This window comes from Pseudomonas sp. SED1 (genome assembly GCF_034044025.1).
Taxonomy (GTDB): domain Bacteria; phylum Pseudomonadota; class Gammaproteobacteria; order Pseudomonadales; family Pseudomonadaceae; genus Aquipseudomonas.
The window spans coordinates 55,126-105,938 of sequence record NZ_JAXCIS010000060.1 but is presented as its reverse complement, the minus strand read 5'-3'; the positions used below and the strand labels follow the sequence as shown (position 1 = coordinate 105,938).

Annotated in this window: 55 protein-coding genes and 1 tRNA gene (1 of these 56 running past the window's edge); 16 read left to right on the top strand and 40 right to left on the bottom strand. The window is 58.0% G+C overall.

All coding sequences use genetic code 11. The features are described from left to right. Positions 1–23: 23 nt before the first annotated feature. Entirely contained in the window at positions 24–827 is an 804-nt protein-coding gene (locus SNL23_RS09330) for an AraC family transcriptional regulator (protein ID WP_076014932.1), read from the bottom strand. Positions 828–1,030: 203 nt separating this feature from the next. Here SNL23_RS09330 and SNL23_RS09325 point away from each other — a divergent pair, with 203 nt between their 5' ends. Genes SNL23_RS09325 through ddlA form a run of 4 tightly spaced genes read left to right on the top strand, consistent with a single transcriptional unit; the run spans position 1,031 to position 3,625 of the window. After that, on the top strand, positions 1,031–1,585 hold the full coding sequence (locus tag SNL23_RS09325; protein ID WP_318302107.1) for a DUF2975 domain-containing protein: 555 nt from the start codon (positions 1,031–1,033) through the stop codon (positions 1,583–1,585). Between the two features lie 7 nt (positions 1,586–1,592). Continuing rightward, entirely contained in the window at positions 1,593–1,808 is a 216-nt protein-coding gene (locus tag SNL23_RS09320) for a helix-turn-helix domain-containing protein (RefSeq protein WP_010177071.1), read from the top strand. Positions 1,809–1,848: 40 nt separating this feature from the next. Continuing rightward, complete coding sequence (locus SNL23_RS09315) at positions 1,849–2,487, top strand: LysE family transporter (RefSeq protein ID WP_076014934.1); 639 nt, start codon at positions 1,849–1,851, stop codon at positions 2,485–2,487. A 43-nt stretch (positions 2,488–2,530) separates the two neighbouring features. Continuing rightward, on the top strand, positions 2,531–3,625 hold the full coding sequence (gene ddlA, locus SNL23_RS09310) for a D-alanine--D-alanine ligase (protein ID WP_318302106.1): 1,095 nt from the start codon (positions 2,531–2,533) through the stop codon (positions 3,623–3,625). Here the strand turns inward: ddlA and SNL23_RS09305 are convergent. From SNL23_RS09305 to ggt, 3 genes are all read right to left on the bottom strand, one after another. After that, positions 3,615–3,770, bottom strand: coding sequence for a hypothetical protein (locus SNL23_RS09305; protein ID WP_256670912.1), 156 nt, complete (start codon positions 3,768–3,770; stop codon positions 3,615–3,617). The two genes, ddlA and SNL23_RS09305, sit on opposite strands and share 11 nt — an antisense overlap. Before the next feature lie 295 nt (positions 3,771–4,065). Then, on the bottom strand, positions 4,066–4,794 hold the full coding sequence (locus tag SNL23_RS09300; protein ID WP_318302105.1) for a polyphenol oxidase family protein: 729 nt from the start codon (positions 4,792–4,794) through the stop codon (positions 4,066–4,068). 23 nt (positions 4,795–4,817) lie between these two features. Further along, entirely contained in the window at positions 4,818–6,644 is a 1,827-nt protein-coding gene (ggt, locus tag SNL23_RS09295) for a gamma-glutamyltransferase (protein ID WP_318302104.1), read from the bottom strand. A 139-nt stretch (positions 6,645–6,783) separates the two neighbouring features. On the opposite strand from ggt, the gene SNL23_RS09290 reads away from it, so the two are divergent. Next, positions 6,784–7,728, top strand: a complete 945-nt coding sequence (locus tag SNL23_RS09290) for a bifunctional helix-turn-helix transcriptional regulator/GNAT family N-acetyltransferase (RefSeq protein WP_318302103.1) — start codon at positions 6,784–6,786, stop codon at positions 7,726–7,728. A 42-nt stretch (positions 7,729–7,770) separates the two neighbouring features. Here SNL23_RS09290 and SNL23_RS09285 read toward each other — a convergent pair whose 3' ends face one another. The 4 genes from SNL23_RS09285 to fabI all read right to left on the bottom strand — a co-directional run bounded on the left by SNL23_RS09285 (position 7,771) and on the right by fabI (position 12,607). Beyond that, positions 7,771–10,179 carry a TonB-dependent siderophore receptor gene (locus tag SNL23_RS09285; protein WP_318302102.1) on the bottom strand — a complete coding sequence of 803 codons (2,409 nt, stop codon included), beginning with the start codon at positions 10,177–10,179 and terminating at the stop codon, positions 7,771–7,773. 75 nt (positions 10,180–10,254) lie between these two features. Beyond that, positions 10,255–11,199, bottom strand: a complete 945-nt coding sequence (locus SNL23_RS09280) for a FecR family protein (RefSeq protein WP_318302101.1) — start codon at positions 11,197–11,199, stop codon at positions 10,255–10,257. Continuing rightward, the gene (locus tag SNL23_RS09275; protein ID WP_318302100.1) at positions 11,196–11,711 is read right to left on the bottom strand and encodes a sigma-70 family RNA polymerase sigma factor; all 516 of its coding nucleotides are present in this window, start codon (positions 11,709–11,711) and stop codon (positions 11,196–11,198) included. The genes SNL23_RS09280 and SNL23_RS09275 overlap by 4 nt, the downstream gene beginning before the upstream one ends. Positions 11,712–11,812: 101 nt before the next feature. After that, a complete protein-coding gene (gene fabI, locus SNL23_RS09270; RefSeq protein WP_003217836.1) occupies positions 11,813–12,607 on the bottom strand; it encodes an enoyl-ACP reductase FabI in 795 nt (264 codons plus the stop codon). Positions 12,608–12,792: 185 nt separating this feature from the next. Here fabI and SNL23_RS09265 point away from each other — a divergent pair, with 185 nt between their 5' ends. Next, the gene (locus SNL23_RS09265) at positions 12,793–13,413 is read left to right on the top strand and encodes a hypothetical protein (RefSeq protein ID WP_318302099.1); all 621 of its coding nucleotides are present in this window, start codon (positions 12,793–12,795) and stop codon (positions 13,411–13,413) included. Here SNL23_RS09265 and rimJ read toward each other — a convergent pair. Further along, a complete protein-coding gene (gene rimJ, locus SNL23_RS09260) occupies positions 13,410–13,964 on the bottom strand; it encodes a ribosomal protein S5-alanine N-acetyltransferase (RefSeq protein ID WP_318302098.1) in 555 nt (184 codons plus the stop codon). The genes SNL23_RS09265 and rimJ overlap by 4 nt on opposite strands. 145 nt (positions 13,965–14,109) lie before the next feature. Between rimJ and SNL23_RS09255 the strand changes: the two genes are divergently transcribed. The 4 genes from SNL23_RS09255 to SNL23_RS09240 all read left to right on the top strand — a co-directional run bounded on the left by SNL23_RS09255 (position 14,110) and on the right by SNL23_RS09240 (position 20,559). Then, positions 14,110–15,150 (top strand): DMT family transporter, encoded by a 1,041-nt coding sequence (locus tag SNL23_RS09255; RefSeq protein ID WP_318302097.1) that lies wholly within the window; start codon positions 14,110–14,112, stop codon positions 15,148–15,150. 276 nt (positions 15,151–15,426) lie between these two features. Further along, complete coding sequence (locus SNL23_RS09250; RefSeq protein ID WP_318302096.1) at positions 15,427–16,650, top strand: hypothetical protein; 1,224 nt, start codon at positions 15,427–15,429, stop codon at positions 16,648–16,650. 815 nt (positions 16,651–17,465) lie between these two features. Further along, the gene (locus tag SNL23_RS09245) at positions 17,466–18,773 is read left to right on the top strand and encodes an AAA family ATPase (RefSeq protein ID WP_318302095.1); all 1,308 of its coding nucleotides are present in this window, start codon (positions 17,466–17,468) and stop codon (positions 18,771–18,773) included. A gap of 907 nt (positions 18,774–19,680) precedes the next feature. After that, on the top strand, positions 19,681–20,559 hold the full coding sequence (locus SNL23_RS09240) for a nucleotide-binding protein (protein ID WP_318302094.1): 879 nt from the start codon (positions 19,681–19,683) through the stop codon (positions 20,557–20,559). 112 nt (positions 20,560–20,671) lie between these two features. Here the strand turns inward: SNL23_RS09240 and SNL23_RS09235 are convergent, their stop codons facing one another. Beyond that, on the bottom strand, positions 20,672–20,998 hold the full coding sequence (locus SNL23_RS09235; protein ID WP_318302093.1) for a hypothetical protein: 327 nt from the start codon (positions 20,996–20,998) through the stop codon (positions 20,672–20,674). Between the two features lie 451 nt (positions 20,999–21,449). Next, a complete protein-coding gene (locus tag SNL23_RS09230) occupies positions 21,450–21,632 on the bottom strand; it encodes a hypothetical protein (protein ID WP_318302092.1) in 183 nt (60 codons plus the stop codon). A 385-nt stretch (positions 21,633–22,017) separates the two neighbouring features. Between SNL23_RS09230 and SNL23_RS09225 the strand changes: the two genes are divergently transcribed. Beyond that, positions 22,018–22,563: a sce7726 family protein gene (locus SNL23_RS09225; protein WP_318302091.1), complete on the top strand. Its 546-nt coding sequence runs from the start codon at positions 22,018–22,020 to the stop codon at positions 22,561–22,563. Here SNL23_RS09225 and SNL23_RS09220 read toward each other — a convergent pair. Next, on the bottom strand, positions 22,560–23,630 hold the full coding sequence (locus SNL23_RS09220) for a beta family protein (RefSeq protein ID WP_318302090.1): 1,071 nt from the start codon (positions 23,628–23,630) through the stop codon (positions 22,560–22,562). The two genes, SNL23_RS09225 and SNL23_RS09220, sit on opposite strands and share 4 nt — an antisense overlap. Positions 23,631–24,436: 806 nt before the next feature. After that, on the bottom strand, positions 24,437–24,658 hold the full coding sequence (locus SNL23_RS09215) for a hypothetical protein (RefSeq protein WP_318302089.1): 222 nt from the start codon (positions 24,656–24,658) through the stop codon (positions 24,437–24,439). 438 nt (positions 24,659–25,096) lie between these two features. Between SNL23_RS09215 and SNL23_RS31480 the strand changes: the two genes are divergently transcribed. Then, positions 25,097–25,297, top strand: coding sequence for an ECs_2282 family putative zinc-binding protein (locus SNL23_RS31480; protein WP_412104187.1), 201 nt, complete (start codon positions 25,097–25,099; stop codon positions 25,295–25,297). A 698-nt stretch (positions 25,298–25,995) separates the two neighbouring features. Here SNL23_RS31480 and SNL23_RS09210 read toward each other — a convergent pair. The 9 genes from SNL23_RS09210 to SNL23_RS09170 form a co-directional block, all read right to left on the bottom strand. Then, complete coding sequence (locus SNL23_RS09210; protein ID WP_318302088.1) at positions 25,996–26,487, bottom strand: GNAT family N-acetyltransferase; 492 nt, start codon at positions 26,485–26,487, stop codon at positions 25,996–25,998. Between the two features lie 698 nt (positions 26,488–27,185). Further along, positions 27,186–27,371 (bottom strand): DUF3606 domain-containing protein, encoded by a 186-nt coding sequence (locus SNL23_RS09205; protein ID WP_318302087.1) that lies wholly within the window; start codon positions 27,369–27,371, stop codon positions 27,186–27,188. A 786-nt stretch (positions 27,372–28,157) separates the two neighbouring features. Then, positions 28,158–29,507, bottom strand: coding sequence for an ATP-binding protein (locus tag SNL23_RS09200; protein ID WP_318302086.1), 1,350 nt, complete (start codon positions 29,505–29,507; stop codon positions 28,158–28,160). Beyond that, positions 29,483–30,148: a response regulator transcription factor gene (locus tag SNL23_RS09195; protein ID WP_318302109.1), complete on the bottom strand. Its 666-nt coding sequence runs from the start codon at positions 30,146–30,148 to the stop codon at positions 29,483–29,485. The genes SNL23_RS09200 and SNL23_RS09195 overlap by 25 nt, the downstream gene beginning before the upstream one ends. A gap of 64 nt (positions 30,149–30,212) precedes the next feature. After that, a complete protein-coding gene (locus SNL23_RS09190; RefSeq protein WP_318302084.1) occupies positions 30,213–30,641 on the bottom strand; it encodes a hypothetical protein in 429 nt (142 codons plus the stop codon). A gap of 16 nt (positions 30,642–30,657) precedes the next feature. Further along, on the bottom strand, positions 30,658–31,422 hold the full coding sequence (locus SNL23_RS09185; RefSeq protein ID WP_318302083.1) for a COG4705 family protein: 765 nt from the start codon (positions 31,420–31,422) through the stop codon (positions 30,658–30,660). Positions 31,423–31,509: 87 nt separating this feature from the next. Beyond that, on the bottom strand, positions 31,510–32,538 hold the full coding sequence (locus SNL23_RS09180; RefSeq protein ID WP_318302082.1) for an ABC transporter ATP-binding protein: 1,029 nt from the start codon (positions 32,536–32,538) through the stop codon (positions 31,510–31,512). Beyond that, positions 32,535–34,097, bottom strand: a complete 1,563-nt coding sequence (locus tag SNL23_RS09175; protein ID WP_318302108.1) for an ABC transporter permease — start codon at positions 34,095–34,097, stop codon at positions 32,535–32,537. The genes SNL23_RS09180 and SNL23_RS09175 overlap by 4 nt, the downstream gene beginning before the upstream one ends. Before the next feature lie 27 nt (positions 34,098–34,124). Next, complete coding sequence (locus tag SNL23_RS09170; RefSeq protein WP_318302081.1) at positions 34,125–35,138, bottom strand: iron ABC transporter substrate-binding protein; 1,014 nt, start codon at positions 35,136–35,138, stop codon at positions 34,125–34,127. Positions 35,139–35,444: 306 nt separating this feature from the next. Between SNL23_RS09170 and SNL23_RS09165 the strand changes: the two genes are divergently transcribed. Further along, positions 35,445–35,648 carry a hypothetical protein gene (locus tag SNL23_RS09165; protein WP_318302080.1) on the top strand — a complete coding sequence of 68 codons (204 nt, stop codon included), beginning with the start codon at positions 35,445–35,447 and terminating at the stop codon, positions 35,646–35,648. Positions 35,649–35,657: 9 nt separating this feature from the next. Then, on the top strand, positions 35,658–35,921 hold the full coding sequence (locus SNL23_RS09160) for a hypothetical protein (RefSeq protein ID WP_318302079.1): 264 nt from the start codon (positions 35,658–35,660) through the stop codon (positions 35,919–35,921). Between the two features lie 228 nt (positions 35,922–36,149). Here the strand turns inward: SNL23_RS09160 and SNL23_RS09155 are convergent, their stop codons facing one another. From SNL23_RS09155 to SNL23_RS09075, 17 genes are all read right to left on the bottom strand, one after another. Continuing rightward, positions 36,150–36,572, bottom strand: coding sequence for a hypothetical protein (locus tag SNL23_RS09155; protein WP_318302078.1), 423 nt, complete (start codon positions 36,570–36,572; stop codon positions 36,150–36,152). Between the two features lie 48 nt (positions 36,573–36,620). Continuing rightward, a complete protein-coding gene (locus SNL23_RS09150) occupies positions 36,621–37,223 on the bottom strand; it encodes a tail assembly protein (protein WP_219266395.1) in 603 nt (200 codons plus the stop codon). Positions 37,224–37,235: 12 nt separating this feature from the next. Beyond that, positions 37,236–37,616 carry a hypothetical protein gene (locus tag SNL23_RS09145; RefSeq protein ID WP_318302077.1) on the bottom strand — a complete coding sequence of 127 codons (381 nt, stop codon included), beginning with the start codon at positions 37,614–37,616 and terminating at the stop codon, positions 37,236–37,238. 106 nt (positions 37,617–37,722) lie between these two features. Further along, positions 37,723–38,331: a hypothetical protein gene (locus SNL23_RS09140; RefSeq protein ID WP_318302076.1), complete on the bottom strand. Its 609-nt coding sequence runs from the start codon at positions 38,329–38,331 to the stop codon at positions 37,723–37,725. Between the two features lie 641 nt (positions 38,332–38,972). Then, the gene (locus tag SNL23_RS09135) at positions 38,973–40,775 is read right to left on the bottom strand and encodes a DUF927 domain-containing protein (RefSeq protein ID WP_318302075.1); all 1,803 of its coding nucleotides are present in this window, start codon (positions 40,773–40,775) and stop codon (positions 38,973–38,975) included. Then, a complete protein-coding gene (locus SNL23_RS09130; protein ID WP_318302074.1) occupies positions 40,762–41,643 on the bottom strand; it encodes a toprim domain-containing protein in 882 nt (293 codons plus the stop codon). Before SNL23_RS09130 ends, SNL23_RS09135 begins: the two co-directional genes overlap by 14 nt. Continuing rightward, positions 41,640–41,867 (bottom strand): hypothetical protein, encoded by a 228-nt coding sequence (locus tag SNL23_RS09125; RefSeq protein ID WP_318302073.1) that lies wholly within the window; start codon positions 41,865–41,867, stop codon positions 41,640–41,642. Before SNL23_RS09125 ends, SNL23_RS09130 begins: the two co-directional genes overlap by 4 nt. Next, complete coding sequence (locus SNL23_RS09120) at positions 41,860–42,147, bottom strand: hypothetical protein (protein ID WP_318302072.1); 288 nt, start codon at positions 42,145–42,147, stop codon at positions 41,860–41,862. The genes SNL23_RS09125 and SNL23_RS09120 overlap by 8 nt, the downstream gene beginning before the upstream one ends. Before the next feature lie 106 nt (positions 42,148–42,253). After that, entirely contained in the window at positions 42,254–42,763 is a 510-nt protein-coding gene (locus SNL23_RS09115) for a hypothetical protein (RefSeq protein ID WP_318302071.1), read from the bottom strand. Then, positions 42,760–43,023 carry a hypothetical protein gene (locus SNL23_RS09110; protein ID WP_318302070.1) on the bottom strand — a complete coding sequence of 88 codons (264 nt, stop codon included), beginning with the start codon at positions 43,021–43,023 and terminating at the stop codon, positions 42,760–42,762. Before SNL23_RS09110 ends, SNL23_RS09115 begins: the two co-directional genes overlap by 4 nt. Before the next feature lie 472 nt (positions 43,024–43,495). Then, on the bottom strand, positions 43,496–43,969 hold the full coding sequence (locus SNL23_RS09105) for a Rha family transcriptional regulator (RefSeq protein WP_318302069.1): 474 nt from the start codon (positions 43,967–43,969) through the stop codon (positions 43,496–43,498). Further along, positions 43,966–44,271, bottom strand: a complete 306-nt coding sequence (locus tag SNL23_RS09100) for a helix-turn-helix domain-containing protein (protein WP_318302068.1) — start codon at positions 44,269–44,271, stop codon at positions 43,966–43,968. Before SNL23_RS09100 ends, SNL23_RS09105 begins: the two co-directional genes overlap by 4 nt. Continuing rightward, a complete protein-coding gene (locus tag SNL23_RS09095) occupies positions 44,272–44,538 on the bottom strand; it encodes a helix-turn-helix transcriptional regulator (protein WP_223018029.1) in 267 nt (88 codons plus the stop codon). It abuts the gene before it with no gap. A gap of 117 nt (positions 44,539–44,655) precedes the next feature. Next, positions 44,656–45,654, bottom strand: a complete 999-nt coding sequence (locus SNL23_RS09090; RefSeq protein WP_318302067.1) for a hypothetical protein — start codon at positions 45,652–45,654, stop codon at positions 44,656–44,658. Between the two features lie 128 nt (positions 45,655–45,782). Beyond that, positions 45,783–47,024, bottom strand: a complete 1,242-nt coding sequence (locus SNL23_RS09085) for a tyrosine-type recombinase/integrase (protein ID WP_318302066.1) — start codon at positions 47,022–47,024, stop codon at positions 45,783–45,785. Positions 47,025–47,194: 170 nt separating this feature from the next. Continuing rightward, positions 47,195–47,271: transfer RNA gene (locus tag SNL23_RS09080), tRNA-Met, on the bottom strand. 268 nt (positions 47,272–47,539) lie between these two features. Continuing rightward, positions 47,540–47,860, bottom strand: coding sequence for a DUF6124 family protein (locus SNL23_RS09075; protein WP_063033154.1), 321 nt, complete (start codon positions 47,858–47,860; stop codon positions 47,540–47,542). A 426-nt stretch (positions 47,861–48,286) separates the two neighbouring features. Between SNL23_RS09075 and SNL23_RS09070 the strand changes: the two genes are divergently transcribed. Further along, a complete protein-coding gene (locus SNL23_RS09070; RefSeq protein WP_008430708.1) occupies positions 48,287–49,504 on the top strand; it encodes an MFS transporter in 1,218 nt (405 codons plus the stop codon). A gap of 108 nt (positions 49,505–49,612) precedes the next feature. Here SNL23_RS09070 and SNL23_RS09065 read toward each other — a convergent pair whose 3' ends face one another. Beyond that, a complete protein-coding gene (locus SNL23_RS09065; protein ID WP_076014944.1) occupies positions 49,613–50,164 on the bottom strand; it encodes an RNA polymerase sigma factor in 552 nt (183 codons plus the stop codon). 264 nt (positions 50,165–50,428) lie between these two features. Here SNL23_RS09065 and sctW point away from each other — a divergent pair, with 264 nt between their 5' ends. Further along, positions 50,429–50,813: the 5' portion of a type III secretion system gatekeeper subunit SctW gene (gene sctW, locus SNL23_RS09060; RefSeq protein ID WP_318302065.1), read on the top strand. The gene runs 710 nt beyond the window's last position; the window shows 385 of its 1,095 coding nt (coding positions 1–385); the start codon lies at positions 50,429–50,431; its stop codon lies off the right edge, out of view.

Genomic DNA, 50,813 nt, shown 5'->3' with positions numbered 1-50,813 from the left:
TGATCGCATTTCAAGGCGGGATTTCAGCGCCCGAGCATCTTCACCCAGCGCGACGGCGGCATGCCGAAGGTGCTGCGGAATTGCCGGGTCATGTGGCTCTGGTCGGTAAAGCCGGCGGTCAGTGCCGCATCCACCAGTGACTGGCCCTGGCCCAGCAAGCTGCGCACCAGGTCCAGGCGGCGCATGGTCAGGTAGCGATAGGGGCTGGTGCCAAACAACAACCGAAAATCCCGCGACAACGCCCAGCGGTCGCGGTTGGCGTATTCCGCCATTTCATCGAGGGTGATCGGCCGGCCCAGGGCGCTGTGGATAAACTCCCGCGCGCGCTCGGCGGCGCGGTAGTCGAAGGTCTTGCGATTCACCGTGATGCCCGACGCGTTATTCAGCGCCTGGGCCAGGTCGAACATCGCGTCCTGTTCCTGCAACGGATCAATCGGGCAATCCAGGCTTTGCAGCAACACTTCACTGGCGCGGTACAGCCACGGGTCGCTGGACAATCCGCCGGGGATGAACGGCAGCGGCTTGCCACCGAGCACTTGCTGGATCAGCGCCGGCTCCACGTAAATCATCCGGTATTTGAAACCTTCCTCGCTGCCGGCCCACCCGTCATGCACTTCATCGGGATGAATCACCATGGTCCGCCCCGGCAGGCTGTGGGTCATGCCGCCGCGATAGTGAAAACTCTGCACACCGAACAGGGTACGGCCGATGGCGTAGGTGTCGTGGCGATGAGGGTCGAAGCCAAACCCGGCAAAATACGCCTCGATACGCTCCAGGCCACTGGCGTGGGGCGCGCGGTGCAGCCAGTCGAGAGAGGGTTTGATCATGGTGTCAGTCGCAGGTCGGGACGCAAATACGTTACCCCAGTGTGACCGGGCTGTCTGCTGCGGTCTTGAACGATTGTGCCATTGCTGAAATTTCGGGGGCCAGTATCGGTTTTGCGTTCAGGTATCGCTAATCATTAAAAAATGATTGTTTTACGATAATTAATCGTCTATTTTTCCGCCTCAAATTTCTGAGAGGCTTACCCATGAATTCCCAACGTCTTGCCCAGCTCAGCCAGCGCATGGCACTGCTTACCCTGTTGTTGATTGTCGCCATACTACTGCTCAATACCGCCGCGTGGCTTTACCCGCAACAAAGCGCTTCGTTCGGATTTGGTTTCGCCTTGAGTGGCAAACAAATCGAGGGGCGGGCGGAGATGGTGGCGGCTTTCCCTTGGTGGCAGACACTGGGCGGCGTCCTGCTCTCCAGCATTCCCTTGATGGCGCTGGTGTCCGGTTTGAATCATTTGCGCCAGCTGTTCCAGAACTATGCTCGTGGGGAGTATTTTTCCTGCGCCGCCGCGCAGCACTTGGGTAAAGTAGGCCGGGCCGTGGCACTGTGGGTGTTGCTGGATTTTCTGTGTGAGCCCTTGCTCAGTGTCTGGGTCACGATGAACGAGCCGGTTGGCCAGCGGCTGCTCACCTTGAGTTTTACTCCGCCCAGCATCGTGGCGCTGTTTCTCGCCGGCTGCATTTCGGTGATCGCGCGTATCCTGTGGCAGGCCAGTGAAGTGGATTCTGAAAACCGCACGTTTGTTTGAGAACAGCATGTCTATTGTGATTGAGTTGGACGTTATGCTCGCCCGGCGCAAGGTCAAGTCCAAGGACCTGGCCGCCGCCATTGGTATCACCGAACAAAACCTGTCATTGCTCAAGCAAGGCAAGGTCAAGGGCATACGGCTGGCGACCCTGGATGCAATCTGCAAATATCTGGAGTGTCAGCCGGGCGACCTGCTGGTGCATGAACCCGAACCTGAGCTGTAAACGGCAAGGATCTTTAATTCCCTGAAGGATGGATCAACCGATGCTTTTCCCAAGCCTGCCGTACGCCGCGCCTCTTCTGTCGCTAGCCTTGCTCTGGACCGTCGCGGTCGTCACCCCCGGCCCGAACTTCTTCAACACGGCGCAATTGGCCGCCAGCTGCTCGCGCCGCCATGGCGTGGTGGCGTCCGCTGGCGTGGCCACCGGCACCGTGATGTGGGGCCTGGCCGGCGGCTTGGGGATCAAGTCATTGTTTACCGCAGCGCCGATGCTGTACCTGGCGTTCAAGATCATTGGCGGCTGCTACCTGATTTACCTGGGGTTGAAACTGTTCCGGCGCTCGGCACCGGCCATGGCCCAGAACCTGTTGCCCGACGAACCTCGGCGCTCGCTGTTTTCCGCCTGGCGCCTGGGTTTATTGGGCAACCTGTCCAACCCCAAGGCGGCGCTGTTCGTCGCGACGATCTTTGCGTCCACCATGCCCCCATCACCGTCGCCGATGCTGCTGACCCTGGCCGTGATCACCATGGCGACGCTGTCATTCAGCTGGTATTCCTGCGTGGCGCTGGTGTTTTCCAGTGAGCGGATGGCCAACGTCTACAGCCGCTCGCGCAAGTGGCTGGACCGGTTTGCCGGTGGTTGTTATGTGCTGTTCGGGGCCACGCTGGTAGCGAATCGCTGACGGCTCATGGTAAGAAGCCTTAATTTCAAACGTGAGGCCGATCATGAGCAAGCTGCGGGTAGGGATTATTTTTGGTGGCCGTTCGGCCGAGCACGAAGTGTCGCTGCAGTCGGCGCGCAACATCGTCGATGCGCTGGACCGTTCGCGCTTCGAGCCGATCCTGATCGGCATCGACAAGGCCGGCCACTGGCACCTCAACGACACCTCGGGCTTCCTGCTCAACGAAGAAAACCCGGCGCTGATCGCCCTCAATCAATCCAATCGTGAACTGGCGGTCGTGCCGGGCAAGGCCAGCCAGCAACTGGTGGAAACCGCCAGCCAGGCCTCACTGGAACACGTCGATGTGATCTTTCCAATCGTCCACGGCACCCTCGGCGAAGACGGCTGCCTGCAAGGCCTGCTGCGCATGGCAGACCTGCCGTTTGTCGGCTCCGACGTGCTGGGTTCGGCCGTGTGCATGGATAAGGACATCAGCAAACGCCTGCTGCGCGATGCCGGGATTGCCGTGACGCCGTTCATTACCCTCAACCGCAGGAATGCGGCGCGTACCACCTTCGACCAAGCCCAACAGAAACTCGGATTGCCGATGTTCGTGAAACCGGCGAACCAGGGTTCGTCCGTGGGTGTGAGCAAGGTGGCCAGTGAGGCTGAATATCACGCTGCTGTAGAGCTGGCGCTCGGGTTTGATGAAAAGGTGCTGGTGGAGTCGGCGGTAAAAGGCCGGGAAATCGAATGCGCCGTGTTGGGCAACGAGAATCCCATCGCCAGCGGTTGTGGCGAGATCGTGGTGCGGGACGGGTTCTATTCCTACGACAGCAAATACATCGATGACCAGGCGGCCCAAGTGGTAGTGCCGGCGGATATCAGTGTTGAAGCCAGCGAGCGCATTCGTGCGTTGGCCATCGAAGCGTTTGAAACCCTGGGCTGCGCCGGGCTGGCGCGGGTGGATGTGTTTCTGACGGATGAGGGCGAGGTGCTGATCAACGAAATCAACTCGTTGCCTGGGTTCACCCGCATCAGCATGTACCCGAAGTTGTGGCAGGCGGCTGGCATGAGCTACAGCGAGCTGGTGAGCCGGTTGATCGAGCTGGCGCTGGAGCGGCATGCGGGGCGTAAGGGGTTGAAGATTAGCCGGTGATTTTTACGGATTTAGATCTGGGCGGGCTGGAATGCTGTACCTGCCCATACCGGCCAGCTTTGATGTCGACAATTGCAGCGAGTAATTCCTCGCCGATGTTGCGTTTGGTGTCGCGTTTTTTAAGTCGGTGCTTGGTGAGCGGCATGAGGGCCTGCCTTCGATTTTTTGCGAAGGATCTTCGCAATTTGCATGATCAGCAAGACCAACTTTGTTACCGGCCGAAGATTGGTTTGGGAATCTGATAAATACCTTTTCATGAGTAAGATCTCATTGTGGCGAGGGAGCTTGCTCCCGTTGGGCTGCGCAGCAGCCCTGAAACTGAGTTTGGTGCTCTTGCTGAAAAAACGCATCATCTCATTCTGGGGGCGCTTCGCACCCCAACGGGAGCAAGCTCCCTCGCCACAAATATGGTGTTGCCGGAGAGGTTGTATTCGGCCGCTTTATCGTTGCGTTTTTCGCGAGATCCACGAATACAACAACGTCTTCCTTTCCGTACTGTCATGGGTCCTTCTGCGGTAACTCGCGAATGCCGGCGAGGTGCAATACGTACACACTTCACTGACCTCCACCTGCTCACGCTTTATCCCCGCAGCCTCCAGCAAAATCAGTGCGTACTGGCTCAAATCGAACCATGCACTAGACGCCTGCCTCGGCTCAGGCGGCGCAATCTGTGGCGTCAACAGCGGCCCCGGCTGCTCAAACGTCCAAGGCGCATTCCCATCCCGCCACAAATGCCCCTGACTCGCCTGCAACTGCGCTACAAACTCGCCACTCACCTCATAACAACAAGGCTTGATCGAAGGCCCAATCGCAATCTGCAACTGATCCAGCGCCATACCCTCGGCGGTAAACCGTTGCATGGCATTGGCGATGATCCCGCCTTGCAGTCCCTTCCAGCCGCCATGAATCGCCGCGACAAAGTCCCCGTTCTCCGAGGCCATCAGCAGCGGCAGGCAGTCGGCGGTGATCACCGCAATTGGCTGCGTATCCCGGCTGAAAACCCCATCGGCTTCAACCGTATTGGCTGCCAGCTCCGGGCGCCATTCAAGGGTCGTGGCGCTGTGCACCTGTTTGCAGATAAACACCTCGTCAGGCCGCAATGGATCGTCAATCGAACAAAACCCATGATCGACGCCAGCAAGGGCGCCGAGGTTATTTGCCTTGTGCACGCGCAGCTCTCCAATGAGTCAACTCAATCCCCCAGCGCTTCGCCTTCACGGCGTGGATCAGCCCCGCCGATCAACGACGCTTTGCCCTGCGCATCGCGCACCCGGACGATCGCCTGGGCGCCGCTGGTCATGTCGATTTCGCTCAGGGCGTGGCCTTTGTCCTTCAGCGCCTGTTTCAACGGTGCACTGAACAACCCGGCTTCCAGCTCGGTCGCGCCGTTGCGGCTGCCGAAGTTGGGCAGGCCGACGGCGGCTTGCGGGTCGAGGTTCCAGTCGAGCATGGCCACCAGGGACTTGCTCACATATTCGATGATCTGCGATCCGCCCGGGGAACCAACCGTGGCCACCAACTCGCCGCTCTGACGATCAAACACCAACGTCGGCGCCATGGACGAACGCGGACGTTTGCCCGGCTCGATCCGGTTGGCTACCGGCTGGCCGTTCTCTTCAGGAATGAAGGAGAAGTCGGTCATCTGGTTATTCAGCAAAAAGCCCTGGACCATCACATGGGAACCGAACGCCGCTTCCACCGTAGTGGTCATCGATACCGCGCCACCTACGTCATCCACTGCCACCACTTGCGAGGTGGAAATGCGCAGCGGCGAGCGATCCGGCGCATAGGCCACTTCAATCCCGGCCGGCTTGCCAGGCTTGGCGACGCCCATGCTGCGTTCACCAATCAACGCGGCGCGGCTGGCCAGATAGTTCGGAGCGATCAGCCCGGCAACCGGCACCGGCACGTAGTCCGAATCGGCCACGTATTGGGCGCGGTCGGCGTAGGCCAGGCGATCGGCCTCGGCGATCAGGTGCACCGCTTCGGGCACCGGCTCCAGGCCTGCTGGTGAGTCGCTCTTCACCGGCTTCAACGGCGCGAGGGCCATGCGCGGGTCGCGGGCTTCCAGGGCCTGCAACGTACCGAGGATCTGCGCAATGGCAATCCCGCCCGACGACGGCGGTGGCATGCCGCAGACTTTCCAGCGCTTGTAGTCAGTGCACAACGGCGCCCGCTCAACCGCGTTGTAGCCTTTGAGGTCGGTCAGCGTCAGGCTGCCGGCGTTGCTGTTGCCCTGCACCTTGCGGGTAATTTCTTCAGCAATCGGGCCGTAGTACAGCGCGTCCGGCCCTTCCTTGGCGATGCGTTCGAAGACGTTGGCCAGCGCCGGGTTTTTCAGCAGTGTGCCGGTGGCCTTGGGGCTGCCGTCGGCGTTCAGAAAGTACGCGGTCATTTCCGGCGAGCGGGTGATATAGCGGTCGGCGGCAATCAGGCTGTGCAGGCGCGTGGAGATCGGGAAGCCCTGTTCAGCCAGGCGAATGGCCGGCTCGAACAGCGTCGCCCATTGCAGGTGGCCGGTCTTCTTGTGGGCCATCTCCAGGGCGCGCAACACGCCCGGAGTTGCCACGGAACGCCCGCCAATCTGTGCATCGGGGAAGGCCATCGGCGTACCGTCCGCCTTCAGGAACAACCGCTCGGTAGCGCCCGCCGGTGCGGTTTCACGACCGTCGTAGGCGTGCACCTGCTTGCCGTCCCACAGCATGATGAACGCGCCGCCGCCGATCCCGGAGGACTGCGGCTCCACCAGGGTCAGCACGGCCTGCATGGCAATCGCGGCGTCGATGGCCGAGCCGCCCTTGCGCAGGATTTCCCGCCCGGCTTCGGCGGCCAGCGGGTTGGCAGCGGCGGCCATATGGCGCTCGGCGTGGCGGGTGCTCATGTCGGTGCGATAGCCCGAACCGAGTTCCGGGGCGGGCGGCAGTTCAGGCGCGGTGGCGCTGTGGCAGGCGGCGAGGGTGAGGGCGGCGGTGATCAGCGAGAGGGTGGTAAGGCGTTGGCGGTGGAAAATCGAAAACACGCGATGACTCCGTTCATTTGAGAATGATCTGTTGTCCGTGTAGGGAATGTACCTCAGTGCTTTGGGAGAGGGGAGATTGATCTGTATTTGGTTGTGCGGTACAACTATATCTCTCTTCATTCGGGCAAGAGGTTTCCCCGTGAACCGTTCCAGGCCAGACCTTATCGATCAGATCCGCTGTGCGTCGCGCCTTATAGTGCGGGAGCTGGGCTTCATGCAGCCGAAGTTGGCAGCCAGCCGTTATCCACCGTCATCAGTGCACACGATTGTTGAAATCGGCGAGCGTGGCGCACTGACGGCGGCTGAACTGGTCACCTTGCTGGGCCTGGAAAAATCCTCGGTGAGCCGTATGGTGCGCAAGCTGATCGAGGCGGGCGAGCTGGAAGAGTTTGCCAACGAGGACGATGCTCGCTCGAAAAAACTGCGGCTCACCACACGAGGCCAGAAGACGTTACGCGACATCGAAACGTTTGCCCGGCGCCAGGTGGGCGAGTCGATTGGTGACTTGTCCAGCGAACAGCAGCAGGCCGTCAGCCGCGGGCTTGATCAGTACGCCGCAGCCCTGCAAACCCAACGCACCGGCGTCCGGCAGCCAAAGCGCTACAGCATTGCCCGTGGCTACCGGCCTGGAGTGATTGGGCGCATCGCGCAGATGCACGCGGAGTACTACGCCAAGCATGCGAATTTTGGCCAACCGTTCGAAAGCCTGGTGGCGGCGGACATGGCCGAGTTGATGGGACGCCTGGCCAACCCGCGCAACGAAGTGTGGGCGGTACTGGATGGGGCGCAGATTGTGGGTTCGATTGCCATTGATGGCGAGGGCGAAAACGGCGAGGCGATCTTGCGCTGCTTCATCCTGGACCCGTCGGCCCACGGCCAGGGCTTGGGCAAACGGCTGTTGCAAGAGGCGCTGGATTTCTGTGACGGGCACCGGTTCCCGGCGGTGCGGCTGTGGACGTTCAAGGGTCTGGATGTGGCGCGCAAGCTCTATGAAAACGCGGGCTTTGTGCTGGAGTCCGAGCAGGACGGGCAGCAGTGGGGCAAGTCGGTGGTGGAGCAGTGTTTTGTGCGGCACGCTGTTTGACGCAACAGCGCCCCATGCCACGGGGCGCTGGCGCCTGGCGGGTTAAAAGTCCCAGCGCGTGGTGAGCATCACATTGCGCGGGGTGCCGTAATAGGCCGTGTTATAGAACCCGATGTTGGTGTAGTACTGCTTGTCGAACAGGTTGTTGACGTTCAGCGTCGCGGAAAGATGTTCGCTGACCTGGTACTTGGCCATCGCGTCCACCACCCAATACGCTTCCTGCGAGAACTCTTCGTTTTGCGCCTTGGGCCGGTTGTACACCACTTGCCAGCTTCTGCTCTGCCAGCGTGCGCCGCCGCCGAGGGTCAGGCGGTCCAAAGGGCCTTTGAGCTTGTACGAGGTGAAGAAACTGAGCTGGTCCTCCGGCTCCCAGGTCGAAGCCTTGTCGCCATGTTCATCCCGCAGGATCTTGTGGGTGTAGCCGGCCTGGGCCTGCCAGCCCGGCGCCAGCTCGCCGGACATCTCGGCCTCGAAGCCCTTTGTCTTGGCCTTGATGCCTTTTTCGGCATACCCCAGGGACGGATTGGTAGGCGCGGCGTTGTATTCGGCGTCCGGCTCCGCGCGGTTGGTTTCATGCACTTCGAAGTAGGCCATGCTGGTGTTGAGCCGGCCCTCGAAGAACTCGCCCTTGAGGCCGGTCTCGTAGTTCTTGCCTTCATCCGGTTCCAGCAATTTGTTATTGCGGGAGCGGCTGTAGCTCGACGGCATGAAGATGTCGGTGTAGCTGGCATACGCGGTGAAGTTATCGTTCAGGTCGTAGGTGACTCCGGCGTAGGGCACCAGCTTGCCGGTCTCGGTGGAGTCGTCGTCGCCGCGCAATTTGTAGTTGGCCACGCGGCTGCCGAGGAACAGGTTCAAGTCGTCCGTGAGGTTGAAACGTGCGGCCATGTAGCCGGCGGATTGCCGGGTGGTGGCGTCGATGGTGCGGGTCGGCGCGCCCCAGTCTGGCTCCGGCACATTGCCGTCGAAATTCCAGAAATCGATCTGGTTATTGCCCACATAAGTGGGGGCCCCGTAGTCCTTTCCGGTCCAGTGGGAGTTCGAAGCTGACGCGCCAATCACCAGTTCATGGGTACGGCCCAGCAGGCTGAATGGGCCGCTGGCGTAGATATCGCCCGAGTCGGCGCGGGTATTGCCGGTGAACTTGTTCGCGTACAGGGAAGACAAGCCGGTGGCGGGGAACGGCCCACTCATGACCGAGCCCAGGGGCGCGTCGTAGCCCATGAGTTGGTGCGTGTACTGGCCCTTGATCACCCAGCCATTGTCGAAGTTGTGTTCCAGGGTGGAAAACGCGCTGCGGGAATACTGCTCCCAACGGCTCCACTTGGCGCCGTTGTTATAGGAGCGTTTCACGTCGATGCGGTTGCCGCTGCGGTCGAACAACGCCCGGCTACCGGACCAGCCCGAGCCCTGCGGGTCACTGTTCTGGTAATCGAAGCCGACGGTGAGCAGGGTGTCTTCGGTCAGGTCAGCTTCCAGTGTGCCGAAGTACACATTGGTGTTGCGCTGGTAGTGGTCCATGAACGAGTGCTTGTCCTGGTACGCCGCCACTGCACGGCCACGCACGTTGCCGCTGTCGGTCAGCGGGCCACTCACGTCGATCTGGGAGCGATAGTTGTCCCAACTGCCGGCGCCGAGTTCCACGCTGGCCTTGAAGTCGCGGGTGGGCTTTTTGCGGATCAGGTTGATCGTCGCACCGGGGGCGCCAGCGCCGGTCAGCAGGCCGGTGGCGCCCTTGAGGATTTCCACGCGGTCATAGATCGCCATGTCGGTCAGGGTCTGGCCGGACGAGTAGGCAGAGTTGCGCAGGGTAGGAATGCCGTCGTACTGGAAGTTCTCCACCGAGAAGCCGCGTGCGTAGTAGTTATTGCGCTCGCTGTCGAAGGTCGACACGGTGATGCCCGGCGTATGGCGCATCACGTCATCGATTGAGGTAAGCGCGAAGTCATCCATATGCTGGCGCGTGATCACGGTGATCGACTGCGGGGTTTCCCGTGGGGTCAGCACCATGCGCGTGGCGGTGGCGATGGTGCCCGGAGTATAGGAACCGCTGCCCTCCGTGATGGTGCCCAACTGGTTGGCAGTGATCTCTGTGGCGCCCAGCGACAGCGCGCCGCTGGCTACCGGCAGGCTTTCCAACTGATAGCCATCGGCATTGCCGGCTGCGGCAAAACCGGTGCCGGCCAGCACCTGCGCGAACCCGTCCGCCACGCTGTAGCTGCCGCGCACACCGGGGCTGTTCAACCCGGCCACCTGTTGCGACAGGAACGAAATCGGCACACCGGCGGCCTGGGCGAAGCGGGTCAGTACATCACCGAGTTTGCCGGGCGCGACGTCGAACGCCTGCACCTGCTGTTGCGCGTAAGTCAGGCCCGGCACCGCCAGCGGCAGGCAGCCAAGCAACAGTCGACTGGCCAGTAACAGGCCGCCGCGAGTGGGGGTTGAAGACATGTTATCGGTGCTCCTTTGGATGTTGGCCAAGGGAAGGACGCGGTAAAACCGAAAACACGCAGCGAGGCGCAAAAATTATTCGGCCGGTACTTTCAAGCGCACACGGGTAAGCCACGGGGTGTAGGTGCTGACTTCAATCGGCAGGGTGCGCGTGAGCAGGCGCAACGCGCGGTCGCTGTCGTCCGTCGGCAGCATCACGCTCACCCGAATGCCTTGCAGCGCCTTGCGATCGAACATCAGCACTCCCGGGCGATGCCGCGCCAGGCGCTCAAGCACATCCGCCAGCGGCTCGTCATTGGCCAGCAACTGGTGGGCCGTCCAGGCTTGCTGCTGCGCCTGCACGTCGACGCTTTTCGGCGTGCCCGGCCCGTTTGCATCCAGGCGCACTTGCTGGCCGGGGGCGAGGGTGATCGTGTGCCCGGCACTGTCGATGCGGGTTGAAGATTCGAGCATCTTGACCACGGTGGCTGTGTCGCTGAGTTCGACGATAAAGCGCGTGCCCAGGGCGCGAATGCTGCCTTGCGGAGTGTCGACATAAAACGGCCGCTGGGCGTCCTTGGCCACCGTCACCAGTAGTTCGCCGTGCAGCAGTTGCACGCGGCGTTCGGTAGCGTCCAGGTGCAGGTTCACGGCGGAGTTGCCTTCCAGTTCCAGGTCACTGCCGTCGGCCAGCAGCGTCTGATGCCATTCGCCACGGTCGGTACTCAGGTCGGCGAACAGATAGCCACGTTGCTCGTACTGGTACGCCGGCACGCCCGCTAGCAGCAGGGCCAGGGCGAGACACTTGACCAGCGTTGCCGCGTGGCGAGGCTGCCGGGCGCGGCGCAATGCGGCACGGGCCGGGGCTTGTTTAAGAGGCTGCAAGTGGCCCTGAAGGCGGGCAATGGCTTGCGGGTGCTGCGGGTCGGCGGCCAGCCAGGCGCGAAATGCTTGTTCGCTGGCGTCGTTGCCTTCGTGATCCAGCCGCACCAGCCATTCGGCAGCCTGGCGAAGCACAGCGTGGGGCAGAGGCTGGTTCATGGCTGGGCGCACGCATCGCACGCCAGCAAGGCTTCCACCAGGTCGTTCTGTACCGTGCGCACCGAGACCCCAAGGCGCAGGGCAATTTGCGCCTGGTCCAGGCCTTCGAGGTAGCGCAGGATGAAGGTGTCGCGTATCCGCTTGTTCATGCGCGCCAAGGCCCGATCGATCGCTTCAAGCATTTGCGCGGCTTGCAGGATCTGCTCCGGCGATGGGGCTTGCTCAAGGTAGGCGGCGCAGCGTTCGAGCTCTTCGCGGTAGGCCTGCTCCACGCGTCGGCGGCGGCCACTGTCCATCAGCAACCGGCGGGCGATGGTGGCCAGATAAGCCCGTGGCTCACCCGGTGCGACGTAAGTGCCCGATGCCAGCAAGCGTACGAAAGTGTCTTGCGCCACGTCGGCCGCCTGATGGGAGCAATGCACGCGACGCCGCAACCAGGTCAACAACCAGCCGTGGTAGCCGCGGTACAGCGCATCGAGCGTAGGAGCGTCGGTGGGCGAAGACAGCTTCATGAGAGAGAGTCGTAAGTGAGAATTAATCCCATTCTAGTTGTTTCAAACTTCGGGCTGCAATAGAAAGCCCGCATTGCGCGGGCTTTCGTGTCAGTGGCGGGTCACTCGTCGAGATTACCCATGGCCGTGGTATTGAAACCGCCGTCCACGTACATGATCTCCCCACTGATACCCGACGCCAGGTCCGAGCACAGGAAGGCGCCGGCGTTACCGACCTCTTCAATGGTGACGTTACGCCGCAGCGGCGTTTGCGCCTCGTTGGCGGCCAGCATCTTGCGGAAATTCTTGATGCCGGAAGCGGCGAGGGTGCGAATCGGCCCGGCGGACACCGCGTTAACCCGCGTGCCTTCCGGGCCGAGGGAGCCGGCCAGATACCGCACGCCAGCCTCCAGCGAAGCCTTGGCCATGCCCATCACGTTGTAGTTGGGCATGGTGCGTTCGGCGCCCAGGTAAGACAAGGTCAACAGGCTGCCATTGCGGCCCTTCATCAACTCCCGACCGGCCTTGGCCAGGGCCACGAAGCTGTAGGCGCTGATGTCGTGGGCGATGCGAAAACCCTCGCGGGTGGTGGCGTCGGTGAAGTCACCTTCCAACTGATCACCCGGGGCGAAACCCACGGAATGCACGATGCAGTCCAGGCCATCCCACTGCTTGCCCAGCTCGGCAAACACCTGGGCGATCTGCTCGTCACTGGCCACATCACACGGGAAACACAGCGCCGGGCTGGAACCCCAACCGGTGGCGAACTCTTCCACGCGGCCTTTCAATTTCTCGTTCTGATAGGTGAAGGCCAACTCGGCGCCCTCACGGTGCATGGCGGCGGCAATGCCCGAGGCAATGGACAATTTGCTGGCGACTCCCACGATCAAAACGCGCTTTCCGGCGAGAAAACCCATGTGTAGCTCCTTTTTTCAGGTTGTTCGGCAGTGGTGGGATTTCGACGGCGGGGGAATATTACGAGGCACATAGGTACGCGGGGAGATACTTTTCAGGGGGGCGGCATTAAGCTATCAATATTGGGTTTCCCCGGTTGCGCTTTACTACGGCAGCCACATTCTCACCGCCAAGGACTGGAGCTTCCATGCGTGCTTTACCGCTGGTTACCGTAGTGACCGCCCTCCTGCTGAGTGGCTGCAGCATCCCGTATCAAACCCCTCAAGCTCGCGCTCAGATAGAGCAGGACCTGGGGGTTTCCGGCAGTGACATCATCGATATCTCCTACACCAATTTTTGCAAACTGAAGTACGGCGACGAGGCGATCTGCCATGCCGAGCAAGGGTTAGCGGTGCTGACCCGCAAAGGCTTGATTCTGAGCAAGTATGAGGGCGGCCGGCATGTGCTTGCGTATGGCCTGAAAACCGCCGAAGTGCTGTGCGGCCATACCGCCACCTCACGGGAAGCGGCGGAAGCGCTGAACATGTTTACGGCGGACTCCAACTTTGTGTTGCTGCCGCTGGATGCAGACAAACACTGGAATGGAACGATGCACCGGGAGATGGTGGATTATTTGTTGGCCAATGGTCAGCCATTGTTGATCGGTGCTGGCGCAAAAGCAGTCAGGCCGGGCGGGAAGAAGAAGTACGGCGGAGGGATGATTCCGGGGACGAGGATTCCGTACTTTACGGAGTTTGAGTATTCGGAGTTGGTGAATCCTTGTCCGGGTGTCGCAAGTGATGCTGCCCACGGCGACTCAGCTGTTTAAATATCTTTGGGGTTGATCAGGGCGGTCAGTACATGGTCTGCCCAAACCCCGTTGATCTTGAGATACACCCGCGCCTCACCCTCCCGCTCAAACCCCAACCGAGCCAGCAGGCGCGCACTGCGCTCATTCTCCGGGCGGTAGTTGGCCATGATTCGGTGCAGTTGCATGGCGTCGAACACATGGGCAATCGCCACCGTCAGCGCTTCGTGCATCAGGCCCTGGCCTTGTGCGGATTCAGCCAGCGCATAACCCAAGTGACAGGCCTGAAACGCACCGCGCACGATGTTGCTGAAGTTGCAGGCACCGATGATTTGGTCCTGGCTGAATATCAGCAGGTGCAACGCTTCGCCGCTGGCGGTTTTGTCGGCCATGGCTTGGAGGCGTTCGGTGATGGCGTCCAGTTCAAAAAAGGCGTCGTCACGCGAAGGCTCCCACGGCTGCAGAAAGGTGCGATTTTGCAGCAGGTACGTTTGCAGGGCGCGAGCGTGGGAAGGGTGGGCGCCCAGCATTAAGAGGCGGTCAGTGCTGATGCCGGTAGCGGGGAATGTCATGCGTCACCTTCTTGTGGTTTGCCAGCCGGGCTATCCTGCCGCTTCAGTCGTACAGAATCCAGCCAGGCTGGCGTTCACATAATTCTTACCCGGGCACAGCTATGATGCTCGTCCTTATCCAATAAGCCTGACAGGGCGACCCATTATGAATGTGAGCGTTCTCTACGCGTTGGCTGCTGCGGCGTTGTTCGGCGCCAGCACCCCGCTCGCCAAGCTCTTGGGGGTGGATACGCCGCCCATCCTGTTGGCAGGGCTGCTCTATCTGGGCAGCGGCCTGGGTTTGGCCATCGTTCGGTTTGCTCGCGACCACGGCTGGAAACGGCCCGGGCTTGCAGCCGGAGAGTGGCCATGGTTGATGGGCGCCATCGTCTTTGGGGGCGTGCTTGCGCCTGTGGCGCTCATGTATGGCCTCACCCGTACCGCGGGCGCCACCGCATCGCTGATGCTCAATCTTGAGTCAGTGCTCACGGCCGTGCTGGCGTGGGTCGTGTTTAAAGAGAACGCGGATCGCCGGATTCTGATCGGCATGATCGCCATTGTTCTGGGCGGGCTCGTTTTGTCGTGGCCGCAAGGCACGGCGACGGCTCATGATTGGACGGGGCCGCTGGCCGTGGCGTTCGCCTGTTTTTGTTGGGCCATCGACAATAGCCTGACCCGTAAGGTCTCTGCCTCAGACGCGCTTTTTATCGCCGGGAGCAAAGGCTTGGCGGCGGGGGTGGTCAATTGCTGTTTGGCGTTGGCCATCGGATCGCAACTGCCAGCCGTGGCCGCGCTGGGGTCCATCATGCTGGTTGGGCTGCTTGGGTATGGCGTGAGTTTGGTGTTGTTTGTGCTCGCTCTGCGCGGGCTTGGCAGCGCGCGCACCGGGGCCTATTTTTCCACGGCTCCCTTCCTTGGCGCGGTCATCTCGATCCTGATCCTGGGCGAGTCGGTCTCGCTGATGTTCTTGCTCGCTGCCGCCTTGATGGCCATTGGAGTGTGGATTCATTTGATGGAACATCATGCGCACGAGCATCAGCACGATCCCCTCACACACGGCCATCGCCATACACACGACGAGCACCACCAGCATGTGCACGGCTTTGAGTGGGACGGTACCGAACCACATAGTCATGCGCATGAGCACGCACCGATCCTGCACAGTCATGCGCATTTTCCCGATGTGCACCATCGGCATAGACACTGACGTCTCTAGGGCAGTAGGGCCGTGGACTTTTCTTCAGGCATAAAAAAACGGCCTACCTTTCGGTAAGCCGTTTTTAGTACTAGGTGGACACAGTCACTTGAACTGGATCTATAACATCCAGTATTTAATGAGTAATTTATATTTTGTTTTGGTAAGGCATACACGTGGGCATACACGGCCAGCAGTTCTGTGGTAATCGACGCGCTCCTCAACCGTTGCTTGTTGAACCCAACGCGATTAGCGTTGACGTCAAATTGACTGCAGAGGCTGGGCGTTATGAGCTACAGGGATGTTGGGGATTATTTGTTCAGTGGAAATAGTGCCTCAAATGCGATGACTGGCCAAATCAACGGCGCTTGCGTTGAGATCAGTAAGCTTCCTGAAAAGCGAATTTTAGAAACAGACCCTGATGCGCTAGCGAGTTTCTTCATCGATAAATACGACGTTGAGATTCCAGTTCTCATCCATGAGGGGATCGTCGCGACTCATCACGAGCGAGAGGTGCAGGTTTACTTTAATTGGGATCGAGAGATGAGGAGTGTTCCCGGAGAGGCTTACGATTTTGAAGTGCCCTTTGAGGGAGAGGCTGATGTATTCAAGCTTCGTCCGAACCCATATGACATGTCTCCGCCTCAAGCTGTGGTGCGTTCGCAGCTACTGACCTTTACCGTTGCTGACCGCACTCTCTCCCCCGAGGCTGTAAAGTTTGAGCTGGATTCTCGCCTCGCAGCAATAGAGAAGTATTTAGAGGCTCACCGACGGCAATGGGCCGGATTTAAACAGCAATTATCTAGTGCTGTCTTGGCTGAGATCGAATCGCGACGAACCAAGCTACTTGAGCAGAAGGACACTGCCTCAAAGCTGTCAGGTATGGGAATTCGCCTGAAGGAAAAGCCAGGTGATGCTCGCAGTTATATTCCTCCGGCGGTCAAGCAGAAGGTCATACCCAAATTACCTCCAATGACGCCCGCTCGGGCCTTAGACCCGACTCTCGATCTTAAACAGTACGAGATGATTCTTGGTCTTGTTAGAGGGGCAGGTCACAGCATCGAACAGAGCTCATCGCGTACCAGAAAGCTCGACGAAGAAGCTTTGCGGGATCTATTTTTGGTTCCTCTCAATGCTCACTTTGGAACCGCCTCTGGAGAAGCGTTCAACTATCAGGGCAAAACAGACGTGCTGATACGTCATGAAGGCGGAAACTTGTTCGTTGCGGAATTCAAGATTTGGGGGGGAGACAAACGATTTTTAGCAACTATTGATCAGTTGCTGAGCTATCTGACGTGGCGAGATACCAAGGCTGCCATTGTGATGTTCAATCGTAACGTGGGTTTTACTGCGGTCGTCGAAAAAATGCGAATTTTAGTAAAGGACCATCCGCGATATGAGAGTGGTCCTGTGAATCTTGACGAGACTAGCGACCGTTACATTTTTTCGTTGCCGCAGGATAGCGAGAGGAAGGTCATCATCTCGCTCTTGGCATTCGATTTAGGATCCTAGCAGTGCTTTTGCCTGGCATGAGCCTGAAATGTCGGCGGGGCACCCTAAGGGATTCTTGAGTACACGGGGCATGAACCCGCGGGATCGTGGCAGCCGCAATCACACCAGCTTACTGAAATTTCAATGTTGAAATTGAAAGGATCTTGAAGAAAAAAGGGCATCGTTACCGTATTGGTAACGGTACTCGCAGATGGCTAAAGGGCAGGGCATATGAACAGGTGAACTGGATTTCATCAGGTTCACCTGTTCATTAAGCTGGGTGCGCTTCCGCTAACATGATCCGGCGGCTTTCCTACCCCGTATCCTTCTCTTTTGCTCAGGGGCTCCTGCTCCTGCAGGAAGTTCTTCGCTGGAGGAACTCATTGCTGATGGGGTCTGGGGCAGGCATGTAGAAAATAGGGTGTAAATGGTGTTACAGGTGTAGCGATATTGATCAACCTATTGATTTTATTATGTAAATATTGCGTTACACGGATTGGTTTTTTGTAAGGTATGAGGTGTAGCAATGATGAAGGGTGTAACGTTTTAGGTCGTACTGCTGGATCAAAACAGGGCGCGCTGCCCGATGGACAGATCGGCGCACTCAAGACCATTAAAGCCAATAGTAGCCACTCACGGACGTGCTTGCGCCAGAAAGAGCCCACGTCCAAGGTGAGGTTTTGATGCCATTGTCCCCCGTTATGATCGGTAGTCACGCGCCTCCCGTCCTACCCAGAAGAAATGATGCACGCTTACCAGTTACATATATTTTGCTAGTCAACTACGCTATGCAGAATTTCGACTTTGGCGAACCGCATCGCCTCTAAGGAGCTCTCGTGGCCCTATACCTTTCCAGTATTCAGTTCAGCAATATCAGGGGCTTCAAAGATTTTTCGTTGTCATTCGAGGCTGGCAAGAAGCACCGGCAATGGACCATCTTGATAGGTGATAACGGACACGGAAAAACCACGATATTGCGCGCAATTGCGCTCGGACTGGGTGATGAGGTCACCTCCAGCGAGCTTTTGGCGCTGCTGCCCGGTAAATTCATCCGGATGAATAAGAGAGGAGTCTATGCTCAGTCAAGCAAAATCATAATCACGCTACGTGGCGTAGATTCCAAACGAATTACTATCACCACTGAGCTTAAAATGGATGAGCACGGTGGGGTCAGCATAAGTAAAGATGTCAGCGACCCCGCTTTCAAGTGGAATGACATATTTGTCTGCGGTTATGGCTCTAATCGAGGTATCGGCGGGCGTATGCATAGTCAATATGCCCTACGAAACTCCTTGATGACGCTGTTCAATGACAGGGCTGGAGTGTTGGAGCCGGAGTCCATATTGCGGGATTTTGCTTTGATGGCAGCACAGAGCAAAAAAGGATCGGTTGATCCTTTGAAAGAGATGAAAGGCTATCTCTGGAAGCTATGGGGACTCAATCCGAATCACAATCTGGACATTACTGCTGAACAAGTCGTTATTCACGGACCGTGGGGCGGTATGCCATTTCACGCGTTGGGGGATGGCTATAGAGGCACGGGTAGTTGGCTTTTGGATCTGATGGGCAACTGCGTTAAAGCTGGTCGCTGGAACTCCCCGCAGAAGTTGGCGGGTATCGTTTTGCTCGACGAGATGGACGAACACTTACATCCAAGATGGCAGAGAACACTGGTTCCGACGCTGCGGCGCCTTTTGCCGAATATTCAATTTATAGCTACCACACATTCTCCATTGGCAATAGTAAATACGCTTCCTGGTGAGCTTTTCGCGACTAGGTTGCATAACGCGGTCGCTGAATTGATTCCTGATGCTTTGCCATCGCCGGATGGTCGCGGTGCCAACGAGCTTCTTCTCGGAGAGTGGTTCGGTTTAGCCTCTACTTTGGATAGCGTTAGTGAAAATCTGTTGAAGCGCTATCGCAAGGCCTTCCAAGATGGTGACCAGCAACTTCTAAGGGAGCTTGAGCCTAAGGTTCGTCAACGCATCAAATCCTTTCTACCATCTCAGCTCGACAACACAGCTCAAGCAGATTTGGACATGCGACAGCGTTCACGCGTCGAGTCTATTACTCCAAAACAAGAAAAAAAGTTGGTAGCAGAAGCGGTTAGCAAGCGCCTCAAAAAACTGAGTAAACCGAAATGATTGGCTTGAAGGGGCGACACCCGAACGAGCCCGCTTGCCTGGTTAATCTGAGTAAGCCGGCTGTTAAGGCTCTTCTAGCGCGCGTCACACCCAACACGGTACCAATATTCAAAGAGTTGGACTTTCCGAATCACTGGGGCAATTACAAACATCACTTTATACTTCCGCAGTACAACGGTAAGTGTGCGTATTGCGAAACGCCTACCGTTTCCGGCAGCCCTGGAGATGTGGAGCATTTCCGCCCCAAGTCGTATTGCCAACCCCTTAGTCCTGCCAAAAACCGTGATGACTATGGCGGCCAACCTCCGGGAAGGAGCAATGCAGGACCCAAAACCGAAGGATACTGGTGGTTAGCGTACAAATGGAGCAATTACCTTCTGAGCTGCAATCGGTGCAATTCTACTTGGAAGAGGAATCAGTTTCCGGTGATGGGTGTGAGGTCGAGACGTGGCGAAAGACTGTCTGCCGAAAAAGCTCTACTTATCAATCCCTTCAAGATGAACCCGGAGCGCCATTTCCAATTCGATGCATATACCGGGCAGATTCTTGGTGTAACGCCAAGGGGGGTTGCGACGATCGATATATGCGGGCTTGACCGCCGATCGTTGGAGGCGCAGCGTGCTACTAAAGGAGCCAAATTAGTTAGGCGGTACAAAGACTTTGTTATCGCTTCAGAAGACAACAACGTATCCGCGCAAAATATTGCGTTGAACGCTTTGATGGAGGAGTGTCGGAGTAAAGAGCCTTACGCTGCGGTCGCGCGTTGCTTTGTTAAACAAAAATTGGAGATTAGTTATTCCGACCTACTGGCAATGAAGCGAAAGGGCCTGATTTAGTAAAGCCTAGTACCTGATTTCGATGCTCGGCGCCTTTTTTTGAGAGCACCAAATAGTAACTTAGGAGTCATATGCAAAAGCCAAGGCTGTTCATAGCTTCGTCTGCGGAAGGGTTAAATATTGCTCAAGCGGTAAATAGCAATTTAGACTTTGAGTCTGAATCAACTCTGTGGAGTGGGGGGACGTTTAAGCTATCTTCTAATCCCTTAGAGGATCTTGTACGGAAAGCTTCAGTTGTCGATTTTGCATTATTTGTGTTCACTCCAGATGACGTGGCGATAATTCGGGAGCGAGAGGATTATGTAGTTCGAGACAATGTTCTCTTTGAGCTAGGTTTGTTTATTGGGGCGATTGGGAAAGAACGCTGTTTTATCCTCAAGCCTAGAGGTGTAGAGATGCGTTTGCCTAGTGATCTACTAGGATTAACTGCAGCGGATTACGATCCGAACAGAAGTGATCTGGATATGGAGTCTGCTACCAACAGGGCATGCTACTTAATTAAAAATGAAATCAACTCAAAAGGTTTGCTTGCCAGGGTCGAGGTTGGTGCAGAGCGAGTAATTCACGCCAATCCTCCAAACTATAAAGTTGATAGTTGCGGAAAATATTTCTTGTTGGGATGCCTAAGTAGTCAAACAGTAAACCCAGTGGGGGTGTCCCTCAATGATATATCTAATGGGGTGAGTGCGCATAGTTTTCCGGAACTACAGTTGTCAGCAATAAAACTGGAAAGGATGGGGCTGGTTAGTAAGACAGTTGAAAGAAATCACTACCAAGAAGAAGATTATTTTTCGTATTATATAACTGATAATGGCATGGATTTTCTTCTTGGTAGTGAAATTGATTTGCCGGGTTTTTTTGAGAAGGTTAAAGAAAAGCCAAATAAGCCTAGAGTTATTCCCGGAGCTACGCCCAATTTTGATAGTTTTGATGACGATATTCCTTTCTGAGGTGATTGGATGTTAAGTGAGGCATTATCATGTTTCGAAGTGCTGTCTGTTTGTAATACATGATTCTCGGGGGTAATGAAAATTTGTATATTACGTGAGCGAAAAAATCTGATCACCACAACTGGGGTGCAATGATCTGAATGCTGCGTATAGTATTATTTAGTTGAAATCTTAGTGATTTTGTAATGGCGTTGACTTTCTCTATTAGCTGAGTCTCGGGTCGCATTCGATCGAGTGGTGCTTTGTAAGTTTCAATAATGTTGATGATATCTATGCCTTGAGGATTAGTAATTTTTAGCTTAGATATTGAGACTAGCTCTAAGAGTTTACGCCTTGGAAGTTCAAGCTGAAGCTTGCTTGCAATGCCTACTTTTCTGAAGGATGGAATCTCATTGTTAGCAGTGAATTGCCCGTACTTTACTCCGAGGTTTTTGCGCATTACTTCTCCAACGAAGGGCCAAAGCTTAGGGGGCGAGAAGTTGAACATTGTCTCTCGCGAGGGGTAATGAACTATCGTTGGTGTAAATCCTGAAGAATCCTGCCATTAGGTTGTTACACTGATCCGGAGTCAATGCGACGAAGAAACCGCTTACTTGTTGTGCGCCCACGGCATCAAGAGCACGTGTTTTGGTGCGCGATGGCTCCCACGGCTGGACGAAATCGCGATTTTGCAGCAGGTACGTTTGCAGGAAGCCAGCGTGGGAAGGGTGGGCGGCCAGCAGTGACAGGCGGTCGGTTTGGATGCCGGTTGCGGGAGTGTCATGCGTCACCTCCGTGTGGTTTGGCAGTGCACTTTTCTTCAGGCATAAAAAAACGGCCTACCTTTCGGTAAGCCGTTTTTAGTACTTGGTGGTACACAGACATTTGAACTGGTCACGTAAGCTATTGTTTTAGTTTATTATTTGTTTGTTGGTATTTTTAAGGGATACACCTGGGGATACACGGCGCTCTCTGCTGGGGTGTTTTTGGCCCGTTTCACGCTGGCTGAAAAAGCCGTCTTGGTTCGTCGCTCTATCCCCGACGAACGGTAACGCCATCGTGACAAACTCGCTCCAGTGCAAAGGTGTGGTCATCACCACCACTCCTTTGATAGATCAGTCCATAAGTGGCCCGATTATCTCGTTCCTCACTTTTGAGGAGCCATCGCCACATTTTGCGGCGATGGTGCTGGCGCCGCGTGGCACTTCCACCACACTGAGGTGTTCTTGCCATTCCCCCGCGCCAGCACCACCCCGGATCAGGGGAGTGGTCATTCGGGTGCGTTCATTTTACGTATTATCCCGACCAGATGAGTATTACCGGACCAGACTTCCTCGATGCTAGGGTTTGGCTCCTGCTGAGGCGCGATAAGATTTGGTGATGCTATAGCTCCTCGGCTTGGAGGGGGCCGACATCCTCTCGTCGAGCACCCTTCAGATCTACTGTGAAGACTTCAAAATCGAAGGCTATAATCGCTCCATGCTAAATCCAACCGAAATACGACCTCTCCTTAAGCAGTGGATCACGAGAGTGATGCCCCATGATGCTCAGGATGTCTTCATTGAAGAGCTTTGCTTTATTGATAAGGCTCGGCGGGCTGATCTCGTTCATGCCAACGGGAAGTTGAGCGCATTTGAGATAAAGTCTCACGCGGATACTTTGAGTAGGTGGGGAGGTCAGCAAGAAGCTTATTTAGCTTGTTTTGATGAGGTATGGCTTTGCTGTCATTCGAAACACTTAATTAAGGCGCTAGAAGTCTCTATCCCCACTGTAGGAATACTGGTGGTAGACGATTATTCAGGGATGGCGATGGTAAGAAGTGCCAAGTCGAATAGATCGCAGGATAAATTCCATTTGACTGGTTTTTTATGGCGGGACGAGCTCGACTCTCTGGCTAAGAGCTTCGGTATCAATGTCCGCGGGAAGGACCTGATTAAGGATGTGCGCCATAAAGTTAGCGACGCACTTACTCTGGCAGATATTAGAGCTTGCGTTTTGCGAACTCTTAAGAGTCGATACTCTTAGACAAGATCGTCAAAATCTAATTCGTCAAATTCTTCATTAGCGTCGTCAGTTATAGATAAAATCATTGCACAGATATGCTGATTGATTCTATAACCGTTCCATGTTCCATTGTTGCCGTATCCAGTAGATGTTGCGACAATTCGGGAGTACTCACGAGTGGCCCAACAGAAATCATCACCATGATAACCTGGTAAGTTTCTAACCTCTTGCGCTATTTCGATATAGTTTGCAAATTCTTTATTTCCTCCTTTCCGTCTTTGCCACCATTCTGTTGGAGTGTAATAACAGCCGAATGGTAGCACTGGCATCCCCGGAATGTACTCCATAGGTGCGGTCGGGTTGGTTGCCGCGTAGTCGCCGTAGGTGGGGCTAGGATTTATACCGTTGCGGTCAATGTTTGACTGCCAAGCGACGTCATAACAAGCAGAAGATCGAGAGGTATTAGACGCTGGCTTGTCGATAGGGAATGAAGTGCTAAGCAGTACTACACTTTGTAAGTTGTAATCATTAAGCTGTTTCAATGAATGGTTGAATTCGGAGCCTGCAGCCGTACTTGCTGGTGAGGTTGCCCCGAAATCCAGTATCACATGTGCGAAGTTAGGCAGATTTAGAGAGTCTAGGATTGATAAAAGTCTGGCCCAAGATGCAGAGGTCGGTTTTTCGGGGCAGAAGACTCGAATTGCAATTTGGTTGAAGTTTCGCTCTGCAGAAAGAGCCAGCTGAATAACGTCTCTTTGCGGATCATCGTCGGTCCATGATATTACTGGGATTATATGGTTATTTGTTTGTTGGGCGTTTAGAAAAAACTGCTGCTTATTTTCAAAGGCATCACTAGCGTTGTGAAGGTCGTTGCCTCCAATGAAGTTCTCGCCGACATCTTTTCTTACTCTAGATACATCTAGGAAAAATGGGTGATCAGTCCAGTTTGCCAAAAATGTCTGTAAGTGTCGGTCGTCATCTCCTCTCATATCCAAGAGAGGAGTAAATACATCTCTCCTTTCAGGCTCCAGATTGATGAGAGCTTTTATATCGTTTTGCCCTACCCTTAAGCATGCTACGTATTGCATGTCGCGCTCCTTGCATTTTATTAGGAAAATTGGACTGTTGGGGCAGTAATTAAAATTCCAGCGTGCCCCAATGGATGCTGAGAGGTGTTTATTTTTTTGAATAACTTATTTTATCGTTACGCCCTGCGTGGCAAGTATTGATGCTAGCCCATGGGTGGCAAAAAGCCAGTCTGGCTGGGTTTTGCAACCGGCAGTTTGGCGAGGTGGCAAGGCGAATAGTTTCTGGTCCAGAGTCAACTAGTCGTCCCCTCTGGTAAATGTTTGACGAGCATCAGTCGCCAGCACGCAGCCTTTTACGCTGAGGGGCAGCGTATTGCTTGCGCTGGGGGAAATTCAGACGAGACCCATCGGCGAAAATCCGTCTAGGGCCTGTCTAGTATTGCCTGGGGCACTAAGGATTTGTGTGGCCCGGTGTTTCACCACCCCATCCCGCCAACAGGGCCTTGATATTGATCGAGCAATTACCCTGACGGGCACCTCTAGAATTTTTGACGAGGCTAGCGCTGGCCAATCTGCGCGAATGCCTGCAAAGCTTTGTCCTACGTGGCTTTCAGCGATCCAACTGCTGGTGGCACCAGATAAATCCGTCAAGACCTGTCAAGAATTTCGTCAAGGCTCCGTCAAGGATGGTCAAGGATTTCACGTCAGTGAATGTCGCGGCTCGCCCCTGTTTCTGGACGAGGTAGCTAGCCGGCCGCATGCCCGATCTTCCATCAGCCCTTGCTGGCTTTGGACTGCGGGCCGGGCCGGAAGAACTGCGGCCCCTCCAGCCGTCCAGAGCCTGTCCAGAATCCTAACCAGCGTCACTACTGGCCCAGACTGCCGGCGACGGTCAGCTCAGCAATGCCCTGGCGAATGAACACCAGGTTCTCATCGAGCGTTTCGAGAGCGCCGCGCACGTTGTTCGCAATGTCTGCCGATCCGCGCTGCTCAACCCAGTTGGAAAGCTCCTCCACCGCGGCGCCCAGAGCGAGCTGGTTTTGATTGAGGCGGTCGAACAGGTTAGCGATCAGTTTGGTGTCCGTCATGGTGGCTCTCCGTGTTTCGAGGAAGCGTAGCACCGGTGCCTGGAAAACTGTCTGGGGTCTGTCAGGGGTATGAGACGGCAAAGGCCGGTTCTTTGACGGCCCCCGCATGGAGCAAGCCTCAGACGCCCACCCTGCTTGGATTCCGTCTCACGCCTGTCTTACATTCCGTCAAAGCGTGGTCAAAGTAATAGCCGGCGCCAGGGCATAGGCATAACCCATCACCTTTGCGCGCTCGCAGCCGTGTTGATTCCTACACAGAGTGTCGTTTTCTACACGCTGGAACCTGTCTGTTTTAGACACTAAATTTCTAGCGCCTGCTATTCATGTAGCGCCTTCTCAGCAAGCGCACTCAATTTGTATTGGGGCGCCAACTCGCAAACTCAGAACCCGAACTACAGTTGCCGCGTGGACAATCACTTTCAAGCGGAAGGATGCGGTATGAGCTCAGCCCCTCAGGTGAAATGCAGATGTGGTTCGACAAATTTTGAAAGCTCGAAACCTATTCGCTCTCTAGACGATTTCGTCGGAGCTAAATGCGAAAAGTGTGGAAGGGCTATCTCTCGCAAGGAGATTGATGATCAAGCCAGATCCCTAGCGGAGGCAGTGATAAAGAAATCGCTGAAGAACTTCAAGCTGTAAAGGTTAGGAGCAGCTTTCTCAAAGGGGACCGCTTGGCCTACAACGCCGCGCCTTAATGAGTTTTTTCGCATCTGGCCAGGTTGCCAGTGGAAACCACTGCAAAACCCTGGAAACCACAGTGGAAACCATCGCCTGGCAACCATAACTATTGATAACAGGCGGCCGGCCTGGTTCGCGCCTTGGCGGTTGCGAACCTGAAGTGCGAACCTCCGTGCGAACTCGCTGCCGGTAGGCCCCCAAATGCGTACCAATCGTGCGTACTGAGCTGCGTAATTCCTGTGCGCAGTTTGCGCAGTCCAGAGGCCGTTGCTGAGGCTTGAGCGTCTGCGGGCCGCCAGGGCATCACGCGGCCCAGTGCGTGAATATGCTGCGTGAAGGGTGCGTGAATCTTGCCAGGGCACAGCTTCGCGCAAGCCAGGTGCGCGATGAGTGTGCGCGAAACACTGCGCAACACGCGCCAGCGCGAAACTGGGCACCAGCCTTACATGGGGTTGTTTCGCAATTTTTGCGTCTTGTGGCAGTGACCAGCACCAATTGGTCACTGATAGTGGTCACCGTGCCTGGTCACCGCCCGGGTATCCATCTTGGATCAGCGTCAATACGTGGATACCTGGGTGGATACTGGCAGGTTTCAACCCGAAGCAGCCTTTCATCAACGGCTGAAAGCGTCAACCAGGCTCCTGAGACAGGCAGTCAAATCACGAAATGGTTTTCGCCATCTCAGAGGTAGCCGCCCAGCCCAGTCCTTCATATACCGGTTTGCCGGTCTTGGTCGCGTGTAATACGGCAAAACTCATTCCGCGTTGGGCAAACTCGGCTTCAGCCAACTTCATCAGGGTTGAAGCCAAGCCCCGGCGCCGGTATGTGGGTTCGACGAATACGTTTAGCACATAGCCGCGTTGGTCTAAGGTCGGATGGGACGGATGAGGTGGCCAGTCGATATTCATCATACCTATCGCCGCCACAGGCTGACCTGTGTCCATCAGCGCAAAACCGTAGTAGCGGCCATCGAATAGACGCTGGTGCAACCAGGGCCGGAAGTGCTCAGTCATCACCCGCAACTTAGATGGGGCTCCTCCTGCCTCAAGGAACATCGTTTCACGGTGCACACAAATGATCTCACGGTCATCTGGCCCTAGCCGACGGACCGTCAAGCCTGAAAAATCGAAGTTTCCGGGGATCTCTTTCATCGTATGCGCCTGGGCGGAGCGGCCAATGCTAGGGTGATCAAGAGCAGAAGGTTAGACACAGATTGAATAAAAACGCGCCATACAGCGACCGCCGCGCAAGCGGTCGCTTTTTAACGAATACGCTACGACTTCAACGCGGGTCATGGCATATACGCCCTAGAGTGCAGCTAAGCACTCCGAAGCTGATGACATTGTTGGATGATTGTTTTTGAACGCTTCTGGCCGATTTCTGCCGTTTGGTCAGCGCCAGTGACTTAACAAAACTTAACGTTTTTTCAGGGTATGAACCTGCCGCTGGCCCTCCGACACGACTTGTCAAAACTTGACATCGGAGCGGCGCAGGAACCTGTCAAAACCTGTCATCGAGCGCGCACCAGAACCTTACAAAACCTGACATTGGATCGAGTGTGGGGCCTGGCGCGATGTTGACAAATGTTGACATCGGATCGGCCTGGAGTCGATGAGAGCGACGTAGCGAGCAAGTTTTCTCTCGATATCCAGAACATCTTGGACGCCACAGCTTGCCGCTGTTACTAAGCGTGATAGGCCACGCTTGGCTCATAACGCTGAGTTTGCTGCAGTGCCGTCTGTAGCTTGGTCACGCAGCATCCTCAGAGGGCTAGTGACTGGCATTGATGATGTGCAACTGGAGTCTGTTTAGCGTCGCATTTACGTCTACCGATCGTAGTCTTGGATGGTCAGGCGTGCTGGGAGAGAGCGAGATAGCGCTTTACCGCCGTCAGTGAATTCCCCGCTTGGCGGACGGCAGCCCTGATCTCATCTTTAGTTACCCCGAACTTCACGGCCCAAAAGCTGAGTTCGAAACCGTCGTTTATGTTGATTATGAGTGCGTCGGTGTTAGCCACAGATTTTTGCTTTTTCATTGGACTTTCCTTGTCAGAATTCACGAGTGCTCTGTCAGGGTAGTATGTGCAGAAGAGGATCGCTGAGGTTTTCTAAGCGTTTTTTAGAAGCTCTTGATCGGTCGTCTTTGATCCTAGCGATCAGGGAAGTTGATCGTACAGACAGATCATAGCTTGGGAATCGGCACATAGTGGTGGAAGCTGAAATTGTCAGCACCTTAAGCCGACATTGAGACGTTACGGATTTTGGAAGTGATCGCCCACTATTCCGGCGATCATTTCCTGTTGCATGAATGGCGACGTAACTGATGATCCTAGGTCCCATGGTCGATTTCCTACAGACACCTAATTTGGAAGCTAGCTATTCTCCAACAACCAGATGCGCATAAATGGAATCGAAGTCATGGGCGAGCAATGGATTGCTGTTACTAGTTTGTTGGCGGTGGCATGGATCGTATTCATCGCGCTGATCATCGAGAGGTACCTCTTTTGATCCCAAGCGCGCCGTCAGACTATGGCAATTTTGAAACGTGCTTGTGGGCGTAAGTCGGGGAAACACACCAAAGCGCCCTCAACGTCATAAACGCATACGTAACCCTCCTCCAATAACGCAGCTTACGTTCAAACGGCCCCTACACTTGAACCTGGTGTGGGGGCCTTTTTTAAGGCTTGGTTGAGGAGCGCGTTGTCCGTGGCATTAGAAGGTTTCATTGTCGGGCGTCTATAGGGCTGGTAAGGCCACTCTAGGGCGGATGTTGGCAAAAAAAGTCAAAAAAGGTGGTGGTTGTCTTGGTTCGGCGTAGGTGCTTACAGCGCTTGCAGCCAAACCGTCACGCACAGGCCACGCTGCGCTTGTGTATCGCTGAGCGACAACTGCACCCGTGCGCCGTTGCGCTCGGCAATCGCTTTGACGATCGACAGGCCCAGCCCGGAGCCGGCCTCCTCAGTGCCCAGGCTGCGGTAGAAGGGGTCGAACACCCGCGCCTGTTCCTCTGTGGCAATGCCGGGGCCGGAGTCCTTGATGTGCAGCAGTACGGCGCCTGGAGTCTGGGTCACTGAGAGGTCTATGCGCCCGCCCTCCGGGGTATAGCGAATGGCGTTGTCCACCAGGTTTTTCACCAGGGTGAACAGGTCCATCGCGTTGAACATCACTTGCACGTCCTGAGCGCCGTCCACGCCTATATCGAGCTGCTTGCGTTCGGCCAGCGGCAGCAGGTCTTCAAGGACTTGGCGATACACGGCATGCACCGACAGGCAGGTGTGCACCCGTTCCGAGGTTGATTGTGCTGCCGCCAGACTCAGCAGTTGGTCAATCAGCTGGCGCCCACGTGCGATGCCCCGGGACAGCGGCACAAAACGCTCGAGGCTCATGGGCGACATCTCGGTGGCGGCCAGCCGGTCGGCCTGCAACGCCAAGGCCGTCATGGGCGAGCGCAGCTCATGGGCGGCATCGGCGACAAAGCGCCGCTGGCTGTCCATGGACTGCGCGACGCGCGCCAGCAGGCGATTGATCGCCACTACAAACGGGCGCACTTCGGTCGGCAGGTGCTGCTCCTCAATGGGGTGCAATTCTTGCTCGGCGCGTTGGTCGATCTCGGCAGCTAGCACCCCAATCGGGCGAAACAGCTTGCGCACCAGGTCGCCAACTACCAGCAACAGAACGGGGAACAGAATCAGGAACGGCAACAAGCTACGCCAGGCCGCTTCACGGGCGTCCTTGTCGCGGGCGTCGGACTCCTGGGCCACGGCGATGCGCTCGCCACCGGCGGTGGTGTGCACCAGCACGCGAAAGGCTTCACCGACCATCTCAACCGTGGACAAGCCATCGGCCAGGCCGGGGGGAAAGGGCAGGGGCAGGGCTTCATCGGTGGTGCCCGTGGCGTGCGGGCTGTCGCTCAGGCGTTGGATGATCACCCTGGTTTCTTCGTCGTCGCCGGCCAGCGCCGGGCCTTGTGGGTATTGCATGGTCATCTGCTGGCGGTCGAACAGCATCGCCACCTGGCGCAAGGTGGCGTCCTGTTGTTCGTGAGTTTCTTCAAACGCCGAGACAAACGCAAACACGCTGGCCGCCAACGCCACCAGCAGGATCGCCAGGCACAGGGTCACCGACAGCCGCAGTTGCACCGACTCACTCAAACGCTTTTTGAAACCATCCATCCCATGCCCCTGACATTCTTGATCACGTGGGTGCCCAACTTGCGCCGCAAGGCGTGAATCAGGAACTCGATGGCGTTGCTCTCCACTTCATTGCCCCAGCCATACAGGCGGTCTTCCAACTCACTGCGCGAAAGGATCGCCCCCGGGCGGATCAGCAACGCTTGCAGGAGGGCAAATTCGCGGCTGGACAAAGCCACCTCGCGCTGTTCGTCGGTGCTCGCGTGTTTGCTCAACAGGTCCAGGGTCACCACGCCATTGCCCAGCACCGACTGTGCGGCTCCACCCTTGCGGCGCAGCACGGCGCGAATGCGTGCCAGCAGTTCCGCGATGTCGAAGGGTTTGAGCAGGTAATCGTCGGCGCCGCCGTCCAGGCCGCGCAGGCGGTCATCGAGGTTGTCGCGGGCGGTGATGATCAGCAGGGGCACGGGGTTGTTGCGCGCGCGGATGCAGTTCAGCACGTCGAGGCCGTCCTTGCCGGGCAGGCCCAGGTCCAGCAGCACCAGGTCGTAGGGATGGGTGTCGAGGGCGGCCAGGCCCGTAAGGCCGTTTTTGACCCAGTCGGCGGCATAGCTCGCATCGCTGAGCGCGCGCTGGATGGCGTCGCCAATCATGGGGTCGTCTTCGACTAGTAGAATCCGCATCTTGCTCTCCAGCGCCAACGCAAACGCGGCGAGGAAGTCGCCGCGTGTGTAGTGAAGCATGTTGTCAGCCTTTCATCGAATCGAAGGCTTTGAGAAGATCGTCCATCGCGGCCTGGCAGTCGGCCTGGTTCGGGCTGGTGTCACGCAATGCCGAGAGCGCGCGGTCGATGGCTTTATCCAGCACGTGCCAGTCGCTGGCAGCACGCGGTTTGATCCCGGCTTCGGCGCTGTCCCAGCTGCTTTCCAGGTCCTTGATGCGGGCTTTGGCGCCGGCCAGGTCGTGCTTGGAGACCAGGGCCGACACGTCCACGGCAATGTTGCGGAAGGCCGACAGGTCCCCTAGTTTCGAGGCCTGGCGCTGGCTGCTGTTTGAGCCGGCAATGGCTGCGTCCTTGGGTTTATCGGCAGGTTTCGAGCAGCCAGTGGCGATGCTCAGCAGGCCGATGGCGGAAATAATCGCGACGTGGCGGATCATGTTTCTGAGGTTAAGCATGGTGATGTCCTTCGGTTCAATGAGTAAGGGGTTTGCGGTTGCCGACGCTGAATTGCGCCACGGCCACCAGCAGAACGATAACGAACAGGAACAGCGCGCTGGTCCAACTGGCTCCCATGCCCAGGCCGCCATAAGTCTTGGCCTGGGTGAGCAGGTCGCCCAGCGAAGCACCGAAGGGGCGAGTGAGGATGTAGGCGACCCAAAAGGTCAGCACGCTGTTGACGCCCAGGCGCCAGGCCAGCAGGGCAGCGCCGATCAGGCCGGCAAAAATCACCGCGCCGAGGGTGAAACCCAGGCCCAGTGCCTCGGTGGCCAGGTCGCCGGCGGCAGTGCCCAGGGCGAAGGTGCAGAGCACTGTGGTCCAGTAGAACCATTCGCGCCGTGGGGTGACAATGTCGCGGATCGACAGGCTGCGCTCGGTGCGGTACCAGAGCATGAAGTTGAGCGCGAGCAGCACCGAGAAAATTGCCGTGCTGACATACAGGCTGACGTCGAGTTTATCGGTGAGGATATCGGTGATCTGTGTGCCGACGATGCTCACCAGCACCACGGTCAGCCAGTAGATCCACGGCGTGTAGGCCTTGGTGCGCAGTTGGCCGAACAGCGCGAGCCCCAGTAGCGCGGCCATGCCGAGGCTGGTGGGGCCGGCGCCGAAGCCGGCATCCACGGCGAGGTAATCCGCGCCGGTTTCCCCCACGGTGGTGGACAGTATCTTGATCACCCAGAATGACAGCGTCACCTCGGGTACTTTGTTCAGCCAACGGGCTGCTGTGGCATTCATCGGGATTACCTCTCCTTGACCGCGCGGTGGTTGGCGCAAGGGAGAAGGTACGTCACGAGACTTAGCTGAGACTGAGGGCCGGTTTTTTTATCCAAACAGCACGTGGGCGGTGCCCGTTGTCGACAGGTGCACCGCGCTGCCGGCCGGTGGCGCCAGCAGGCCGGCGCTCCGCACCAGGATCGTATGGCTCGGGTCAGCGTGCAACGCCACGGTCAGTGTGCAGGTGTTGCCGCCGAACTCGCGCTCCGTCACCACGCCAGGGCAACCGGTGGCACTGAGGTGCACTTGCTCGGGGCGCAGCATGATCCGCGCCTTGTCGTGGCTCAGCGGACTGTTGGTCTGGATCCGCCCCAGGTCGCATTCGGCCCAGCCGGCCTGTATACGCGCGGGCAGCACCACCGCATCCCCGAGAAACAGCGCGGTCTGCTCATCAGCCGGGTACTGGTACATCTCCATTGGGTGGCCCGACTGCACCAGGCGGCCCTGGCGCATCACCGCCAATTGGTCGGCAAATGACAGTGCTTCCGCCTGATCATGGGTCACCAGAATGGTGGTGATGCCGGCATCGCTGAGCAGTCGCGCTACCATCTTGCGCATGGCCGAGCGCAAGCCGGTGTCCAGCGCCGAAAACGGCTCGTCCAGCAGCATCAGGCGTGGCTGTTGCGCCAGGGCGCGGGCCAGCGCCACCCGTTGCTGTTGGCCGCCGGACAGTTCATGGGGCCAACGCCGCGCCATATTGGCGTCGAGGGCCACGCTGTCCATCAGCTCGGCGATACGGCTGTGGTGCGCCTCCCCCTTGGTCGCCAGGCCAAAGCCGATGTTGTCGGCCACCGTCATGTGCGGGAACAGTGCGCCATCCTGCGGCACATAGCCGATCTGGCGCTGATGGGCCGGCACCGCGTGGGTGGCGTCCACCAGGACCTGGCCGTTGAGCGTGAGGCTGCCGCTGTCGGGGAATTCAAAGCCGGCGATCATGCGCAACAAGGTGGTCTTGCCGGAGCCGGAGGGCCCGACGATCACCGTGCGCCCGCCGGTGGGCACCGACAGGCTGACGTCGGCCAAGGCGCGCTGGCTGCCGAAGGATTTGCAGAGGGCGTGGAGTTCAAGGGCGTTCATCGGCCTGCCGTGCGTTTGGATTGGTGGTAGAGGAGGCCGGTCAACGGCAGTGACAGCAGGATCATGATTAGCGCGTAAGGCGCGGCGGCGGCGTAGTCGATCTCGCTGGTCATCGCCCAGAAGCCGGTGGCCAGGGTGCGCGTGCCATTGGGTGCGAGCAGCAAGGTGGCAGTCAGCTCGTTGGCGATAGCCAGGAACACCAGCGCCGCCCCGGCAGCCGCGGCGGGTGCGGCCAGGCGCAGGGTGATCTGCCACAGGGCGCGGCCCGGCGAGCGGCCGAGGCTGCGGGCCATGTTTTCCAGCTCCACCGGCGCCTGGGCGATCCCTGCGCGCAGGCTCACCAGGGCTCGTGGCAGGAACATCAACAGGTAGGCGAGCAGCACGGTAATAGTGGTTTGGTAGATTGGCCGGGCGAAGTGGATGGTCACCGTGACTAAGGCCAGCGCCACCACGATGCCCGGCAACGAACTGGTGATGTAGTTGCAACCCTCCAGAATGCGCTGCAAGCGCCCCGGCGCACGGATCGACAGCCACGCAATCGGTACTGCCGCGCAGGTGGTCAACACCGCGCCGGCCACCCCCAGCAATAGGGTTTGCTCCAGCGCCGGCAGCAATTCGTTGAAGCGCCAGACGTCGCGCCCGCCGGCGATCAACCATTGGCTCAGGGTCACCAGCGGAACGCCAAGGGCCAGCACGCAGGTGAGGCTTTGCAGGCCCAGGGCGAGCGGGATGGTGCGCGGGCTCAGGCGCACGATGCGCTGCTCGCGGGCACTGCCGGAGCCGACCCGCGCATAGCGGGCGTGGCCGCGTGCGGCGGACTCAGCGGTGAGCATCGCCAGGCAACACAGGGCCAGCACCGCCGCGAGCATATTGGCCGCCGGGCCGTTGAAGGTGGATTTGAACTGATCGAAGATCGCGGTGGTGAAGGTGTCAAAGCGGATCATCGCGTACAGGCCGTACTCGGCCAGCAGGTGCAGACCCACCAGCAGCGCACCGCCGCAGATCGCCAGGCGTAATTGCGGCAACACCACGCGCCAGAACACCGCCCACGGCTTGAGGCCCAGGGACTCGGCTACGTCTTCAATCGCAGGGTCGAGCCGACGCAGGGTCGCCGCCACCGGCATGTACAGAAACGGGAAATAGGCAATCACCGACACCAGTACGCCGGCCGGCAAGCCGTGTATTGAAGGCACAAGGCTTACCCACGCGTAACTATGCACAAATGCCGGCACCGCCAGCGGCGCGACTGCCAACAGCGACCACAGCCGCCGCCCCGGCAGGTCGGTACGCTCGGTAAGCCACGCCAGCGCAATGCCCAGCAGGATGCACAGGGGCAGGGTGATCACCACCAGCAGCACGGTGTTGACCAACAGTTCACCAACACGCGGGCGCCACACCAGCGCTTCGATCTGCGCCAAGCCGATTTGCCAGGACACGCCGATCACAAACGCAATCGGCAGCAGTGCCAGCAGCGACACCAGCACCGACAAACTAGTGACCCACCTGCCCCCACGGCCTTTGAACAGGCCGTGAAAGCGGCGTTGCGCGGGCGCCGTCAGCGCCTGGGCCGCAGCCTCAGGCAACAATCAGAGCAGCCCGGCCTGGGTCATCAACTCCACCGCTTTTTTGCTGTTGAGCTTGGAAGCGTCGACTTTCGGCGCGTCCAGCTGTGCCAGCGGGGTCAGCTTGGGGTTGGATTGCGCGCCCTGGCCCACGGCGTATTCGAACGAATTGCCGTCCTTGAGGATGGCCTGGCCGTCTTTGCCGGTGATCCATTTCAAGAACGCCTGGGCTTCTTCTTTATGTTTGCTGGAAGCCAGTACCCCGGCTCCGGAGATGCTCACAAACGCGCCAGGGTCCTGGTGCTTGAAGTAGTGCAGTTGGGTGTTCTTGCTGTTTTCTCCGGTCTTGGACTGGTCGACGAAGCTGTAGTAGTGGTAGATCACGCCGCTGTCGACCTGGCCAGCGTTGACGGCCTTTAGCACGGCGCTGTTGCCACGGTAGATGGTCGCATTGGCTTTCATCGCCTTGAGCCAGTCGAGGGTGGCGGCTTCGCCCTTGAGCTCCAGCACGGCGGCGACGATGGCCTGGAAGTCAGCACCGGCCGGCGAGGCAGCCCAGCGGCCGTTCCAGTTGGCCGAGGCCAGGTCCATCAGGGATTTGGGCAAGTCGGCTTCTTTGAGCTTGCTGGGGTTGTACACAAACACCGTGGAGCGCGCGGCAATGCCCAGCCACTTGCCATGGGCCGGGCGGTACGCGGCATCAACTTGTTGCAGGGTGGCCGGCGCGACCGGCGCGAACAGCCCGGCATTGTCTACCAGCACCATGGCCGGGGAGTTTTCGGTGAGGAACACATCGGCCGGGGAGGCGGCGCCTTCCTGCACGATCTGGTTGCCCATCTCGGTGTCGTCGCCGTTACGGATGGTGACCGGAATCCCGGTTTCCTGGGTGAAGCCTTCAACCCAGGCCTTGGTCAGACTTTCGTGCTGGGCGTTGTACACCACGATGCCGGTCGTTTCGGCGGCATACACCTGCCCGGCGCCGACCAATGCGGTGGCGATAAGGGCTTTAGTGAGGAAAGACGGTAGACGGGAAGCCATACGTTGAATGCTCCGTTTTTTATGGATACACAGGAAGCCCGTGGGTTGTCGATTGATACTCGACCAATAGGAATCATTTGCATGTTGAAGCGCGGCGAATGTAGAGCTGTGAATGAGAAAAAAACGTCAAATAAACGGTTAACAAATGTGATTGGGCTTATCAGGCGACGCTGTTAGAACTATGGGAGGGGGCTGTTCTGTCGGCGCTTATTCTCTTGGCTGTAGGCAACTTCACAAATGTAATTCAAACCCTCCGAGCTGGTGTCCGAGGCGTATTCGCTTGCATATATTCCGAAGCCATCTTCATTGCATTCAGGAGCGCAGGGCTATATCAACGACCGCACCACCGACTACCACAGCTTGAAATCTCGCTTGATGGGCCATGGCATCAGCCCGCAACGTTCTGATCATTTTGATGTGTTGAACCACCAACTGCGCCATAGGCTGATGAGCCCGGGGAAGTTGGTGATTGTGGCCGATGCCTACAGCCTGAGCTGTTCGCTGGAATAGGCCTGGTTGGTGCGCCATGCCGAAGCGATTCGCCTGGAGCTGGATAACGCCGCTGGCACCCAGGTGGTCAATGACTATGACCTGCTGCAAAGCCTGCTGGGGTACACCTCGCTGGGCATCGGCAGCGCGACATCGACCAGGGTGAGGTGGCGCATACTCTGGAACTGGTCGAGCAAGTCGTGTTACTGCATCTTGATCGGTCGATCATCGGTGAATTGCAAGTCATCGTTGGTCATTGGCTGCTTCCCGGCAGACTGGATATCAGATGATTAGGTGTGGCCAGCTAATCCTGCGCGACGACACAAAGTCGACGTTGCCAATCATACTGATAGCTCACACTCAAAAGTCGCGGGTGAATACTGCCCATGCTGAGCAGTTACTATTTGTGGTTACCAGCGGCCCCGCAACAGGGCCAGCGAAACAGACGATTTGGTCTGAGTGAGACCATATCGTCTGTCTCAAAGCGTGACAAAGCCGCCCGAAGGCGGGCCTATCTTTTCGCTACAGTGTGGTGGGGAGAATGTCTAAAACACCGTCACCGCTGGTTGATATTCTGTAGTTTTTCACCTTTCCGCCACTGATGATTGCCTCTCGCTCTTGTCTGTCCGCGCCCATCCCGCAGATGCCGCTTCCTTGGTATGCCGCGCCGACAACAACCGAGCCAGCAGGGACGTGGAGGGCAACCCTTTCTCCAGGCTTGAGTAATGCGGCCACTTTTCCATCTACGAAAAGGCCCACCGAGCAAAGACTTCCCGTATGGCCAGAGTCTCTGGTTACCGACAGTGTGCCGGTACCTGGGGAGCTCGTCTGATATGCGAGAACCCTTTCAGGAGGTACCGCAACAGCGGTTTTCGTGGGTACCGGAGAAGTAGCACAGCCGGCCATCAGGGCAACCAGGGCGGCAACAGCGGTAATTTTCAGCATGAGAGCTCCTTTCCATGAGGCGGCCACTTTAGCACCGCCCCGCGGCTCCTACATCTGGTCTTCGGCGTAGATAGCGGCGCTGATGATCGCACCTCCTACCCGCCGCTTGCCGTAGCAGAGCGGTACCGGGTTACCGGATGCCGTGGTGTTCTTGGCGCTACCGAAGGCATAGCCGGGCGTGTTCTCCGGCGCGGCGCTGGTCTTGAGGCCCCCGGCCTGCGGGCTGAGCATCTGAATTATCCCGCCGATGGACATTGCGGCGCCTGCCGAATACAGAAAAGGTGACGCGGCAGCGAATGGGGTGAAAGACAGCACGTATGCTGCTGCAATCAATATCCCGCCAACAATGGTTTGAAGAGAGCCTGCGCGCTTACTGCCGGTGATTACGGGCGCAATGATGATGTCGCCTGCGCCCTGGAAACCCAGCTCCGTCTCGCCGACATTCTTCTTACCCACGAACACTGCAAACTCCAGACCTCTCGACTTGGCGTTGGAGATAAATCTCTCGAGCCCGGGGATCTGCACGCATAAGGCTTTTATGGCTTCCGCCGGCGTGCGGACGGCGAGCGGGTAAGACTTTCCGAATTGTCGCAACTGCGCGCAGAGCCTGATGTTTCTCATTGGGGTGTATTCAATCGAAAGTGCGGCCATGATTTGTTTCTCCTACTTGTCGCTGGTGGTGTGGGTTGGTACTTCGGCGCCGATCTGCATGGCCAGCATCATTCGGGATGCCATGGCGTCGTCACGGATAGCCTTTTCACGGCGCGGGTCTGGATTCCACGCCCAGCAATGGGTTGACACAAACGCTCGAGCGAACGGCTCTATTGGCTTCATCAGATCTGCTGCTATACAAGCCTCGTCCTCGGTGTAATACGGACCGTCGATCTCCTTACGGCCACCCTTGACGATGTGATCAACGCCCCAGACGTAATACCCCGCCACCGCTTTCGGGTTGATCGCGAAATCAGTCACCTTGCACGCCTCGACGAAGCGCTCCCGGTGCGTGGGCGCCTGGCCCGTTGTGTTGCTGTTTTGGTCTGTCATGGTTTCCTCTTTGCGCCGCTGGCGCTGGTCATGGGCTGGTGCCCGGCGGTGTTGCTCGGTGTCGCGCCACGTTTTCGTGATTCGTAAAACGTGGCGCGGAAAATGGTCATTTGCCGACGATGCTCAGGGCGGGCGGCAGCTTTGGGCCGAACGGCGCACCAGGGGCGAATGGGTCGGGCAACTGATCTTCTGGGCATTCCCTGATGAACCGGATCATGGCGGCGTGGCAGGCTTGATACAGCGGGCCACCGGCGCCCCATTCGTCGCTCTTGCGGTCGGCGCTGTCCTCCAGTTGGGATAGGTAGGCCACTCCGCGAAGGCTGGTGTCACCGTCTGCGCTGGCCCGATGGCGATGTACTGGGTTGACGCCCAGCAGGTCACACATCTGGTCGAACCCCAGAGCCTGCACCAGCCCCTCGCGGTCGAACATTAGTGATTGGCCAAACTCAGCGAGTGCGCTCCACGCTCCGCTGCGGGTAGCCTCCTGGTGTTCGTTGGCCTGCTCCTCCAGTTCCGCAATGGTCTGCCGGGTGAATGGGAGAAACGCTTTCAGCTTTCCCGCTTGCCGGCGTAGCGCTCGCCGTTCACCGCGGATAACGTCGAGCTGGACAGCAATGGCGCGACATATTCGCCGGGTGGTGATGAGCTGCGTAGCGGCGCTGATGCCGGGTTTAATACCGATGTTGCACAAGCGGGTGATAAGGCTGGGCGTCATTGGTGCGCCTCCATAGGCGTGTTGTCGTAGCTGGCGCGCAAGTGGGCGCCAGCCGTGCAATAGCGGCCGGTGGGCGCGTAGCAGCTCCGACAAACCATGATGTGGTTGAGGTAGTGGTCACGGGCTTGTCGCCATTCGGGCGTGGCAGTGGCGGCGCTTGCGTGTGGGCTTGTAATGAGTCGGGGAGCGCGCTCGACAGGGTTGGCCAGCACCAGGCGTGGGCGAGGCCGACTCCCCAAAATTGGTGAGTCGATACCTGCAATGGCTGGCGGCATGTGATCGAGCAAGCCGGAAAGGAGACTCATGGCGTCACCTCGGCCTGATTGCTCCATTGCCCATATGTGTCTCTAGAAAAAAATCGGGGGAACGGGGGAACAGTGGGAACAGCCAATGTTTCCGGGGCTTTCAGAGGGGGGTTCTGTTCCCCAAGTTTTTTTGTGGGGAACGGTGATAACCAAATTCTGGAAAACGCAGACGCGCTTATATTCAAAAACATGTTTGTGTTCCCCCTGTTCCCCATACATTCAATAAGGGGGAACGGCCGCAGCCCATGGTTTTACTGGCTGTTCCCCCGTTCCCCCTGTTCCCCGCGTTTATAGGTTCCTGTGAACTCGGGCATTCATATTTGGTGGATTTGGTGGTCATGCGCCGCCCCCTTCGCTGTCCATGGCTTCTGGGTCGATCACGTACAGGCGCGCCGACCCGCCAGCGGGGATGCGGTATTTTTTGGTTTTGCGGCTATCGCGGTCGGTGTCGCGCTTGGCCAGGGCCCCGCCAACCTCCAGTGCCTTGACCACGCGGGTGAGGCCGAACCCATGGGCGGCCTCGATCAGTGCGGACTTGTTGAACAGATAGAGCCGCTTGCCGGCCACCAGCTCCCAATACCCGGCGCGGTTGAATACCTTGGCGTCCACCTCCGCTGCGTCGACATCGGAGAATCGGCTGCTGCCGTGCTTGTCGATAAAATCGATGATGCCGGCCAGGATCTGGCGGTCTTCTGCGTTGCCCCCGCCGACACGGGAGAGCCATTCCCCGTAGAGCAATCGGCAGTCTGAGAGGGCGGTACCGGGCTCCCAAGGCAGCAAGCCATAGGCGATGGCCATTTCGCCCGCCAGCGCGATTACGGCGAACCGGTCGGCCACGCGGCCAGCCTGGGCGTTGTCCTCGACAAACTGGGCGCGGATGCCGTCAAAGTCACTGAGCAGCCCGGGCTTATCGTCGGCGGCGACCAGGCACTCCACAAACGCTGGCCCAAGGTGGCCGTGGTGGGCGCCGACCGCCACCGTGAGCTGTCGGTGAAAGTCTGCCCCCTCAAGCCCGTGCAATTCGTCGAAGGCCCGATGTGTGCGGGTACCGGCGTTCACGTCGACCATGCGTAACTCAGCTCCAGCGTGGGCGGCATTGCCGGATATGGCCGCGTGCTCAGAAAGGGAGCGCTCGCCGCTGGAGAGTGTCAGCAGGCGCCAGCTCAATTTGGCACGGCCTTCGCGCTCGCGGGTCATGGTGCCTTTGCCCTGGCCGTTGGCGAGGGAGTAGGCCATTTCCTGAACGCGCTTGGGGTCGGCGCGCTTGATCTCATCCAAGGGCAGGATGGTGTCATTGCGGCTCGATGCCTCGATCTCCAGGCCGCCCTTGGTCATGTCCCAACTGGCGGCGAACACGCCTGGGTCGCCCCATACCGACGATCCGATTAGTTGCGCCAGCGATTTACCGCTCGAGCTATCGCCCACCAGGTGAACACCACCGCCCAGCACGCCCACCAAACTCAGCAATGGGCCAGCCAATGAGCAGCCGATCGCCAGCGTCAGCACTGGGTTGCCCGCGCACTTGGCGGCCACCTCCGATTGCCACAGCGCCAGCTCGCCGCGCCGACTGAAAAGTACCTGAGCCTTGTTGCTGGCCTGGTACCGCACATTGGCGCTGCCGATGGTTCGCCCAGGCAGCACGAACGCGCCCGACTCATGCCAACCCGGCCGGCTGGTGGTGGCAAACACTTCTGCAGGATGCTGGTCGAGCAAGTACTCCATGAACGTGCCGCGTTTCTTCAGGGCGATAATGACGCCCATCCCGAACAAGGCGCGCCGGGCGTCCTCGCCGCTGCCGCCGAACACCTCCATGGCGATGATCCATTCCTTGATGCCGCCCTCGGTGACCAGGCGCAGCAATCGGCCTTCGCTGCCATCGTCGCTGTTGGTGGTGCGGGCGACGACTGTGACGGGGCTGGAGATCCACTCATCGGTGATAGGCCGGGCGCCGGTATCGCCCTCGGCGTCGTCCTGGTCAGCGGCGGCGCGCTTGAAGCTATGCCAGTAAACGCCCGGGCGCAGCTTGCGGCCCTTCTCATTGATCACCCATTGCTCATACACCGCCCAGCAGGGGCGATCTGGCGCAATGGTCGCGGCGTCCGGCCGAAGGTTGATCACGTTGGTGTCAGGCTTGGACATGGGCGAGTTTCCAGTTGGCGAGGTCGTTGAAATCGGTGAGGTGATCGGGGGCGCCTTCGGGCCACTCGGGGAAAGCCACTTGGCCACCCACGGCCGCCGCCGCTGCGTTTGCCGCTGCGCGCCCCGGGTTGCCATCGGTGAGCCGGTCGTCGTCGCCGGCGATGACGATTGGTTGGCCCGGGTATCGAGCGCGAAGGGCCATCGCCGCCGGGATCAAGTTGCCCGCATTCATGGCAGCGGTAACGACGTAGCCGCCGTGCTGGTGGAGGCTGGCGGCAGTCGCCCACCCTTCGCAGATGCAAAGCACAGAACCTGGCTCGATGATGCCCAGCGGCGAATAGGTACCCTTGATCCTGCCGCCGAACAGGAAGCGCTTGTCGCCGTCCGGACCGATCCTTTGCAGGTTGACCAAGCGCCCATCCAGGTACAGCGGAATCAGCAGGTCAGCGCCACGTTGGCGCAGGCTGTAGGAGCGAACCGCCTTGGCGACCAAATACGGATGGTCGGGCGCGGCCCGGCGCGCGTTGCTCCACCAGTGGTTGGCCTTCTCGGCGGCCCGCTGCTGGCGCCGGTGTTGCTCGGCTTCGCGCTGGCGCCGGGCCTGGTCGACCCGCTCGCGGATTTGGGCCGCTTCGCGGGCGTCCACTGGTTCGCGACTACACCAGGTGCTGGTGCCACCGGCCTTCCAGCTACCGAACGCGCCGGACGCGATACCGTCAGCAAACAACGTGTACCAGCCATTGAAGGAGCCGGCCTTGTCGCCAGGGACGTGGAAGCGGTGAATGATTCCGTCGTCTACGGGTAGCCAGTCGAGCGGGCCATAGACGGCCTGGAGCGCATCACGGAATAGGATCGTCACGTCTGTCATGCGGCCCCCTTCGGCGGGGTAAACCGCGTGGCCAAGCTCTCCAATTTCTGAGTCAGACGTTCCAGCTCATTGCATTGGCGGCCTTGGTCGCCTTCCGAGATGCGCAGTTCCAGGAAGCCGACCAGGGTTTCCACCAGCAGGGCATAGCTGGTGCTGTCGATGTGGGCGCCCGTGGCGGGCGGCACGCTGCTGCCCTTGCGCTTGATTGGGGTCACGTTACCCATGGCCGACCTCCCGGTGATCCGCACGAGCAAAGGCTCGGCAGACGTGGCCGTTGTTCACGCCGTGCCAGCGGGTAATGTCGTCGATTGAATCAACCAGGCAGGCCGTCACCAGGGCGCCAGCACTGCGCATGACAACGCGCCCGCACTCGGCGTCGGCCTCGGTCAAGAACGGCCCCAGCAACGCCTTGGGCGCCTTCGGGTGAGTGACGTAAAACAGTTCGGTGGCTTTTTTCAGGCAAGCCGATCCCGTCGACGCAGATGCGCCGTTTTGAATTTTCATGCTTAACCTCTTAGGTCAGGGCGTCGGCTCTTCGCGTGAGTACGCGGTGGTTTTGGACAAAATGTGGAGCTGATGAAAAGGATCGAATGTGAACGCATGTGCTGGCTCATAGGGCGACCTCGCGGTAATGCTGAGCGCCGCCTAGGTCGTCCGATCCGAATAGGGCTTGATTGACAGCCTTCCGGCTTTCCAGCATCAGATCGTGCTCATCATGCGTGCCGATACCCGCCGCCACCCACTCTGGCAGCTCCTTGCGGCGCCGCATCTCGTTCAAATGCGTCCACCACCGGGTGGCGTGTGTGCGTTCGGCAGAAATCGCCTCGGCCACATCGTTGCTGCGCTGGTCCAGCAGGTAGTGCGGCAATGGTGCTGCCTTCTTCGCCTCGGCGCTCGCATCATCCAGTTCGTTTTCCATGCACTCGCACCACTGATAAACCTTGGCGTACCAGTCCTTTAGGGTGAGGGTGCCAAGTTGCGCGAGCGCGTGAGGTGTACTGTCTTCGGGGAAGGTCTCAAGCATCAGAGTGAATATTGCGCTCACGCTATCGAAGGCGCTGGTCACTTCGTACAGATCCTGGGTGGCAGTCTCGGCTATTCCCTTGTAGGAGCGGCTCATAGCTCACCCCCGGCGTTCAGGTCCGAGCACCCGGACAGAGCGGCGGAAATTGCCTCGCGGTTGCAGTCGGCGGTGTTGGCGCCGTCAGCGGCCAGGTTCCACGCGACATCTACCAGATTGCGGACGTGCTGACTCGTGCCCTTGTCTGCCAATGCGGCATAGAGAACGGCCTCAACCTTGCTCAGGGCGATCTGGGCGCTTTCGAGATCCTCAAGCGTGTCGTGGGCGATCTCTTGGATGGTGCGGGCGGGAGTATTCATTGCACACCCTCGGCAGACTCTAGGTAGCGGGCAATGCTCATGTGGTGCGAGTAACGCTTGAGGCGGGTTGCGAGGCTGGAGTTTGCGCGGAGGGCGCTCAGGGCTATGCGGCGGTGAGCAAATGCGCGAATTGCGGGCGGAATGAGGGCGTGCATATGTGGAGCTCCCGTATCAATTTGAGAGCTGCCACGTTCGCGACCAAACGAATGGGTGGCAGCCGTGCGCAGGTTGGTCGACCGGAGATACAGAAATCCGGCACGCCCGAAGGCGTCCTGCGCACAGCCGCCATAAAACGAAACTGCGGGCGTAAAAAAAGCGCCTGCAATCGTAATATGGGCGCTGTTGCGCCTGTATCTACTCGGGCGACCAAACCCGGTCACTGAATTTGCAGTGACGGGCGAACCATACCTACGAGCGCGACTGCTTGCAACAAAAGTTATCGACCGTTTATCGCTGATCATGAGCATAGCTGTCATGGGCGGAAGTCCTCCGAATCGAGTGGCAGCCTCAGTTGCTCCCTCAGATGGGCGACGTGCGCGTACACGCCAGGCTTGTCATAGCGCCAGTGAGCCAGCCGGCGACCACTGCTGCTGGCTTCCTTCTTGCGGGCCTCCAGCGTCTGGCAGGCGTGCCCATACCGAGCCTCGCGGAACGCCATGATCAGGCTCGCTTTCAGCTCCACAACGCGGTCGGTATTGCGAGATAGCGACAGCAGGAAGAACGCTTGGTCTTCGTTCAGCAAGCCGAATCGCTCCGGCCTACCACCGGCAGTTCCGGCCAAGGGTTTCTCCGTTTGAAACGGAACAACCCCGAACTCTTCAAACTTCGTCAGGTAACGCTCGATCAGCGCCATTGGGTTTTTGTGCTTGGTTCCCAGTTGCTTCGCGAGCTGGCGGCTATCCACGCGAGGCTCGCCCCCGATTTGAGTCACCATGATTGCGTTCATGCGGTCACCTGCGTCGGCGGGTTGGTGCTGAGGTAATAGATCGCCATGCCCTGGTGAGTGCGCCCTTGATCGTCGTTAAGGGTGAGGCGGTTGGTCAGGATCTTGTGGCCCAGGCCGCGCAGTTCATTGATGCGGGCACCAGGGCGAACGATGTTCAGCTCGCGGATGGCTGTGAAGGTATCAAGCGGACCAGCTTGCGGGCGCTCTAAAAGGCGAGCGCGCTGTGCCGTTCCGCTGGTATTCTCTACGTGAGTTTTTTCTGGGCTGGCCTTATTGGGTTGGCCTTTTTTTTGGTCGGTCATTTATGCCGCCTCCCCTCGCAAGGCGATGCGCTGGCGCACCCAGGCTTGCGCCTCAGCCAGAATCCAACCGACAGGTGCCCCACGCGATTTGCTATCGCTCAGCGGGACGGGGCGGGGGAATGTCGGATCGTCTTTGAGGCGTTTGTAGATTGTTGGGCGGGCGTAGCCGGTGATCGCCGACAGTTCGCTAATGCGGATGATTACTGTGGCCGGATCGAACTGGTGAGCGGTCGTAGCAGTAGGCTGCGAGTTGAATGTGGTGCTCATATTCTGTTTCCCGTTTGCTGTAGATGGCGGGAGACAGGATGAGCACTCTACTACGTCGAAAAAATTCATCCGCTGTAACGGTTATTCAGTTAACCGTAATGGAAAGGGTAATATCCGTTACGGTTGAACAGTTTTTCGACTACGTCCACCTTTCCTGGCGTAATCAGGCGCGACGGGCTTAATCCAAGCCTTTAGCCTTTCGCTCGTATCTGGCAGCGCTACGTTCAAGCCCTGCTCAGCGAGAGCGCGATACACAATATCGGCCATCTCTCCAATTCTTATGGACTGATTCGAGTCTTCTTTCCATTTTGAAGCCGCCAAGTTGAGCGCTTTCTCTACAGCCTGATCTTTCAACCTGTTTATCTCATTGAGGCCCTTCATGCGACTGTCTTTAATCGCTAGGTGCTCGGCTCTTTCTTGCTGAATTCGATTCGAGTGGGTTAGCACCAGCGCGTACTGTATGTGCTTCGTTGCGAATATTAACTTCAAGCCTGCGTCCATCATTGTCGAGCGTTGACGACGCACGGCCCTTCTTGCACGTTCAAGAGGGCTTTGTTTCCTAGCAAGGCCTGGCAGTTCAAGCTCTAACATATCCTCGATGTACTGACTTTTTGCCATCGACTTCTTGTCGTCTGAAAACGGAGGGATTTCAGCGAGATTTACTGCTGCCTGGAACTCCTCCAGCGCATAGACCGCCCAGAGCTGTGCTTCCGAAAATTGCGTGCCTGTGGACAGAGAAAGATCTTCTGGAGGGAACATCTTCAGAAGCTCGTACCTACGCATTTCGTGCATGTACTTCGCTGCGTCGTCGTATTCGTCAGCAGCTCGGTTGGGGAGGGCGTCTGCGATGTAAGCTCGATAGTGTGTTTTGGCGTCATCGGTGCAGCTGATAATCCTTTTGCGAAGCTCAGCAACCTCAGACGTAGTGAGGTTTTTAAGAAGCTCTACGATGTCCTGATAGACCATATTGAAACCCAGTCCGTCAGGGCAATAATAATAAGGGGCGAAGGGGTCATAATCGTTATAGGGCGTCCCCTCCGGTCTTGGGCCGAACAACATCATGTAATGAAGGCGGTCTTCAAAAATTACCGGCTCAGGATCTTTCAGGAATCTCACGCAAATCTCCTATCAGTTCTGGTCCGGCTGTGGGCAGAGCATCCGGCTCAAATTTCGGGGTTGGCTGTATATCCAAACAGTTATGCTTTCAGTCTATAGCTGTCTACACAAACGAGGAAAGCCCGGAGTCACGCCCGCTTGCTAAAGTCACCTTGGACAACAACGCCACCGGCGAGGCTGTCGAGATAATTCGCATACCATTGCATCATTTTTGTACGCTGCGGTAGGTACTGGGCCTTGTTGTAGACGCCGGCAACGCCAGGCTTTTTGTGTGATAGCTGGGCCTCGACGTGGTTCTCGTCGAACCCGTTCTCGTTGAGCACTGTCGACGCGATATGCCGGAAGCCGTGACCGGTTTGTCGGCCCTCATATCCCATACGGCGTAGCGCCATCAGAAATACGGTGTCACTGCGTGGTTTGGTGTGGTCGCTGCGGCCAGGGAAAAGAAGGGGATAGCTGCCGGTGTACTGGCGTAGTTCCTCCAGTGCCTCGATCGCCTGAGACGAAAGCGGTACCAGGTGCTCAAGTCCCTTTTTACGTCCTTTGCGCTCGACGGGGATCGTCCAGATCTTTTTGGCAAAATCGAACTCCGACCACTTTGCCTCGCGTAGCTCGCTGGGGCGCACGGCGAACAAGCTCAGCAGGCGCAGACCGAGGCGCACATCGTGGGCGTGCGGATAGGCAGCAATGGCGCGGATTAGGCTGGGAAGCTCGTCCGGTGAAACGTGGGCATAGTTCTCGGCCTTGCCGGACTGGAGGTATTTTTGCAGGCCCTCAAGCGGGTTGTGGGTTGCCCGGCCGGTTACCCTGGCCAAGTCGTAGGCGTCTCGGCAGTACGAGCGCACTCGGCTCATTTGCTCAAGGATTCCCTGCTGCTCCATGCTGCGCAGAAACTCCATCCACTCAAGCGGAGTGATGTCGGCATAGGGGCGCTTGCCGAATACCGGGAAGACGTGACGCTCCAGGGCGCCGATGATTCGCTTGGCGGTACCCGCATCCCAGTTGGTGAGACGTGAGGCGTACCACTCTCTCGCCAGTGGCTCGAATGTCTCGCCGGCGATATCCCTTTCTGCTTTCTTGCGGGCTTGCTTGGTAACGATCGGGTTTTTGCCGTCGGCGGCGTCGGTGCGCAATTCGGCAGCTTTCTGCCTGGCGACTGATCCGCTCACCTCGGGGTAACCGCCAAGCCCAAGCCATGACCATTTGCCGTCGGGCTTCTTGTAGCGAAGCTGCCAGGACTTTTGGCCATCAGGCTTCACGCGGAAATAAAGGCCGCTCCCGTCCAACTCGCGATACTCGTTGGCATCAGGCTCTAGGCCGGACAATGCGGTATCGGAAAGGGGGCGGCGTTTTATCTCGGATCGCTTCATTTGGGCTTGTATCCCCTCGGTTCAATTATCTGTCGAGGATACACAGGGGGATACACGGAGGGAAGGTATGGGGGGATACAAGGAGATATAGTCAGAAACAAGAAAGCCCGCACTAGGCGGGCTTCTTGAGGTGGTTTAGAGACTCATGTAGACATCTGTAAACCGGTACTTGGTGGCTACACAGGGACTTGAACCCCGGACCCCAGCATTATGAATGCTATGCTCTAACCAACTGAGCTATGTAGCCAAGTGGCGCGCATTATTCGCGGAGAACGGGAATGCGTCAAGCGCTTTTTTGAAAATTTATCTACGCTATCAACTGTTTAACGGGAAACACCGGGTTTGGTGACGAGCGGTTGGGGTTTGCGCAGGTCCCAAGGCGGCGAAGATCAAAAGGTGGGAGCGGGCTTGCTCGCGAATGCGGTGTGTCAGTCAGCAGAGGTATTGGCTGGTCCACCGCTTTCGCGAGCAAGCCCGCTCCCACATTTGATCTGCGGTGTTCTGGCGTTCGTGCGTCAGGTTTTGCGCGGGTGCAGGCACTCTATCGAGCGGTCGACCATGGCTTTGGCCATTTCCAGCAGGTGCCACACGGCGAGGACTTTGGCGCGTTCGGGGCTTTGCAGTTGTTCGCCACAGTCGAGCGCGGTGGCAGAGGCGCTGTGCAGCAGGTCGGCGGTGTAGAGCAGGGAGTCTTCGAAGCTGATTTCGTCGCTGATGGCGTAGAAGTTTGTCGAGGGTTGCGGCGGGTCGGTCGGCAAATAGTGGTCGAGCGCTCGGTTGAAGGCGGCGCGGTCTTTGGCTTGGTCACGGGGTGGATCGGGGACGATCTTGAACATGGTGGAGCTCCTGATTGACTGGGAGCCGTACCGTTCGCGACTAAACGAAGGGTGGCGGCTGTACGCAGGTTAGTCGACCGGCTAATCAGGAAAACCCGGCGCACCCGAAGGTGCCCTGCGCACAGCCACCATGAAACCTCATGAAAGCATGCACCTGATATAAGTCCGGGCGACTAAACCCGATCACTGAAAACCAGCGACGGACCGAAGACTAGTCACCGACTTCCCCAGGCACAAGGCCGAAAGATTCTCTAGGAAACGTCCCGCAAATTAAAGGGATTCATCTTGCTGGCCCTTTACAAGCCGTGACCGCTGCATCGATTCACCTACTCGTTAGCCTGCTAACGGGATAGCCTTCCTGCACCCAAAAGTGGCACATTGTCGCACCTGCACCTGTGCATCCATCTGCTGTATGGAAAACCTCCCATGGCTCTGAGCAATTCCCAGCCCTCCGTGGCTACGGCGCCTGCCGCCGGGCAAACCAGCCCGTTGGTGATGCGTGTGATCGGCGCGGTGGCGCTGGCGCATTTGATCAATGACTTGATCCAGTCGGTACTGCCCTCGATCTACCCGATGCTCAAGGCCAATTACGGCCTGACGTTCACCCAGGTCGGGCTGATCACTCTCACGTTCCAGCTCACCGCTTCCCTGCTGCAACCGTGGGTGGGTTATTACACCGACCGCCATCCCAAGCCGTACCTGTTGCCCTGCGGGATGATTTGTACGCTGGTGGGCATTTTGATGATGTCTCAGGTGGGCAGCTTCCCGTTGATCCTGCTGGCAGCGGGCTTGATCGGGATCGGCTCGTCGACCTTCCACCCGGAAGCGTCCCGCGTGGCGCGTCTGGCTTCGGGCGGGCGTTATGGCCTGGCGCAGTCGACCTTCCAGGTGGGCGGTAACGCAGGCTCAGCGTTCGGTCCTTTGCTGGCGGCGGCGATCATCATTCCGTTCGGCCAGGGCAATGTGGCCTGGTTCGGTCTGTTCGCAGTGTTTGCGTTGTTTGTGCTGTATGCGATCAGCCGCTGGTACGCGCACCACTTGAATCTGTTCAAGCTCAAGCAAGGCCAGGCGGCCACCCATGGCTTGTCCAAGGGCCGGGTGCTGAGTGCGCTGGTGGTGCTGGGGCTGCTGGTGTTTTCCAAGTACTTCTACATGGCCAGCTTCACCAGTTACTTCACCTTCTACCTGATCGAGAAGTTCGACCTGTCGGTGGCCAGTTCCCAACTGCATCTGTTCTTGTTCCTGGGGGCGGTGGCGGCGGGTACGTTCTTTGGCGGGCCGATTGGCGACAAGATCGGCCGTAAGGCAGTGATCTGGTTTTCGATCCTTGGCGTTGCGCCGTTCACCTTGCTGCTGCCTCATGTGGACCTGTTCTGGACCAGCATTCTGAGCGTAGTGATCGGCTTTATCCTGGCCTCGGCGTTCTCGGCGATTGTGGTGTACGCGCAAGAATTGGTGCCAGGCAATGTGGGGATGATCGCCGGGGTGTTCTTCGGTTTGATGTTCGGTTTTGGCGGGATTGGTGCAGCGCTGCTCGGGCACCTGGCTGACATTCACGGCATCGAATACGTGTACACGCTGTGCTCGTTCCTGCCGCTGTTCGGGGTGTTGGCAATTCTGTTGCCGCGTACCAAAAAGGCCTGATGTCGAGTCAATCGAGTCGGGCAGATATCCTTGCTGCCCAACGCTTGCGTCAAACGGGGTAAATCAATTGCTCCTGCAAAGGGTGTCGGCGTTGCGCCAGGCCCTGATTTACGGTTGTAGCGGGTTATACGTGGCTCGCTTCAACTGTTCGCGCGCCCTGGACAAACGTGAGCGTACGGTGCCGATGGGGATGTCCATGGCGTCGGCGGTGTCTTGGTAGCTGCCGTCGGTTTCCAGCGAGGCGTAGAGCGTTTTACGCATTTCCGGCGGCAAGTGCGTGATCGCCCGCAGGGTCTTTTCCAGTTTGCGGTTGATCTCGAACTGCCAGTCCAGGCTGTTGTTTTCTTCCTGCCCATGCCACAGCGCTTCATCGAATTCGCAATGCACCGGTTTGGCATACATGCGCCGGAAGTGATTGCGGATCAGGTTCTGGGCTATCCCGCACATCCAGGTGCTGAGCGTGGCCTGGCCACTGAAGCGGTCCCGGTTGCGCCAGGCCTCCAGGTACGTCAGTTGCAGAATATCGTCTGCGTCTTCCGGGTTCAGTACGCGTTTATGAATGAAGCGGCGGAGTTTCTTGTGGTGGTCTTCCGACAGGTTCTGGATGGAGCGGTGCGGGTCAGGTGTAAGGTGAACTAAAACATCGATAGGGATATCCATGATTTTTTCCTCAGGGTAGACACGATCGGAATAATTCCGACGGGAACCCCCTTAGCACTGCCTGTGCCAAGCACTAATTACTCATAACCTATTGATATATATAGCGAAATATCTTGTTTTCATGCTTTTTTACGCAAGGTTTTGCACAAACCTTCGCAGGGTTGTGCCGGTTTTTTCATAAGCCTCGCAATCGCCGATAAGTTGGAACCGTAACGGGTTTGCCCGCCACACAAGGACACGAATCTCCCCGTCCTGGCATTCCCCATGAAAGTCGATCCCCATATTGATGTGCAAAAGCCCCAGAGCCTGGAACAGCCTGCGCCTGCAAGGGTTGATCACCGGCCACCCTCCACGGCGAGCGCCGCGCCGATCGGCGACGACCTCGGTTCGCTGTTCAACCAAGAGGTCGAGCTCAACAGCCGTGCGCTCGGACGGCGGCAGATAGGCCTGCGTGTTATGCCGGTCGAGCAACTGGCGCAACTCTATGAACAGTTGGGGCATCCGGCTCAGGCAACGCTGGCGACCGTCGCGCGTAATGTCAGGGTTCAACTGTTGGTGAACTCCAGCGTCGAGAAGTTTCTGGAGATCACCGGCAATGACCCGGCCCGGACCTACGTGGTGCTTCAGCAAGTGGCCGCGCAGGCCGATG

Coding starts and splice junctions, on each gene's coding strand:
- rimJ (WP_318302098.1), bottom strand. CDS start 13,964: ATGACATTCCCCGCTACCGGCATCAGCACTGACCGCCTCTTAATGCTG.
- SNL23_RS09115 (WP_318302071.1), bottom strand. CDS start 42,763: ATGAGCCGCTCCTACAAGGGAATAGCCGAGACTGCCACCCAGGATCTG.
- SNL23_RS09130 (WP_318302074.1), bottom strand. CDS start 41,643: ATGACAGACGTGACGATCCTATTCCGTGATGCGCTCCAGGCCGTCTAT.
- SNL23_RS09150 (WP_219266395.1), bottom strand. CDS start 37,223: ATGGCCGCACTTTCGATTGAATACACCCCAATGAGAAACATCAGGCTC.
- SNL23_RS09255 (WP_318302097.1), top strand. CDS start 14,110: ATGAATGTGAGCGTTCTCTACGCGTTGGCTGCTGCGGCGTTGTTCGGC.
- fabI (WP_003217836.1), bottom strand. CDS start 12,607: ATGGGTTTTCTCGCCGGAAAGCGCGTTTTGATCGTGGGAGTCGCCAGC.
- SNL23_RS09275 (WP_318302100.1), bottom strand. CDS start 11,711: ATGAAGCTGTCTTCGCCCACCGACGCTCCTACGCTCGATGCGCTGTAC.
- SNL23_RS09320 (WP_010177071.1), top strand. CDS start 1,593: ATGTCTATTGTGATTGAGTTGGACGTTATGCTCGCCCGGCGCAAGGTC.
- SNL23_RS09210 (WP_318302088.1), bottom strand. CDS start 26,487: ATGAAAGAGATCCCCGGAAACTTCGATTTTTCAGGCTTGACGGTCCGT.
- SNL23_RS09225 (WP_318302091.1), top strand. CDS start 22,018: ATGCTAAATCCAACCGAAATACGACCTCTCCTTAAGCAGTGGATCACG.
- SNL23_RS09135 (WP_318302075.1), bottom strand. CDS start 40,775: ATGTCCAAGCCTGACACCAACGTGATCAACCTTCGGCCGGACGCCGCG.
- SNL23_RS09145 (WP_318302077.1), bottom strand. CDS start 37,616: ATGACAGACCAAAACAGCAACACAACGGGCCAGGCGCCCACGCACCGG.
- SNL23_RS09125 (WP_318302073.1), bottom strand. CDS start 41,867: ATGGGTAACGTGACCCCAATCAAGCGCAAGGGCAGCAGCGTGCCGCCC.
- SNL23_RS09220 (WP_318302090.1), bottom strand. CDS start 23,630: ATGCAATACGTAGCATGCTTAAGGGTAGGGCAAAACGATATAAAAGCT.
- SNL23_RS09120 (WP_318302072.1), bottom strand. CDS start 42,147: ATGAAAATTCAAAACGGCGCATCTGCGTCGACGGGATCGGCTTGCCTG.
- SNL23_RS31480 (WP_412104187.1), top strand. CDS start 25,097: ATGAGCTCAGCCCCTCAGGTGAAATGCAGATGTGGTTCGACAAATTTT.
- ddlA (WP_318302106.1), top strand. CDS start 2,531: ATGAGCAAGCTGCGGGTAGGGATTATTTTTGGTGGCCGTTCGGCCGAG.
- SNL23_RS09100 (WP_318302068.1), bottom strand. CDS start 44,271: ATGACCGACCAAAAAAAAGGCCAACCCAATAAGGCCAGCCCAGAAAAA.
- SNL23_RS09195 (WP_318302109.1), bottom strand. CDS start 30,148: ATGCGGATTCTACTAGTCGAAGACGACCCCATGATTGGCGACGCCATC.
- SNL23_RS09305 (WP_256670912.1), bottom strand. CDS start 3,770: ATGCCGCTCACCAAGCACCGACTTAAAAAACGCGACACCAAACGCAAC.
- SNL23_RS09170 (WP_318302081.1), bottom strand. CDS start 35,138: ATGGCTTCCCGTCTACCGTCTTTCCTCACTAAAGCCCTTATCGCCACC.
- SNL23_RS09330 (WP_076014932.1), bottom strand. CDS start 827: ATGATCAAACCCTCTCTCGACTGGCTGCACCGCGCGCCCCACGCCAGT.
- SNL23_RS09075 (WP_063033154.1), bottom strand. CDS start 47,860: ATGTTCAAGATCGTCCCCGATCCACCCCGTGACCAAGCCAAAGACCGC.
- SNL23_RS09250 (WP_318302096.1), top strand. CDS start 15,427: ATGAGCTACAGGGATGTTGGGGATTATTTGTTCAGTGGAAATAGTGCC.
- SNL23_RS09185 (WP_318302083.1), bottom strand. CDS start 31,422: ATGAATGCCACAGCAGCCCGTTGGCTGAACAAAGTACCCGAGGTGACG.
- SNL23_RS09205 (WP_318302087.1), bottom strand. CDS start 27,371: ATGAAAAAGCAAAAATCTGTGGCTAACACCGACGCACTCATAATCAAC.
- SNL23_RS09180 (WP_318302082.1), bottom strand. CDS start 32,538: ATGAACGCCCTTGAACTCCACGCCCTCTGCAAATCCTTCGGCAGCCAG.
- SNL23_RS09190 (WP_318302084.1), bottom strand. CDS start 30,641: ATGCTTAACCTCAGAAACATGATCCGCCACGTCGCGATTATTTCCGCC.
- SNL23_RS09155 (WP_318302078.1), bottom strand. CDS start 36,572: ATGCTGAAAATTACCGCTGTTGCCGCCCTGGTTGCCCTGATGGCCGGC.
- SNL23_RS09065 (WP_076014944.1), bottom strand. CDS start 50,164: ATGGATATCCCTATCGATGTTTTAGTTCACCTTACACCTGACCCGCAC.
- SNL23_RS09140 (WP_318302076.1), bottom strand. CDS start 38,331: ATGACGCCCAGCCTTATCACCCGCTTGTGCAACATCGGTATTAAACCC.
- SNL23_RS09070 (WP_008430708.1), top strand. CDS start 48,287: ATGGCTCTGAGCAATTCCCAGCCCTCCGTGGCTACGGCGCCTGCCGCC.
- SNL23_RS09110 (WP_318302070.1), bottom strand. CDS start 43,023: ATGAATACTCCCGCCCGCACCATCCAAGAGATCGCCCACGACACGCTT.
- SNL23_RS09325 (WP_318302107.1), top strand. CDS start 1,031: ATGAATTCCCAACGTCTTGCCCAGCTCAGCCAGCGCATGGCACTGCTT.
- SNL23_RS09215 (WP_318302089.1), bottom strand. CDS start 24,658: ATGACGGACACCAAACTGATCGCTAACCTGTTCGACCGCCTCAATCAA.
- SNL23_RS09285 (WP_318302102.1), bottom strand. CDS start 10,179: ATGTCTTCAACCCCCACTCGCGGCGGCCTGTTACTGGCCAGTCGACTG.
- SNL23_RS09085 (WP_318302066.1), bottom strand. CDS start 47,024: ATGAAGCGATCCGAGATAAAACGCCGCCCCCTTTCCGATACCGCATTG.
- SNL23_RS09235 (WP_318302093.1), bottom strand. CDS start 20,998: ATGCGCAAAAACCTCGGAGTAAAGTACGGGCAATTCACTGCTAACAAT.
- SNL23_RS09315 (WP_076014934.1), top strand. CDS start 1,849: ATGCTTTTCCCAAGCCTGCCGTACGCCGCGCCTCTTCTGTCGCTAGCC.
- SNL23_RS09230 (WP_318302092.1), bottom strand. CDS start 21,632: ATGACCACACCTTTGCACTGGAGCGAGTTTGTCACGATGGCGTTACCG.
- SNL23_RS09105 (WP_318302069.1), bottom strand. CDS start 43,969: ATGAACGCAATCATGGTGACTCAAATCGGGGGCGAGCCTCGCGTGGAT.
- SNL23_RS09240 (WP_318302094.1), top strand. CDS start 19,681: ATGCAAAAGCCAAGGCTGTTCATAGCTTCGTCTGCGGAAGGGTTAAAT.
- SNL23_RS09095 (WP_223018029.1), bottom strand. CDS start 44,538: ATGAGCACCACATTCAACTCGCAGCCTACTGCTACGACCGCTCACCAG.
- SNL23_RS09265 (WP_318302099.1), top strand. CDS start 12,793: ATGCGTGCTTTACCGCTGGTTACCGTAGTGACCGCCCTCCTGCTGAGT.
- SNL23_RS09200 (WP_318302086.1), bottom strand. CDS start 29,507: ATGGATGGTTTCAAAAAGCGTTTGAGTGAGTCGGTGCAACTGCGGCTG.
- SNL23_RS09280 (WP_318302101.1), bottom strand. CDS start 11,199: ATGAACCAGCCTCTGCCCCACGCTGTGCTTCGCCAGGCTGCCGAATGG.